The organism is Vibrio sp. Vb1127 (genome assembly GCF_033338735.1).
In the GTDB taxonomy this organism is placed as follows: Bacteria; Pseudomonadota; Gammaproteobacteria; order Enterobacterales; family Vibrionaceae; genus Vibrio; species Vibrio alginolyticus.
Map to the genome: position 1 here is coordinate 1 of NZ_JAWOTF010000001.1, position 57,671 is coordinate 57,671.

General features: G+C 44.1%; 50 protein-coding genes and 4 tRNA genes (1 of these 54 running past the window's edge). 25 read left to right on the top strand and 29 right to left on the bottom strand.

The features are described 5' to 3' along the window. Window positions 1-312 precede the first annotated feature (312 nt). On the top strand, window positions 313-1,215 hold the full coding sequence (locus tag R7H07_RS00005) for a LysR family transcriptional regulator (protein WP_206958879.1): 903 nt from the start codon (window positions 313-315) through the stop codon (window positions 1,213-1,215). A gap of 383 nt (window positions 1,216-1,598) precedes the next feature. Next, window positions 1,599-3,305 carry a D-lactate dehydrogenase gene (gene dld, locus R7H07_RS00010; protein ID WP_206958877.1) on the top strand — a complete coding sequence of 569 codons (1,707 nt, stop codon included), beginning with the start codon at window positions 1,599-1,601 and terminating at the stop codon, window positions 3,303-3,305. 140 nt (window positions 3,306-3,445) lie between these two features. Here the strand turns inward: dld and R7H07_RS00015 are convergent, their stop codons facing one another. From R7H07_RS00015 to R7H07_RS00030, 4 genes are all read right to left on the bottom strand, one after another. Then, window positions 3,446-3,754: an AzlD family protein gene (locus R7H07_RS00015; protein WP_017820198.1), complete on the bottom strand. Its 309-nt coding sequence runs from the start codon at window positions 3,752-3,754 to the stop codon at window positions 3,446-3,448. Continuing rightward, on the bottom strand, window positions 3,751-4,482 hold the full coding sequence (locus tag R7H07_RS00020; RefSeq protein ID WP_062730973.1) for an AzlC family ABC transporter permease: 732 nt from the start codon (window positions 4,480-4,482) through the stop codon (window positions 3,751-3,753). The genes R7H07_RS00015 and R7H07_RS00020 overlap by 4 nt, the downstream gene beginning before the upstream one ends. Before the next feature lie 311 nt (window positions 4,483-4,793). Then, complete coding sequence (alr, locus tag R7H07_RS00025; RefSeq protein WP_062730974.1) at window positions 4,794-6,023, bottom strand: alanine racemase; 1,230 nt, start codon at window positions 6,021-6,023, stop codon at window positions 4,794-4,796. A 201-nt stretch (window positions 6,024-6,224) separates the two neighbouring features. Further along, window positions 6,225-7,856, bottom strand: a complete 1,632-nt coding sequence (locus tag R7H07_RS00030; RefSeq protein ID WP_017633648.1) for a methyl-accepting chemotaxis protein — start codon at window positions 7,854-7,856, stop codon at window positions 6,225-6,227. A 550-nt stretch (window positions 7,857-8,406) separates the two neighbouring features. On the opposite strand from R7H07_RS00030, the gene R7H07_RS00035 reads away from it, so the two are divergent. From R7H07_RS00035 to R7H07_RS00050, 4 genes are all read left to right on the top strand, one after another. Then, window positions 8,407-8,493, top strand: a tRNA-Leu gene (locus R7H07_RS00035). Between the two features lie 36 nt (window positions 8,494-8,529). Next, window positions 8,530-8,603 (top strand) — tRNA-Cys (locus tag R7H07_RS00040). A 307-nt stretch (window positions 8,604-8,910) separates the two neighbouring features. Next, the gene (gene amyS / locus R7H07_RS00045; RefSeq protein ID WP_206958875.1) at window positions 8,911-10,434 is read left to right on the top strand and encodes an alpha-amylase; all 1,524 of its coding nucleotides are present in this window, start codon (window positions 8,911-8,913) and stop codon (window positions 10,432-10,434) included. 130 nt (window positions 10,435-10,564) lie between these two features. Further along, complete coding sequence (locus R7H07_RS00050; RefSeq protein ID WP_005375990.1) at window positions 10,565-10,819, top strand: hypothetical protein; 255 nt, start codon at window positions 10,565-10,567, stop codon at window positions 10,817-10,819. A 74-nt stretch (window positions 10,820-10,893) separates the two neighbouring features. On the opposite strand, the gene R7H07_RS00055 is transcribed toward R7H07_RS00050, so the two are convergent. Both R7H07_RS00055 and R7H07_RS00060 read right to left on the bottom strand, forming a co-directional pair. Beyond that, window positions 10,894-11,682: a lipase family protein gene (locus tag R7H07_RS00055; protein WP_206958874.1), complete on the bottom strand. Its 789-nt coding sequence runs from the start codon at window positions 11,680-11,682 to the stop codon at window positions 10,894-10,896. A gap of 69 nt (window positions 11,683-11,751) precedes the next feature. Continuing rightward, entirely contained in the window at window positions 11,752-12,681 is a 930-nt protein-coding gene (locus R7H07_RS00060; RefSeq protein WP_065275626.1) for a CHAD domain-containing protein, read from the bottom strand. Window positions 12,682-12,981: 300 nt separating this feature from the next. Here R7H07_RS00060 and R7H07_RS00065 point away from each other — a divergent pair. Both R7H07_RS00065 and R7H07_RS00070 read left to right on the top strand, forming a co-directional pair. Then, window positions 12,982-13,068 (top strand) — tRNA-Leu (locus R7H07_RS00065). A 36-nt stretch (window positions 13,069-13,104) separates the two neighbouring features. Next, window positions 13,105-13,178: transfer RNA gene (locus tag R7H07_RS00070), tRNA-Cys, on the top strand. Window positions 13,179-13,183: 5 nt separating this feature from the next. On the opposite strand, the gene R7H07_RS00075 is transcribed toward R7H07_RS00070, so the two are convergent. The 5 genes from R7H07_RS00075 to rnk all read right to left on the bottom strand — a co-directional run bounded on the left by R7H07_RS00075 (window position 13,184) and on the right by rnk (window position 18,570). Continuing rightward, on the bottom strand, window positions 13,184-14,176 hold the full coding sequence (locus R7H07_RS00075; protein WP_005376038.1) for an LLM class flavin-dependent oxidoreductase: 993 nt from the start codon (window positions 14,174-14,176) through the stop codon (window positions 13,184-13,186). A 235-nt stretch (window positions 14,177-14,411) separates the two neighbouring features. Then, window positions 14,412-15,452 carry a GGDEF domain-containing protein gene (locus tag R7H07_RS00080; protein WP_225455651.1) on the bottom strand — a complete coding sequence of 347 codons (1,041 nt, stop codon included), beginning with the start codon at window positions 15,450-15,452 and terminating at the stop codon, window positions 14,412-14,414. 298 nt (window positions 15,453-15,750) lie between these two features. Then, window positions 15,751-16,737, bottom strand: a complete 987-nt coding sequence (locus tag R7H07_RS00085) for an ABC transporter substrate-binding protein (protein WP_206958873.1) — start codon at window positions 16,735-16,737, stop codon at window positions 15,751-15,753. Window positions 16,738-16,964: 227 nt separating this feature from the next. Next, the gene (locus R7H07_RS00090; protein ID WP_025767735.1) at window positions 16,965-17,924 is read right to left on the bottom strand and encodes a GGDEF domain-containing protein; all 960 of its coding nucleotides are present in this window, start codon (window positions 17,922-17,924) and stop codon (window positions 16,965-16,967) included. A 238-nt stretch (window positions 17,925-18,162) separates the two neighbouring features. Further along, the gene (rnk, locus tag R7H07_RS00095; RefSeq protein ID WP_005390213.1) at window positions 18,163-18,570 is read right to left on the bottom strand and encodes a nucleoside diphosphate kinase regulator; all 408 of its coding nucleotides are present in this window, start codon (window positions 18,568-18,570) and stop codon (window positions 18,163-18,165) included. 527 nt (window positions 18,571-19,097) lie between these two features. Here rnk and nirB point away from each other — a divergent pair. The 4 genes from nirB to cobA all read left to right on the top strand — a co-directional run bounded on the left by nirB (window position 19,098) and on the right by cobA (window position 24,007). Continuing rightward, a complete protein-coding gene (gene nirB / locus R7H07_RS00100; protein WP_206958872.1) occupies window positions 19,098-21,662 on the top strand; it encodes a nitrite reductase large subunit NirB in 2,565 nt (854 codons plus the stop codon). A 13-nt stretch (window positions 21,663-21,675) separates the two neighbouring features. Beyond that, entirely contained in the window at window positions 21,676-21,999 is a 324-nt protein-coding gene (gene nirD / locus R7H07_RS00105; RefSeq protein ID WP_005387969.1) for a nitrite reductase small subunit NirD, read from the top strand. 195 nt (window positions 22,000-22,194) lie between these two features. Continuing rightward, window positions 22,195-23,043 carry a formate/nitrite transporter family protein gene (locus R7H07_RS00110; protein WP_206958871.1) on the top strand — a complete coding sequence of 283 codons (849 nt, stop codon included), beginning with the start codon at window positions 22,195-22,197 and terminating at the stop codon, window positions 23,041-23,043. A gap of 205 nt (window positions 23,044-23,248) precedes the next feature. After that, window positions 23,249-24,007 carry a uroporphyrinogen-III C-methyltransferase gene (gene cobA / locus R7H07_RS00115; protein WP_086047380.1) on the top strand — a complete coding sequence of 253 codons (759 nt, stop codon included), beginning with the start codon at window positions 23,249-23,251 and terminating at the stop codon, window positions 24,005-24,007. Between the two features lie 16 nt (window positions 24,008-24,023). On the opposite strand, the gene R7H07_RS00120 is transcribed toward cobA, so the two are convergent. Further along, window positions 24,024-24,464: a DUF4174 domain-containing protein gene (locus tag R7H07_RS00120; protein ID WP_017820187.1), complete on the bottom strand. Its 441-nt coding sequence runs from the start codon at window positions 24,462-24,464 to the stop codon at window positions 24,024-24,026. Between the two features lie 119 nt (window positions 24,465-24,583). Between R7H07_RS00120 and R7H07_RS00125 the strand changes: the two genes are divergently transcribed. Further along, the gene (locus R7H07_RS00125) at window positions 24,584-25,072 is read left to right on the top strand and encodes an NYN domain-containing protein (RefSeq protein WP_086047381.1); all 489 of its coding nucleotides are present in this window, start codon (window positions 24,584-24,586) and stop codon (window positions 25,070-25,072) included. Between the two features lie 86 nt (window positions 25,073-25,158). On the opposite strand, the gene R7H07_RS00130 is transcribed toward R7H07_RS00125, so the two are convergent. Then, window positions 25,159-26,490, bottom strand: a complete 1,332-nt coding sequence (locus R7H07_RS00130; protein ID WP_005376060.1) for an anaerobic C4-dicarboxylate transporter — start codon at window positions 26,488-26,490, stop codon at window positions 25,159-25,161. Between the two features lie 419 nt (window positions 26,491-26,909). On the opposite strand from R7H07_RS00130, the gene R7H07_RS00135 reads away from it, so the two are divergent. After that, the gene (locus R7H07_RS00135) at window positions 26,910-27,647 is read left to right on the top strand and encodes a siderophore ferric iron reductase (RefSeq protein ID WP_206958870.1); all 738 of its coding nucleotides are present in this window, start codon (window positions 26,910-26,912) and stop codon (window positions 27,645-27,647) included. A gap of 89 nt (window positions 27,648-27,736) precedes the next feature. Next, window positions 27,737-29,908, top strand: a complete 2,172-nt coding sequence (locus R7H07_RS00140) for a TonB-dependent receptor (RefSeq protein ID WP_005376064.1) — start codon at window positions 27,737-27,739, stop codon at window positions 29,906-29,908. A 49-nt stretch (window positions 29,909-29,957) separates the two neighbouring features. Here the strand turns inward: R7H07_RS00140 and R7H07_RS00145 are convergent, their stop codons facing one another. Further along, window positions 29,958-30,149 (bottom strand): DUF2986 domain-containing protein, encoded by a 192-nt coding sequence (locus R7H07_RS00145; protein WP_005376066.1) that lies wholly within the window; start codon window positions 30,147-30,149, stop codon window positions 29,958-29,960. A 136-nt stretch (window positions 30,150-30,285) separates the two neighbouring features. Between R7H07_RS00145 and R7H07_RS00150 the strand changes: the two genes are divergently transcribed. Both R7H07_RS00150 and R7H07_RS00155 read left to right on the top strand, forming a co-directional pair. Then, window positions 30,286-30,795 (top strand): GNAT family N-acetyltransferase, encoded by a 510-nt coding sequence (locus tag R7H07_RS00150; protein ID WP_054579612.1) that lies wholly within the window; start codon window positions 30,286-30,288, stop codon window positions 30,793-30,795. Window positions 30,796-30,809: 14 nt separating this feature from the next. Continuing rightward, window positions 30,810-31,199 (top strand): nitrous oxide-stimulated promoter family protein, encoded by a 390-nt coding sequence (locus tag R7H07_RS00155; RefSeq protein WP_054575964.1) that lies wholly within the window; start codon window positions 30,810-30,812, stop codon window positions 31,197-31,199. 49 nt (window positions 31,200-31,248) lie between these two features. On the opposite strand, the gene R7H07_RS00160 is transcribed toward R7H07_RS00155, so the two are convergent. Both R7H07_RS00160 and trxC read right to left on the bottom strand, forming a co-directional pair. Further along, window positions 31,249-32,409: an MFS transporter gene (locus R7H07_RS00160; protein ID WP_033907039.1), complete on the bottom strand. Its 1,161-nt coding sequence runs from the start codon at window positions 32,407-32,409 to the stop codon at window positions 31,249-31,251. A gap of 176 nt (window positions 32,410-32,585) precedes the next feature. Beyond that, window positions 32,586-33,020, bottom strand: a complete 435-nt coding sequence (gene trxC, locus R7H07_RS00165; RefSeq protein WP_065275331.1) for a thioredoxin TrxC — start codon at window positions 33,018-33,020, stop codon at window positions 32,586-32,588. A 162-nt stretch (window positions 33,021-33,182) separates the two neighbouring features. On the opposite strand from trxC, the gene R7H07_RS00170 reads away from it, so the two are divergent. Further along, entirely contained in the window at window positions 33,183-34,277 is a 1,095-nt protein-coding gene (locus tag R7H07_RS00170; RefSeq protein WP_053349917.1) for a ketoacyl-ACP synthase III, read from the top strand. A gap of 86 nt (window positions 34,278-34,363) precedes the next feature. Here the strand turns inward: R7H07_RS00170 and R7H07_RS00175 are convergent, their stop codons facing one another. The 10 genes from R7H07_RS00175 to R7H07_RS00220 form a co-directional block, all read right to left on the bottom strand. Beyond that, window positions 34,364-35,689, bottom strand: coding sequence for a DUF1501 domain-containing protein (locus R7H07_RS00175; protein ID WP_065275330.1), 1,326 nt, complete (start codon window positions 35,687-35,689; stop codon window positions 34,364-34,366). Between the two features lie 9 nt (window positions 35,690-35,698). Continuing rightward, window positions 35,699-37,267, bottom strand: a complete 1,569-nt coding sequence (locus R7H07_RS00180; RefSeq protein WP_065275329.1) for a DUF1800 domain-containing protein — start codon at window positions 37,265-37,267, stop codon at window positions 35,699-35,701. Between the two features lie 407 nt (window positions 37,268-37,674). Continuing rightward, window positions 37,675-38,937 (bottom strand): hydroxymethylglutaryl-CoA reductase, encoded by a 1,263-nt coding sequence (locus R7H07_RS00185; protein WP_115386657.1) that lies wholly within the window; start codon window positions 38,935-38,937, stop codon window positions 37,675-37,677. A 354-nt stretch (window positions 38,938-39,291) separates the two neighbouring features. After that, window positions 39,292-40,509, bottom strand: coding sequence for a mannose-6-phosphate isomerase, class I (gene manA / locus R7H07_RS00190; RefSeq protein ID WP_054575431.1), 1,218 nt, complete (start codon window positions 40,507-40,509; stop codon window positions 39,292-39,294). A gap of 124 nt (window positions 40,510-40,633) precedes the next feature. Beyond that, complete coding sequence (locus tag R7H07_RS00195) at window positions 40,634-41,974, bottom strand: MFS transporter (RefSeq protein ID WP_005376086.1); 1,341 nt, start codon at window positions 41,972-41,974, stop codon at window positions 40,634-40,636. Window positions 41,975-41,980: 6 nt separating this feature from the next. Then, entirely contained in the window at window positions 41,981-43,483 is a 1,503-nt protein-coding gene (gene uhpB / locus R7H07_RS00200; protein WP_206958869.1) for a signal transduction histidine-protein kinase/phosphatase UhpB, read from the bottom strand. Next, window positions 43,483-44,091: a transcriptional regulator UhpA gene (uhpA, locus tag R7H07_RS00205; protein ID WP_005376090.1), complete on the bottom strand. Its 609-nt coding sequence runs from the start codon at window positions 44,089-44,091 to the stop codon at window positions 43,483-43,485. Before uhpA ends, uhpB begins: the two co-directional genes overlap by 1 nt. Before the next feature lie 138 nt (window positions 44,092-44,229). Then, window positions 44,230-45,624, bottom strand: coding sequence for a hexose-6-phosphate:phosphate antiporter (uhpT, locus tag R7H07_RS00210; protein WP_206958867.1), 1,395 nt, complete (start codon window positions 45,622-45,624; stop codon window positions 44,230-44,232). Between the two features lie 404 nt (window positions 45,625-46,028). Continuing rightward, the gene (fdhD, locus tag R7H07_RS00215; protein ID WP_206958865.1) at window positions 46,029-46,859 is read right to left on the bottom strand and encodes a formate dehydrogenase accessory sulfurtransferase FdhD; all 831 of its coding nucleotides are present in this window, start codon (window positions 46,857-46,859) and stop codon (window positions 46,029-46,031) included. Between the two features lie 53 nt (window positions 46,860-46,912). Continuing rightward, on the bottom strand, window positions 46,913-47,797 hold the full coding sequence (locus R7H07_RS00220; RefSeq protein WP_206958863.1) for a LysR family transcriptional regulator: 885 nt from the start codon (window positions 47,795-47,797) through the stop codon (window positions 46,913-46,915). A gap of 667 nt (window positions 47,798-48,464) precedes the next feature. On the opposite strand from R7H07_RS00220, the gene R7H07_RS00225 reads away from it, so the two are divergent. Both R7H07_RS00225 and R7H07_RS00230 read left to right on the top strand, forming a co-directional pair. Beyond that, window positions 48,465-50,789 carry an FdhF/YdeP family oxidoreductase gene (locus R7H07_RS00225; protein ID WP_042520945.1) on the top strand — a complete coding sequence of 775 codons (2,325 nt, stop codon included), beginning with the start codon at window positions 48,465-48,467 and terminating at the stop codon, window positions 50,787-50,789. Window positions 50,790-50,984: 195 nt separating this feature from the next. Further along, window positions 50,985-51,461 carry a DM13 domain-containing protein gene (locus R7H07_RS00230; protein ID WP_005376099.1) on the top strand — a complete coding sequence of 159 codons (477 nt, stop codon included), beginning with the start codon at window positions 50,985-50,987 and terminating at the stop codon, window positions 51,459-51,461. A gap of 208 nt (window positions 51,462-51,669) precedes the next feature. Here R7H07_RS00230 and R7H07_RS00235 read toward each other — a convergent pair whose 3' ends face one another. Further along, window positions 51,670-52,119 carry a YkgB family protein gene (locus R7H07_RS00235; RefSeq protein ID WP_005376100.1) on the bottom strand — a complete coding sequence of 150 codons (450 nt, stop codon included), beginning with the start codon at window positions 52,117-52,119 and terminating at the stop codon, window positions 51,670-51,672. A 147-nt stretch (window positions 52,120-52,266) separates the two neighbouring features. Here R7H07_RS00235 and R7H07_RS00240 point away from each other — a divergent pair, with 147 nt between their 5' ends. Together R7H07_RS00240 and R7H07_RS00245 are read left to right on the top strand one after the other, a co-directional pair. Further along, window positions 52,267-53,067 (top strand): PhzF family phenazine biosynthesis protein, encoded by an 801-nt coding sequence (locus tag R7H07_RS00240; RefSeq protein ID WP_042520943.1) that lies wholly within the window; start codon window positions 52,267-52,269, stop codon window positions 53,065-53,067. A gap of 139 nt (window positions 53,068-53,206) precedes the next feature. Continuing rightward, window positions 53,207-53,905, top strand: coding sequence for an aspartate/glutamate racemase family protein (locus R7H07_RS00245; protein WP_170893241.1), 699 nt, complete (start codon window positions 53,207-53,209; stop codon window positions 53,903-53,905). Window positions 53,906-53,972: 67 nt separating this feature from the next. Here R7H07_RS00245 and R7H07_RS00250 read toward each other — a convergent pair whose 3' ends face one another. Beyond that, window positions 53,973-55,676, bottom strand: coding sequence for an FAD-dependent oxidoreductase (locus R7H07_RS00250; protein WP_206958862.1), 1,704 nt, complete (start codon window positions 55,674-55,676; stop codon window positions 53,973-53,975). Between the two features lie 151 nt (window positions 55,677-55,827). Here R7H07_RS00250 and R7H07_RS00255 point away from each other — a divergent pair, with 151 nt between their 5' ends. From R7H07_RS00255 to R7H07_RS00265, 3 genes are read left to right on the top strand one after another with little or no spacing between them, the layout of a single operon-like run. Next, window positions 55,828-56,118: an ArsR/SmtB family transcription factor gene (locus tag R7H07_RS00255; RefSeq protein ID WP_005376206.1), complete on the top strand. Its 291-nt coding sequence runs from the start codon at window positions 55,828-55,830 to the stop codon at window positions 56,116-56,118. Between the two features lie 5 nt (window positions 56,119-56,123). Then, window positions 56,124-56,537, top strand: coding sequence for a YeeE/YedE family protein (locus tag R7H07_RS00260; protein ID WP_372058356.1), 414 nt, complete (start codon window positions 56,124-56,126; stop codon window positions 56,535-56,537). Window positions 56,538-56,551: 14 nt separating this feature from the next. Then, window positions 56,552-56,992 carry a YeeE/YedE family protein gene (locus R7H07_RS00265; RefSeq protein ID WP_064369247.1) on the top strand — a complete coding sequence of 147 codons (441 nt, stop codon included), beginning with the start codon at window positions 56,552-56,554 and terminating at the stop codon, window positions 56,990-56,992. A 36-nt stretch (window positions 56,993-57,028) separates the two neighbouring features. On the opposite strand, the gene R7H07_RS00270 is transcribed toward R7H07_RS00265, so the two are convergent. After that, a protein-coding gene (locus R7H07_RS00270) for an endonuclease/exonuclease/phosphatase family protein (protein WP_064369248.1) crosses the window boundary here: on the bottom strand, window positions 57,029-57,671 show its 3' portion. It continues 221 nt past the right edge of the window; the window shows 643 of its 864 coding nt (coding positions 222-864); its start codon lies beyond the right edge, outside the window; its stop codon occupies window positions 57,029-57,031.

A 57,671-nucleotide genomic window follows, 5' to 3' on the forward strand; every position in this document is an offset into this window, starting at 1 on the left:
ACACTAGCTCAGTTGGTAGAGCGCAACCTTGCCAAGGTTGAGGTCACGAGTTCGAACCTCGTGTGTCGCTCCAAATTATTCAGATATGGCCATGGCGGTATCTCGATGCCAAGTGCATCAACTTAAAACCAGCGAAAGCTGGTTTTTTTGTATCTGAAGACTGATAAATTCACACCATCTCTTTTTCATTACCTGTGAGCTTAGCAACCCCATCTCTGTCACGAGTTTCTGATATTAAGTGTGACCCGATGTTTCGCACCTCAGCCAATTTCAGTTTACAATACGGGCTTCCAAAGGATTTGACGAAGACGCATGAGAAATACCGACGATTACATCATTTTTTATCACTTGATCGAGCAAGGTTCATTCAGTGCTGCCGCGAGACATATGTCACTGACCAAATCGGTCGTCAGTAAACGGATTGCCAAGCTTGAACAAGAGCTTGGTGTACAGCTTCTCTACCGAACAACGCGAACGCTAACGTTGACTGAAGCAGGACGAGCGTTTTTTACTCATGCAAAAGTGGTTTATCAAGCGGTGGCAACGGCGGAAGAATCCATTGTGGGTTTAGGTAAAAACTTATCTGGAAACATTAAAATTTCGGTGCCTACTATCTCTGGTGAATTAATTCTTCCTCAAGTGATTAATGAATTTAATCAGAAATACCCAGACATCAATATCGATATGGATCTAGATAATCGTTTCGTCGATATCGTGAATGAACGTTTTGATTTGGCAATTAGAACGGGTGTGTTGCCAGATTCTAGTCTGATTGCAAGAAAGCTGGTGGATGCAAATTGGATCATTTGCGCGTCACCCCAATACCTAGCTAAACATGGCATACCTAAACAACCTCAAGCCTTGGCTAAACACAATTGTTTAGTCTATTCCTACCAAGAAACCGGAGCGCATGAGTGGGCGTTTAAAGATGGAGACGAGGTATATCAAATCACCGTCGACGGTAACCTCTGTACTAACAATTCTTCTGTATTGAGAAATGTGGCGCTGTTAGGGCAGGGAATCATCTATGTACCGCGTGTCTTGGTTTATGAAGACTTAAAGCAAGGCAGTCTGATTCAGTTATTTAAAGACGAAACCGCCAAATGTTTGGGTATTTATGCGGTGTATCCTTACACTCGTCAACAACCAGAAAAAATTAAAATCTTTATCGATCATCTATACACCAGCTTTCAAAGTCAAAATCATCGATTTTAAGACAATAACTCAACACTAATCGTTATGTTGGTGTTGAGTTATTGTTTCCATCTTCATTTCTAATAATTCTTATAAATTTAGAAGCTTAAGCTTTCTCCTTGTTTTATCACTAATATTGATAACAAGATGCTGCGCACAACTGTTAACAAGTGGTTTTGCTATTGTTTCTTTTGAGAAACGGTCTGTTTCTTGCGTTAAATTTTCCGAATGTGAAAGATAAGTGACAGAAAAATAAAAGAATTATTTTGTTTGTTGTCTATTGGTTAAGTATTGCTCGCCTGCCTGACATAGACGCAGAGAAATGGACTGCTTATAGTGGCTCAAACGCCATGCCTGCCGCTAAGCGGTGTTGTGAGCGAAGTACAATAACTAGAGATACGGATATGAAACAAAAGCAGCTGATTGAAGAATTTAAAACCATCGTGGGGGAAGAAAATGTTCTAACCGACGAGGTTAAAACGAAATATTACCGCTCGGGGTTTCGTTCGGGTAGTGGTAATGCGCTTGCTATCGTGTTTCCTAACACTCTTCTAGAACAATGGAAGATTATTAAACAGTGTGTTGAAGCAAACTGCATCATTATCATGCAGGCGGCTAAAACAGGTTTAACAGAGGGCTCAGCTCCGAGTGGTAATGATTATGATCGCGATGTGGTTGTGATCAATATTACCAAAATCAAGAAGATTCACTTATTAGATGGTGGTAAGCAGGCGGTTTGCTTGCCTGGTGCGAGCTTACACTCTTTGGAGAAAGAGTTGAAGGCAGTGAACCGAGCACCGCATTCTATCATCGGCTCTTCATCGCTAGGTGCCACTGTGGTCGGTGGTATCGCCAATAACTCAGGCGGTGCGCTAGTTAAGCGTGGTCCTGCTTATACGGAACTGGCGATCTACGCGCAGGTCGATAAGCAAGGCCAGTTACATTTGGTGAACCACCTTGGTATTGAAGGATTAGGTGAAACGCCAGAAGAAATTCTAACAAACCTGCAAGAAGGGAACTTTGACCCAGCGAAGATCATTCATGATGAGCGAATGGCATCAGACAGAGAATACGATGAACGTGTTCGAGACGTGACTTCTGACATTCCTTCTCGCTTTAATGCCGATGAACGCCGATTATTTGAAGCCAGTGGCTGTGCTGGCAAGTTGGGTGTTTTTGCCGTTCGGGTTGACAGCTACCCAGTACCCGAAAAAGAGCAGGTTTTTTACCTTGGCACCAATGACCCTGCGAAACTAACGAAGTTGCGAAAAGACTTCTTATCTACGTTTGATAACTTGCCTGAGATGGGAGAATACTTGCATCGAGATATCTTCAACATGGCAGAGAAGTACGGCAAGGATGTGTTCTTATCCATCGACTTGTTAGGCACAGATAAGCTGCCAAAAATGTTCGCACTTAAAGCTAAGGTAGAAAATTTCTTAGAGCGCATCCCGTTTGTCAGTAAATATCTGCCAGACACCATTTTGTACTACGCGAGCAAGTTGTTCCCACAACATTTACCAGAGCGAATGCTGGATTTCCGTGACAAGTATGAGCATCACCTGATATTGAAAATGAGTGATGGTGGTATTGCTGAAGCACAAAAATACCTCAAAGAAGTTTGGGCTGTTGAAGACGACTGTGATTTCTTCGAGTGTACGCCGGAAGAGGGTAAAAAAGCTTATTTACATCGCTTTGCAGCAGCAGGTGCAGCAATTCGTTACGAGACGATTCACCGAAAAGACGTAGAAGACATCGTTGCACTTGATATCGCTTTGCGACGTAATGATGAAGAGTGGCTAGAAACTTTGCCTGAAGAGGTAAGTAAGAACCTTGTTCAAGCGCTCTATTATGGTCACTTTATGTGTTACGTCTTCCATCAAGATTACATTTTCAAAAAAGGGACTGACACGAAGTTGATGAAAAAGCTGATGCTTGAGCACCTCAATAGCCGTGGTGCCAAATACCCAGCAGAACATAACGTGGGTCACTTGTATGAAGCCGAAAACTCGTTGCAGAAGTTTTACCACGAATTAGACCCAACCAATACCTTTAACCCTGGTATTGGTAAAATGGACAAATATAAGCGCAATTGTAACTGCTGTGCGTAATGTGCTGTCTCACCATGATTAATAATCGTTGTTCATCGTTAAAATGATGAGCATAAGATAAGCCCTGATGACACTTGTGACATCAGGGCTTTGTGTTTTGGGTCTTTTATTGATGACTGGTATCGGCTTTGAAACAACGACTAAAGAGCACGTACTGCAGCGGCGGCGATGATGCCTGCTGCGATTGCGGGTAGAGGCTTTTTCACGATGAACATGACAACGGCAGTAGAAAACAGTGCTGCTCTAGCACCGTTATCACCCTCTACTGCTAGCGGAGCTAAAAGGGCAACCAATACGGAGCCTGACATCGCAGTAATGAAACGTTGAACCCGTTCGCTAATTGGAATGAATGACATAACATACACTCCGCCCCAGCGGGTTATGAGCGTGACTAACGCCATAGCGATAATGATAAGCAGTGTGCCACCTAAGGTTGTTTCGATGTTCATGCTTTCTTCTCCTTCCAACAAGCACCCAATACTCCGCCAGTAATGGCGCCAACCACTACGTGGCTATTCTCTGGCAAATACCAATACGCCAACATAGAAGAGGCTGCTGCTATGGCCCAAATCGCAAAGATTCTTAAGTCTTTCGGCCCGGCCACCACCATAGACAGCAGGAAGCATCCCATAACCATATCGAGCCCGAGGCCCACCGGATCTTTGATTGCGCTACCAAAATAAATGCCGATCCAGGTGCCCACAATCCAAAAAGACCACATCGCTAAGCCGCCACCAATAAGCAAGCCAAAGCCTGGTTCTTTTCTACCAAATGCATTGAGTGCCATTGCCCAGTTAGCGTCTGATGCTACCAGCATTACACCGTAACGTTTTGTTGGTGGGAGTTGTCGTAACCATGGATAAAGTGTGGCTCCCATCAAGAGGTGACGAGCATTAATAGCAAATACAGTAATAAGAACTGGAATGAGAGGGACTTCTGCTCCCCACATTTCTAACGTGGCAAATTGTGAAGCACCGGCGAAGACCAGTGTGCTCATCAACATTGTGGGAAATACATCTAGTCCAGTCTGTACGGCAGCAACACCGAAAGCGAGGCCAAATATGACCACGAACATAGAGAGGGGTAAAAGTTGGGTGAATCCGTTCCAGACGTCAAGCCGATTAAATTCGTGCAACTCAGCGGAGGAGCGTTGAAGATGTTGAGTATTTTCTGTCATAGAGATACCTAGCTAGCAGGCAAAGGGGCAGTGCCATACGAGTGTGTTTGTTATTCTTTTGTAAACTTCATGTTTAACATCAATTGGAGGGGCTTTCAAACACTAAGTGCTATATAAAAATGAGCCATCCAAGCGGCTTTAAGAAACAGAGTGTAGAGAGTCGTACTTGGTAGTGCTAAAGGAGATTAAAACAACAGAAATAGTAAGTTCTGTTTAATTGATAACATCACGAGCTAGTACAGATTAGTAAATAAGAAAGAAAGCGAGCACCAGGCTCGCTTTTTCGCTCTGTTACGAATAACTGAGTAGGTTTATTTTACGTAGACACGAGGGTTCGCGCTTCCCCAAACCGTGTATAGTTCAGGGAAGATGACTTCTGCGTGTTTTTCCATCTCAGTAGCTGAAATCGTTTTGCCTTGTTGGGAGCCAAACAAAACAACTTCAGAACCAGGCTCAACATCTTTTATACCTGTAACATCTACCATTGTGGTGTTCATTGAAGCAACGCCCGCAACTTTTGCACGTTGGCCATTGATCAGAACTTCTGCTGTATTCCCCATTTTTCGTGGATAACCATCAGAGTAACCAACAGGAATGTTCGCCATTAAGCTTTCTTTGCTTGTTGTGTAGCTGCTGTCGTAACCGACTGTGCTATTTTTTGGCAGGTGGTGAACGGATGCCACGCGTGTTTTGAAAGACACGATAGAAGGGTACTCAGGGTTAGTTGGTAAGTCTCCGTATAAAACGCCACCAGGACGAACCATATCAAGCTGGGCCTCAGGAACATTAAGCGCGGTGTAAGAGTTTGCTACGTGCAGTAAAATGTTGTCGCGTTTTAGATTCGCTTCTTTAATCAGCCATGCAGAACTGTCTTTGAATGAAGCTAACTTTTGGCGCACGTCGTCTGCATTGTAGTTAGGGAAATGAGTCATGATACCAACAATATTAACGCCAGCTTGTTGAGCGATTTCTAGCGCTTCTTTCTTGCCCGCTTCTGTCGTCATATCAACACCATTACGCCCCATACCACCGTCGTTCAGAGCAAGGTGAACTTTGATTTCTTTACCAGCTTTCTCGGCTAGTTTAGACAGTGCTTTAGCTTGCTCTGCTGTGCCTATCAACTCTTCGACATTTAGGTCGATTACGGCTTCAATCTCGCCAATATCCGCTGAGCGTACACGCATAAGTTGGCCTTTAAAGCCACTGTCGCGAACAGTTTGTGCTTCGGCGTTACTTGCAACGGCAACGCAAGGAATTTGTTGCTCGATAATAGTCGGCATCAGGCCTGCGATACCATTACCGTATGCGTCGGCTTTCATCACGGCGCAGATTTTCGTTTTGCCATCCATGTGCGATTTAAACTGCTCAATATTATCGCGGAACTGACCTAAGTTTATTTCTAGCCAAGCGTTAGCACCTTGAACTTGCTCTGCTTTTGCTGCTGTATTGCTAATTTGAAGAGGAGCAGCAGTAGCTTGCATTACAGGAATCGCGATTGCAGCAGCGATAGTCAGTGATAGTAAGGTTTTATTTAAGCGCATAAAGTCTCCGTACGCGTTTTTTGTATTGGTTATGTTATTGAGTACTTGGGGAAAGTACCTGACGAAGTAAAACGCTCCAAGTGGTGCTTTGGAGCGTTTATTAAGATAGTGATTTAATATATACCTAAATATACCTCAGTGATGACATTCAATTTAAGCAAATCGGGATTGATTTGATATCTACTAAGGTATCCACTGAGTTTAACTCAGTTTAAAGCGGCTCATTACATCTTTAAGAGAAATGGATAGCTGGCTTAGTTCGCGGCACGCCTGTGCGGTTTGCTCCGAACCTTGCGAGACCTCTTGAGATGCCAAATGTATGTTTTCAATGCTGCGGTTAAGCTCTTCCGCAACAGAGTCTTGCTGGTTACAAGCCGTGGCGATTTGGGTACCCATGTCTGAGATGTCCGAAATCGAATGCTCAATGTCGCTCATCAGCTGTTTTGATTGAATGCCTTGTTCTGCACATTCTGAGATACTGGTTCTAGAAAGTTCAGTAGCTGATTTTGCGTCTTTTGCAAGTGATTGTAGCTGCTCAATGATCGAAGTGATTTCACTCGTTGAATCTTGCGTACGGCCGGCAAGAGTTCGAACTTCGTCTGCAACGACGGCAAAGCCACGACCAGACTCACCAGCACGCGCCGCTTCAATGGCTGCATTAAGTGCAAGTAGGTTGGTTTGATCGGCAATGTCGCGGATAACATCCACGATCACGTTAATTTTATTCGATTGCTGTTCAAGCTCTGCTACGGTATCGCCTGCAGCGCCAATTACGTTTGAAACTTCTTGAATCGCGTCAACCATACCTTGGGTTTCACGAACACCGTGTTGTGTGCGGCGGTTTGCTTCGTTAGCTTGGTTCGCTGAGTCTTCAGTGTTACGAGCAACATCGGCTACGGCCGCTTTCATTTCTGTCATTGCTGTTGCGATATGCGTAATTTGCAGCTGTTGATCTTTCATACCAGACGCAGAAATATCGGAGATTTGATTCATCTCTTCGACAGCGCTGCTTAACTGAGTAACTGCAGCAATCACGTTATCGATAACTTGGCGTAAGTCATCTTGCATCTTAGTGGTCGCGTCTGCCAGTTCACCAAGCTCATCATTGCCGATTGCTTTACGGTCAATGTCACTTGATAGATCACCTGTTGCGATGGCATTTGCTTGCTCAACAACAAGTTTAAGTGGGCCACAAATTAGGCGAGTCAGCACGTATGTCATGCCTACCATGATCAGTAGAATAATCACGTTACTTGCTATTGAAGAATTACTCAATCCATTTACAGAGGACAGGATATGAGTTTTGTTGCTGTCCATAGCTTCTTTAAGGAGACGGATTAGTTCGCCTAACTCTGAGTCAACCGCTTCGAAAGCAGACAAGGAGTTCGCCAAAATAGGGTGGGCCTTGGTTTTGTCGTTAGCTAGCATCGCTTCATTGTACTGGTCCATAGTAACCAAGTACTTTTTCCATTGACGCATAAGACGCTGGTAAGTTTGCTGCTCTTCGCCAGGCCAGATAGTTTCACCGTAAGCGTTGAGCTCTCTAGTGATCTTTTCGCGTTCTCTAATATTGTTAGAAATTTTAGTTTTGACTTGGTCTGCGTCTTCATAAGTGTACGCAGCAAATTGAGCTCGGCGCCAGCGAGACAAATGATCTCGAATCGAATCGACCCTTTCCATTGCAGGAAGCGTATCATCGGTATAGTTTAAAAGCTCAGATTTGATGCTTTTGAGCTCTGTAGATAAAAACACGCCAAATGCAATGTTGACGATGGCAATGAGTAAAAACGATAGCGATATCTTTTTCGCTATAGAAAGATTCTTGATAGACATTAGTGATATACCTTGTTTTTCTTATGTTGTGTCGCCAAAGTAAACCACATCCTTATATGTGATATATGTCCATTAAATTACTGCAACTCGTGTAACGTACCATTATTTATTGATATTTTCGATAATGAATTGAGCTTTGTTTGAAAATAAAAAAAGTCAATGATTTTATAAAGGTACGACCACATTCGATATAAAGTTATCGGTAACAAAATATGATGTTCTGTACGCAGTCGTGCCAAGAGTAGGGAATCAAATTGTTACAGATGTTACAGCGGTGAAAAGATCAGCGTTCATAACGTGATAGTCGCGTGTTTACCTCGAAGCAGTTACGGACACTAATATGCGTATGACTTCAAGGCTAATGAAAGGGAACGGGTGCTTATTGGTCTATTTGAATGCCAAACGTACTAGTCAGATCGCTTTTTAAGCACTTAAATCAAAAAGATAAAATTTATTGTTGACCAGATAAATTAATCCGTTAAAGTACGCCTCGTTCTCACGGCAAAGGTCGCTGAGACAGATGGTGTCTAACCCATCGCATGATTGCGTTGCCCTGGTGGTGGAATTGGTAGACACAAGGGATTTAAAATCCCTCGGCGTTCGCGCTGTGCCGGTTCAAGTCCGGCCCGGGGCACCATCAAAATCTTTGGTAACAGAGATAAAAAATCAGAAAGGCGCCTTGGCAGAGTGGCTATGCAGCGGATTGCAAATCCGTGGACCTCGGTTCGACTCCGGGAGGCGCCTCCACTATTTCGAAAGCCAGTCTTAAATGACTGGCTTTTTTCGTTTTTAATCCGCCTTTTCGTAACCCTTCGCGCTTTCCTAAAGTCTCCCATGTTTTGATCACCATTCAATATTTTTAACGCGCTAATCATTGATTTTATAAATGTTAGACAACTCAATAATTGTATAGTGTGATTGGTGATAGTTTCTCTTCGATTGTAATCCGAACTTTTTGTATTACAGGCAGCAACCTAGCTAGCGTCAAAGTTAGTATCGCTTGGTGCGTATATGCAGAAAGGAGGATTCTAGTCCTTAACGTGAGAGAAAAATAATGAAAACATTCAACCTTAAACCTACACTTTTACCCTTAACTTTGCTGCTCAGTTCGCCTGTAATGGCGGCACAAAATGGCACCATGATGCAGTACTTCCATTGGTATGTGCCAAATGACGGTGCACTCTGGACACAAGTTGAAAACAACGCGCCGGCACTATCGGACAACGGCTTCACCGCGTTATGGCTACCGCCCGCCTATAAAGGTGCTGGTGGTAGCAACGACGTCGGTTATGGCGTTTACGATATGTATGACTTGGGGGAGTTTGATCAAAAAGGATCGGTGCGAACCAAATACGGTACTAAAGACCAATACCTCGATGCTATCAAAGCGGCACACGCAAATAACATTCAAATTTATGGTGATGTAGTGTTTAACCACCGTGGCGGTGCGGATGGTAAATCCTGGGTCGACACCAAGCGAGTCGATTGGAACAACCGAAATATTGAGCTCGGCGACAAATGGATTGAAGCGTGGGTAGAGTTTGATTTCCCTGGGCGCAACGACAAGTACTCAAACTTTCATTGGACGTGGTACCACTTTGATGGCGTGGACTGGGACGATGCTGGCGAAGAAAAAGCTATCTTCAAATTCAAAGGTGAGGGTAAGGCATGGGATTGGGAAGTTAGCTCGGAAAAAGGCAACTACGATTACCTTATGTACACTGATCTAGACATGGATCACCCTGAAGTTAAGCAAGAGCTGAAAGACTGGGGCGAGTGGTATATCAACATGACTGGTGTTGATGGGTTTAGAATGGACGCGGTGAAGCACATCAAATATCAATACCTGCAAGAATGGATTGATCACCTACGTTGGAAAACAGGGAAAGAACTATTCACGGTCGGAGAGTACTGGAACTACGATGTGAATCAGCTGCATAACTTTATCACCAAAACTTCTGGCAGCATGTCTCTATTCGATGCACCGTTACATATGAACTTCTACAATGCGTCTAAATCGGGTGGTAGCTACGATATGCGTCAAATCATGAATGGTACGCTGATGAAGGACAATTCAGTCAAAGCGGTAACCTTAGTAGAAAACCATGACACTCAACCTTTGCAGGCTTTGGAGTCGACGGTTGATTGGTGGTTTAAGCCGCTCGCTTACGCGTTTATCTTATTGCGTGAAGAAGGTTATCCATCCGTGTTTTATGCAGATTACTACGGCGCGCAGTACAGTGATAAAGGGCATGACATCAATATGGTCAAAGTGCCTTACATTAAAGAGCTAGTAACACTGCGTAAAGATTATGCCTATGGCAAACAACATTCTTATCTCGACCACTGGGACGTAATTGGTTGGACTCGAGAAGGTGATGCAAATCATCCACATTCAATGGCCGTGATCATGAGTGATGGACCTGGCGGCTCGAAGTGGATGTATACGGGTAAACCAAGTGCTCGCTACGTAGACAAGTTGGGTATCCGAACTGAAGAAGTTTGGACTGATGCGAATGGTTGGGCTGAGTTCCCAGTAAACGGCGGATCTGTCTCGGTTTGGGTTGGCGTTGAATAATCCATTCCTGTGATTTTGATACAGAGTAGGCAATTCTTAATAAAACTTTTCAATGAATCAATGTGTTATTTGATATTCATTCGACAAATGAGTAACTTATATTTGAGCATAATCTAGAGGAAGATAAAGAATGGAATCTATTGCTGATGTATTGGTTGTGGCTATTGTGTTCGGTGCCATATTTGGGGGCGGGATAATAAAGTTAATCTTGAACCATCGTAAAGAAGTAAGAGCGTTGGAGATATCTGAACGTAATACGATGAGCCGAGAAGAACAAGATAACCTTAACAAGCAAATTGGTGACTTGAAGCGACGTGTTGAAGTGTTAGAGCGAATTGTCACAGATAACAAATATCAACTTGAAAAAGAAATTGCCTCTCTGTAGATCACCACTTAATCGTAAAGCCGGCGAAGTCCGGCTTTTTCGTGTCTATACTTCATACCTTTCGGATGTTTAACTCAGCGTTCATCAAAAAAGTCTTTGTCGCGAATGTATTTACTCATAAAGTGATAAGAGAACGGTCGCATTAACCAACTAAATAAGGAGCGCCCAAGCCGTATGAGCGTTGGGGTGTTCTCGTATATTCTCCCGTTATATAACCATAGCATTTTGCCTACATGCCAATACAAAAAAGGTACGGGCGGCATAAAGGTCACGATGTCGATGTCGCAACAAATCCTGTATGTTTTGTGCCCCAAACGGTAGCGTTTCTTAAACGTCCAATCCCCGACAGCGGGCTGTCCGAAAGTGACCACGCGTTTAATGCTTTTTGGGTATTTTTTCTCAATATAGTCAGCAAAAACACTGCCAATCGCGCCACCTGAAGAGTGGCCAGTAATAGTGATTCTTTTCCGCCTGAGAATAAGTGGTACAACGATACCTTCGAGGCGTTCGATCACGGTCAACCCTAACCGATCTTCATTCCGGCTCGGTAAACTTTCTTGGAACAACAGATGATAGAAACCTGCGTGAATGCGATAGTTTAGTCCCAACCTTCGACAGCTTCTCGTCCACATCGCGAAGTTCAACAACCAATCACTGATACTGTGTGAGCCTTTAATCACTACGACCACTTCACTCTGTTTTTTACTCCAGAGCACGCGAATCATAATCTTACCGTGTTCATTTCTAATGACTCGTTGCCCATTAGGATCGAATCCATATTGAGTTTGTCTGAAGACGCGAGGGTAGGCGAGATTACAAAGCACCGCATAGCGCTCGTATTGGTATCGTTTTAATGGTTTCACGTTAACTTTCTTAGTGGAGCCTAACGGTTGACTGTAATTAATGAATATTAAAAATACGTGAACCTTGATTTAGGGTCGGTAGAGATTCTGTGTATTGGTATCGCGAATGAAAGACTCAAACTGGCTTAAATGCGTCAAGATGGTTTGGCGAGAGAGTTCATGATGTTCGCTAAGCACGTTAATTAGCTTTTTCAAAGCCTTACGATCTTGTTTATTGAGATTTGCTGTCTCTTTGAGTTGTGCGAAAAATTCAATTTGACTTGAAGTGTCGTTAAAGTCACCGAGTTTATCTTGCAATAGTTTTAGTTGTTTCACGTTGTTTTTGTGCTGTTGGGAAGGATAGAGCGTGGAAAACCCTTCTAACAGATAACGCAGCGCTTTGCACTTTATCCGCATCGAATGAATCACGCTGTCACGACTTTTGTCCGAGATCTTGCGCCGTGCTTTATCAACTTCTTTAAATTGATCGTAGATTTTTTGGCTTGCGAAGAGTAACGCAGGTACGTTGCTATCCACTGGTTCGTGTTGCGTACTTCGCAGCAGACTATTCCTGACCAAAGTGCAGTGCGTTGTGTATTCTTCTGTAGCTAGCCAACGCGTAACTTTTGCCTGTTCGTAAGCACGTTCGGCTTCGATAAAGCCAAAAAGCTGCTCAAGAGACGATTTGTGGTTTGGGAGCATTTCAATGTATTGTTTTTTGCCCAAGATAAATACGTCCAAATCACGCAGCTTATTTGTTTTCTTCATCATTATTTTTAAATGAGGTTTCAAAATACGCTGTTCAAAAGGAGGGAGCAGTTCGCGAAGTAGTAAGCATAGTGAGCGTATGCGCCTCAGTGTGACGCGATATTGATGTGTAAATTCAGGATCTAAGTCTTCGATGACTCCCTGCTCCAGAGAGCGTGCATAATCAAATTCACTAAGGAAGAAGTGGGGCACTACGAAGTCGAGTTCGGAGTCGGCATGTAAGGGTAAGTGAAATGATGGTTTTCGAAACATGATGAGCGCTATTTTGTTCTCTGAAATACACGTTAAGTTTATACCCATACTGTTAACTTGCGCGATTTGTTGGCTCTTCATTGATATAAAATGAGAAGGTTAAAAGGCACGAAAGCAAAGCGTATTGATGATCAAATAAGCAAAATGATCGCCCTTTGTTCGTTAGAGTCGTCTTTTTAACCATTTGAATAAAAAAGACTAATTTTTTGTTGACCAGATAAATTAATCCGTTAAAGTACGCCTCGTTCTCACGGCAAAGGTCGCGAGATAGATGGTGTCTAACCCATGCATGATTGCGTTGCCCTGGTGGTGGAATTGGTAGACACAAGGGATTTAAAATCCCTCGGCGTTCGCGCTGTGCCGGTTCAAGTCCGGCCCGGGGCACCATCAAAATCTTTGGTAACAGAGATAAAAAATCAGAAAGGCGCCTTGGCAGAGTGGCTATGCAGCGGATTGCAAATCCGTGGACCTCGGTTCGACTCCGGGAGGCGCCTCCATTCTTTTACTTGTCCATGAGTTCCGATAGTAACCTGTAGGATCTCAACTTCTCAGATTGTTCAAACACCATCGTGTTTACCATAATTTCATCTGCCCCAGTGCGTTCCAAAAGTTTCTCAATTTTCTGTCTTACATATGTTTGATCACCATGGATAGATTCACGTAATTGAGTTTCAACGTGAAGCTTTTCCTGTGCTGACCATAGTGGTGCCATACTTTTCACTGGTGCGCGAAGTTTTTCGCGATTGCCGCGAATCATTTTTAAGAATTTTTGCTTCTCTGTTGTCGCGAGAAAATCTGCATGTGACTGAGTATCCGCTACGATAACGTTGGCACAAATCATCACATAGGGTTGAGCTAAATGCTCGGATGGGACAAACTCATCTCGATAAAAGTTTAGAGCACGAGACATTGCATCTGGAGCAAAGTGTGCAGCAAATGCGAAAGGTAAGCCTCTCTTAGCTGCTAAACGTGCGCTGTATGTACTCGACCCCAGAAGCCAAATCGGCAGAGATGTGTTGTTACCTGGATAAGCCGCGACTGGTTGATTTCGAGATACGGGACCAAGAAAGAAATTAAGTTCCTCCAACAGCTCTTCAAAGTCAGGATCCATATGCTCTGGTTCCCGCCTTAATGCATGCATTGTTTGGTAGTCGGTGCCTGGTGCGCGTCCTAATCCGAGGTCAATACGACCAGGGTATAATGCCTCTAACGTTCCGAATTGCTCTGCAATAACTAGTGGTGCATGGTTAGGTAACATGATTCCACCTGATCCTAAACGGATCGAGTTCGTGTGCGCTCCAATATGACTGAGTAATACACTGGTTGCGGCACTGGCGATGTCGGGCATGTTATGGTGTTCAGCCATCCAAAACCGATGATAGCCCCAGGACTCGATTGATTGAGCTAATTCAACGGAGCGTTCGAACGTTTCGGTGAAGTTTGTTCCGTCGGACACGGGTGCCAAATCCAGAACAGATAAACGAGGAAAAGACATAGGATAGTTATAGCCTGTTAATGAATCTTAACTATCATATGGTGGTGAAAGTTGACGTTTAAAAGGGGAGGATTAACCATTCACAATGGATTATTTTTCTTCAATGCCTGGAGAGCGTTTAGCTTACGAGTTTAGCTTTTGCTATGTGATAAAAGCGGCTTTATTACTGTAAGTGGCCACAGTGGTCGATGTCGTTGAATATTCGCATGTAGAACGTTTCCACAGCTACTTTAGATTAAAACATAGGCCTCTTTAACAGCGAACTGCTGTTGTCGACAATAGTGAACGAGCTAGCTTTAGAACGTTTTGACTGATACATAGACTTGTCTGCCGCTGTTAATAATTCATGTACATTCGACCCATGCTCAGGATAGAGTGCAATACCAATGCTAGCTCCGACGCATAACTCTTTACCTTTAAAATGAATTACTTTTTCTATTTCTTGGATATAGCGTAGTGCACATGCAGACAGAGACGTACCTGTTGTGTGTGAACGATGAATAATAATAAATTCATCTCCACCAAAGCGGCCTACCATGTCTGATTCGTCGATAATACTTGATAATCTACTAGCTACAGATTTTAACACTGCATCACCTGCCTCATGGCCATGGCTATCGTTAATATCCTTAAATAAATTTAAATCTATAAAAAACAAACTAAAACTATTCTCACTGCCTCTGAAATTACGCGTAAGCTGGATCAAATGTTTTTCTATTGCTCGACGATTGTAGATATTAGTTAAGGAGTCGTGCTCAGACAAAAATACCAAACTTTCTTTTTGACGATTTAGAACTGAAGTTTGATTCTCTACTTCTTCTTTAAGTTTTGATTTTGATATTGTTGTGTGGTTTAACAATGCCGCCATTTTATTGAAGTAACAAGACAGATTTTCAAATTCCGTGAATTGATTTTCTGAAGGGATTTTATAGTCAAAATTTGACCTGCTTAATTGTTTTATTCCATTTATAAACCTTTGAAAGCTTCTCTTGAACTTTATTTTTATATAAAAGCATAATAGCATAACAACTAGAGAGATAAAAATAATACCTGCTTGAGTGTAATAATTTAAATTTTGTAGTTTTGTAGACTTATTATTAAGTATTTTTTTATAAATATATATTATTTCATTATTCATATCCTGGGATACAATGTTTATTCTGGATTGTATGACAGGATTTGATTTATTATAATTTACGACTGAATCATAATGGCGATCTTTGTCTAGTAAATGATTATTTTCGTATTGAACTAAAAAATACAGTTCGAGATTCATTTTTTTTAGGTCTTTAGTAAGGTATAAAACATCTTCATTTTGAGATAATAATTCGTTTAATTTGTTATGAGAAATCATGAATTGTGTGAAATTGTTTTTTCCCCTATTTTGAGTGTAAGCCCAAAGATAACTACTTAATGACTCTAATGATATTTGTATGTCCATTATTTGGTTTAATTGTTTCTTGGCTTTATAATCTTCTATTTTTATGAAGCTTATGTATACTATAACGCTGATACATAGTATTACGCTTAGACTGAATAGTGATGCTAAATAGTGGTTTAACGAACGATGCATTTTAATCTAGACCATCAAAATATGAATTGATATAGTTTTCTTTAAATATTTTTCTGTAATTTGGAATCTGTCCTTCTACATAGTTTTGTTTTAATGCCCAATTAGCTTCTGATTGTAATGTAAATAATAAAGAATTCGTTAAATTTAATCGAAAGTTATAATCATCCCAACTCCAAGATATTTCTTCAACTGTTGTGTTAAGTTTTTGTGATAGTATTTTCATTGTTAAATGAGGGTTTTTATCCATCCAGTTAATTGAGTGATGAAGTGACTTTATTATTTTCATTACTTCTTGATCTGATTTTTCAATGTGTATTTCTTTTGATACAAGCAAAAAGTAAAGTTTATACACGCCAATAATTCCTATGTTCTTTACTTCTTCATTTATTCTATTCTTGGCCATAAATCCGTATGGCTCCCAAGTAGATATTGCATCGACGTTTCCTTGCATTAAATGATTTATAATAACCTGCGTTGTTGATGATATTTTTTCTACTTTTTCTAAATCAATGGCATTTACCTGTAGCAACAAGTCTAAGTAATATTCGCTAGCGCTCTTTTTTATTACACCAACCTTTTTTCCTGGTAATTTATCTATACTTTTTATGCCAGACCGCTTTTTAGTTAGCAGCTTAATATCATTCGTAGAAGATGCAAAAGAAGTGATTAATGCTAAATCTTTGTATTCAAAGCTTTTAAACATCAGTACGCTTTCAGAAAAAGTGGCGTAATTAACATGGTTTTCTAGAAGTAGGTTTGAACATTCGACCCCTCCAAAGCACATGATAAGTTCGACGTTTAAATCGTTTTCTTCAAACGCACCTATGTGCTCTGCAATGATAAAAGGGGCTGACAGAGGCGTCTTAGATATACCGATTGTTGTAGGTTTGTGGATAGCATTTGATACCGTTGTTAACTTTAAATAAGCAACTACTAATGCAGAAAGAACTAAAATTATGATAGCTGTAGAAATCTGTTTTGTATCCATCAAAAACAACTCCCTTCATAATAGTAGTAATTAATCTATCAGTTAAATGAGTGTAGTTGCTTATTGGGTTGATGCTAGGAGAGGAGGGGATTTATTTGTATCGTGCCAAATTTATGAGTACCTAGGGGTAATTTCGGTAACTGGCTTAGATATAAAGAATTTATCTTTAGTTAGTTCAAGTTGTAGCAAATGACTGATTTCATAACATGATGATTTATGGAGAGATATCAACTTTTTAAGTTGAAAAATTGTACTCCATTTTTGCCATTTTTCTTTATCTCATACATTGCGTGATCGGCTTTTTGATACACTTCATTAAACGGTTGCTTTCCTTTGTTAAAGAGACAAACACCGATACTCATTCCTATCGTTACTTTATGTAAGTCTTGATTTATCGCTGGAATGATTGAATCTAAGAGTTGATTGCAAAGTTGGGATATTTCCTCTCGACTTGAATGCCAGTTTAAGATAACAAATTCATCGCCTCCTATGCGTCCAACTTGAGACTTGCTTGACGCAAGCTCTGTTAAGCTATTGGCGATATTGATGAGGAGGGTGTCGCCAGTATGATGGCCTAGCTGGTCGTTAACTGCTTTAAAATTATCTATATCAACAAACACTAAAGCAGACTGCTGAGACGGTTCGGTTTGAGGTTGATGATTAAAGTTTTCCTCAATTGCTTTTCTATTTAACAATCCAGTCAATGGATCACTCGAAGCCAACTTGGCCAGTTGCTGCTCATAACGCTTTTCTTTTGTAATATCGATATGAGTGCCCATCATCCGTAGTGGTTCGCCATCAGAACCATACTCGACGATGCGCCCTCGATCGTAGACCCAGCTATCACTGCCGTCTTTATGAATCATGCGATGCACTACCTCATAAAGGTCGGTCTTGCCTGCTAGGTGATCTTCAAATGCACCCACCGCAAGATCATAATCTTCAGGGTGGAGATTGTTTTTCCACGTTTCAACCGTCGCGGTTAACTCATGGGGCTGATAACCTAGCATTTTGCCCCACTGCATATTGAATATCGTCAAAGTACCTGAAGGAATATGCTGCTCCCACAAACACAGTCCATTACTGTCGAGTGCAGCATTCAACTTTTCTTGTAGTCGCGCATTCTTCCGCTTCAGCTCTTCATTTTCTTTTTCTAAGCAGGCAATTCGAGTTAGATATTCTTCCATTTTGCGCATAATTTACGTCGTTTTCGGAGCGACAATATACGAAAAATACTTTGCAATTTCTATGATTGAGCTTGGAGATATAAATATTGAATATGCGGTAAATAATAAAGAATCGGTGATGTTACTTAAGAGCAGTAAAGTAAATGCTTGGAAAACAAAGAAGGAAATAGGGGGTAAGCGAGGGGCTCTCCTGGTGCAAAGTCTTAAATGGAGGCCTTTGCACCGGGACTACTGAGGGTTAGCGGTTTAGTGCACCACAACGCTCAGGTTGGTATGTGATATCGACAATTTCAATTGTCTTCACTTGATTATTTGGCATTGGCCAGTCAAGTTTTTGGCCGACAGACAAACCGATCAGTGCGCTGCCTACGGGTGCAAAAATAGAGATATCATCACTGCTTTTCAGTTCAGAAGGGTAAACCAGTGTCTTTGTCATGGTTCTATCTTCACCTGAAAATTTAAACTCTACAGTCGAGTTCATCGTGACCACGTTATCTGGCATTTGTTCTGGCTCAAGAACTGTTGCTCGGTCGAGCTCTGCTTCTAATTCCACAAGCTCCGCTGCGATGTTTGGCATTTTATCCAACAAAGCAGTGATTCGGTTCATATCTAAGCTTGAGATGTAGATAGAATTGTTTTCTGACATTTTATGACTCCCAAATAAAAGGCCGCCTCACAAAAATGGGACGGCACTCTATATGTCAATTACGGTATCAATCATATGGACGCTATTCCATATGAACTAAACCCGATTTTAGTCTTTATAGTGCGACTTAGCTAGTAAAAAATTTTTGTTGTGAAGCTTGATTTTTCTAAATCTTTCAATCACTTCAGATATTGTTCTCTGATCACCTTGAAGCGGTGAAGTCAAGTGAGTGCGTCGTTTAGAAGCAAAGCAGGATTTATCGTAGGTGTGCTCGGTTTCGATGGTCAGCCTAACTTCATAAAAGCAAAACGGTATAGTCCGTTGCTAGCATGGCTTCGGTTATCTCAGTTTGTTAAAACTACCAATATCCGTTAATAAATTACTTTTTATTTCGCAATAGTCAGATAAATACGTTCATCTACCCCTTTAGGGTAGTTTGAAATTGTAATTGATTTACATCATGTATTAATTTTCTTTCACAATTAACAATGAGCTCAGTGATAAGAACCTAACCCTTAGGAATTATAATGAGCAAGTTGAAGCTAGTAATCATCGGTAACGGTATGGTAGGGCACCGTTATATTGAAGACTTAGTCGAGAAAGCTGATATGTCTAATATGGACATTACGGTTTTCTGTGAAGAACCTCGTGTCGCATACGACCGTGTGCACCTTTCCTCTTACTTTTCTCACCATACTGCAGATGAACTTTCTTTAGTAAAAGAAGGCTTCTACGAGAAACACGGTATTAACATGCTGATCGGCGAACGCGCGATCAACATCAACCGTGAAAACCGCATTGTTTACTCAAGCACTGGTCGCGAAGTTCAATACGACAAGCTGATTCTTGCTACTGGCTCATTCCCATTTGTTCCACCTATCAAAGGTCACGAAAGCAAAGACTGTTTTGTTTACCGTACTATCGAAGATCTTAAAGCGATCGAAGCGTGTGCGAAGAAGAGCAAATCAGGCGTTGTTGTCGGTGGTGGTCTGCTAGGTCTTGAAGCAGCAGGCGCATTGAAAGCACTGGGTGTAGAAACGCATGTTGTTGAGTTCGCACCGAAGCTAATGGCTGAGCAACTTGACCTTGCTGGTGGTAACCAACTTCGTCAAAAGATCGAGCGTATGGGCGTGAACGTTCACACCAGCAAAAACACGCTTGAGATTGCGGCAGAAGGCACAAACGCACGCAACGTTATGCGTTTTGCTGACGGTTCAGAGCTAGAAACAGACTTCATCGTATTCTCTGCAGGTATTCGTCCACAAGACAAACTAGCACGCCAAATGGAGCTAGAAGTGGCACCTCGTGGCGGTGTTGCTATTAACGACCACTGTCAGACTTCTGATGAGAACATCTACGCTATCGGTGAATGTGCGTCTTGGAACGAAATGTTCTACGGCCTTGTTGCTCCTGGCTACAAGATGGCGACAGTTGCCGTTGATCACCTACTAGGTAACACAGAAAGCAAATTCGAAGGCGCTGATATGTCTGCGAAGCTGAAACTTCTGGGTGTAAAAGTAGGTTCAATCGGTGACGCGAACGGTCGTACTGAAGGCTGTAAGAGTTACGTTTACCAGAACGAAGAACAAGAAGTTTACAAACGTCTTATCGTTTCTAAAGACAACAAGAAACTGCTTGGCGCGGTTATGGTTGGCGATACGTCTGACTACGGCGACCTGCTTCAACTTATGTTGAACGAAATCGACCTACCAGAACACCCGGATGCGTTGATCCTTCCTGCACACGCAGGCGCTGAGAAACCAGCACTAGGTGCAGACGCTCTACCAGAAAGCGCAGTGATCTGTTCTTGTTTCGACGTGACAAAAGGCAAGATCGCACAGGCGGTTGCTGATGGGCACCACACATTGGGCGACATCAAAGCCGTGACGGGCGCGGGTACAGGCTGTGGTGGTTGTATTCCTCTAGTGACGTCTGTTCTAAATGCTGAGCTTGCTAAATCTGGTATCGAAGTGAAGAACGACGTGTGTGAGCACTTTGCATACTCACGCCAAGAGCTGTTCCACCTAATCCGTATTGAAGAGATCAAAACGTTTGATGAGCTTCTAGAGAAATACGGTAAAGGTTACGGCTGTGAAGTTTGTAAACCACTGGCTGGTTCTATCTTGGCTTCTTGCTGGGGTGAGTACATTCTTAAGCCACAACTGGTTAAGCTGCACGACACGAACGATAACTTCCTAGGTAACATCCAAAAAGACGGTACTTACTCTGTTATCCCACGTATGGCGGGTGGTGAAGTAACACCTCAAGCACTGGGTGCGTTAGCGAACGTTGCAGCAGAATACAACCTATACACCAAAGTAACCGGTGCTCAACGTATTGGTCTGTTTGGTGCTCAAAAAGACGATCTTCCAGAGATCTGGCGCAAGCTTATCGACGCTGGTTTCGAAACAGGTCAAGCGTACGCAAAAGCCCTTCGTATGGCGAAGACCTGTGTTGGCTCAACGTGGTGTCGTTACGGCGTTCAAGATTCTGTTGGTCTGGGTTCTTACATCGAGAACCGTTACAAAGGCATTCGTACACCTCATAAGATGAAGTTCGGTGTTTCTGGTTGTACTCGTGAGTGTGCGGAAGCACAAGGTAAAGACCTTGGCATCATCGCGACTGACGCAGGTTGGAACATGTACGTATGTGGTAACGGCGGCATGAAACCTCGTCACGCAGACCTACTTGCAAGTGACCTAGATAAAGAAACACTAATCAAGTACATCGACCGCTTCATGATGTTCTACATCCGTACTGCTGCGCCACTACAACGCACATCAGTTTGGATGGAAAACATGGAAGGTGGCGTTGACTACCTACGCGAAGTGATTGTTAACGATAAGCTTGGTATCAACGCTCAACTAGAGGCAGACGTAGCGAAGCTTGTAGACGAGTACGAGTGTGAGTGGACTGCGACCATCAACGACGAATCACAACTGACTCGTTTCGCGCACTTCATCAACTCTGACAAGCGCGATGACAACGTTGTATTTGTACAAGAGCGTGAGCAGCACCGCCCAGCAACCTTCACGGAAAAACACCCTGAAGCAAAAGGCGACATCCTACACGTAGCGATCACTGAAGCATAAGGGAAGGTTGATTATGTCATTTGAAAAGATTTGCCAAATCAGCGACATCGTACCGGGCACGGGTGTTTGTGCACTGGTTGATGGTCAACAAGTTGCGGTATTCCGCCCAACACAAGCAGAAGAAGTGCTGGCGATCAGCAACACAGACCCGTTCTTCCAATCAAACGTGCTTTCTCGCGGTTTGATCTGTGAGCACCAAGGCGAGCTTTGGGTGGCTAGCCCACTTAAGAAGCAACGCTTTAACCTGACAACAGGTGCGTGCATGGAAGACGAGCGTTTTAGCGTGAAAGCGTACAAAACCCGCGTAACCAACGGCGAAGTAGAAATCTCTGCGTAAGCTTGGTTTTCATTCCCTCCTCTTAGGGGGAGGGAATGAACTGAAACCTAGATTCAATAGACAAAGGCTTTCCAAGCATCATCTCAGGGGAACAGGGAAGCGAGGTGTTGTAGACAGCGTTCAGGTGTCAACGGGAAGCCTTTCTCTATTCAATCTTTAACTTTTTAACTTTCAATTTTGGATAAGGACACATTCATGTCTACTGATTTTAAGCCTGCAGAATTCGTGCAAACCATGATCAATGTTGGTGAAGCGAAAACCAATACAAGCACGCGAGATCTTCTGCTTCGCGGTACGATGGCTGGCGTTATTCTTTCGCTTGCGGTGGTGGTTGCTATTACCGCGATTGTACAAACGGGTATCGGCCTTGTAGGAGCACTTGTTTTCCCCGTTGGTTTCGTAATTCTAAGTGTGATGGGGTATGACCTAGTAACCGGTGTTTTTGGTCTAGCGCCTCTGGCTAAGTTTGCTAACCGTCCGGGCATCACTTGGGGTCGTATCTTCCGTTGTTGGGGGCTTGTAGGCTTGGGTAACCTTATTGGTTCTCTGATCGTTGCTTACCTAGTGGCTATCTCTCTAACAGGTAACTTCTCTCTAGAACTGAATGCAGTAGCGAAGAAATTTGTCGTTGTTTCTACCGCGCGTAGCCTTGGTTTTGAAAACATGGGTATGGACGGATGGATCACGTGTTTCGTACGCGGCATCTTCTGTAACCTAATGGTGTGTCTAGGCGTTATCGGCAACATGACAGCACGTTCAGTATCTGGTCGCGTAGCAATGATGTGGTTCCCAATCTTCATCTTCTTCGCTCTAGTATTCGAGCACACAGTAGTAAACATGTTCCTATTCCCACTAGGTATGATTCTAGGTGCGGATTTTGGTATCGCGACTTGGTTGAACTTCAACCTTATCCCAACCATCCTAGGTAACATTGTTGGTGGTCTAGTAATAACTTGTATTCCACTGTACCTAACTCACGCTAAAACTGCGCCTTCTATCAATGCTGAAGAAGAAGTAAAAGCGCAACCTGCAATGGCTAAATAACCATTAACGGGTAATTCGCTTAATATGGTCCCGCTTCTGGATGGGCGGGACTATTCTCTAACTAGATTTCAATTTTTAACTTTCACTTTCGCGACATATTTTATTGATTTAGCTATAAAAAGTAATAACTCCTTGGGGTGATTTTAACCTTGAGTTAATGACTTGAGTGTTACTTTTTATGTCCAAATTTTCGATAGGCGTTGATATGACTACTGCTCACTCATCTTTAAACAGCGGCTTTATTTCTCTTGTTGGTGCAGGTCCAGGTGATCCTGATTTGCTCACAGTAAAAGGCTTAAAAGCCATTCAAGCGGCTGAAGTTGTTGTATACGACCGTTTGGTGTCGAAAGACATTCTAGAATTGGCTCATGCATCAGCAGAGATGATCTACGTAGGTAAAAAATTAGACTTTCACTGTGTGCCTCAAGATCAAATCAACCAAATCTTGGTGCAGAAAGCACAAGAAGGTAAGCGTGTTGTGCGTCTGAAGGGCGGTGACTCATTTATCTTTGGCCGTGGCGGTGAAGAGTTAGAAGAACTAGCGGAATTTGGTATCAAATACGAAGTGGTTCCGGGTATCACAGCAGCAGCGGGTGCAACGGCTTATGCTGGTATTCCATTAACACACCGCGACCATGCGCAAAGCGTTCAATTCATCACTGGTCACGTACAAAAAGATGGTCGTGAGATTGAGTGGCATTCACTGGCGCAATCCAACAACACGCTTGTGTTCTACATGGGTTTGAAGCAAAGCGGCCACATTATGGATAAGCTGATCACTCACGGCTTAGATCCTGAGATGTCATGCGCCATTATTGAAAACGGTACGCGCCCGGAGCAGCGCGTGTTCCAAGGAAAGTTGAACGAGTTATCGAGCATGGCAGAGCAAGCTGTGAGCCCAGCATTGATTGTGGTTGGTAGCGTTACTCAGCTGCACAACAAATTGGATTGGTTCGCAAAGTAATACTGCCCAGAAGTGACTATATTTTACAGGGGCTTTGTTGCCTCTGCATTTCTTGCTTACGCATAGGCATTTGATCAATGAGGTTGTTGATAAACGGCCAGTCTGTTTCTGCGCCCCAACGGTGCTTTTCTAGACCATCTTTACCAAGCAAAATAGCAGTATGAGAACCTTTTTCGACCGCATAAAGACGAGCTAGCATTTTTAGGTCGAACTCTTCTTTAAGCCAAGCAGGAAAAGTATAACCTTGTTCTGTAATGACCAGTGTGACGACATCTCTGTCTTCCAACTCACACTCATTCATAAGTGTTTCTAGCAAGAATTGTTTGACGTATTCATCATTTTCCGGCGCAAAGTAGAGCACACTTCTATGTGGCCAGTATTTGGAGTGCGCTGGATAACCAAATGCTGTCGATGACAAGATACAAGAAAGCAGTATCACTAGTAACTTTCCGCCCATGACAGTTCCCCTAGAAACCCAAATAACTTTTTATACGTTAAGTTTAGTGGAATTGGCTCATTGTGCTTTTTCCAAAACTGGCATAGGGTAGGCAGCAAATAAATTGAGCGTAGAAATAGATGAGTTCGGAAAGCAAACAAAAAATCGCCATTTTGGTTGATGTACAGAATGTGTATTACACCTGTCGCGAAGCGTATCGAAGCAATTTTGATTACAACCAGTTTTGGTATGTCGCCACACAAGGGAAAGAGGTGGTAAGTGCTCGTGCTTATGCCATCGCGAGTAACGATCCAAAACAACGTCAGTTCCACCATATTCTTCGTGGTGTTGGATTTGAGGTGATGCTTAAACCCTACATCCAGCGTCGTGATGGCAGCTCGAAAGGCGATTGGGATGTGGGTATTACTCTCGATGCAATTGAAATTGCTCCCGAAGTTGAGGAAGTGATTCTAGTTTCGGGAGATGGAGACTTTAGTCTGCTAGTAGAGAGAATTCAGCAGTGCTTCAATAAAACGGTGACCGTTTATGGTGTACCTAAGCTAACATCCCAAACTCTGATTGATTGTGCCGACAATTTTGTCGCGATTGATGACGATTTCTTGCTGTAGTGAATAGTGCAATAAAGAAAGGCGAGTCACTCAGGCTGTACGAAACGTACAATGACTCGCCTCTAATTTATCGTTGATTTGGCTAGTTACGAAGGAATGATCATTTGCCCTAGCAAGTAACCCAAGCAACACGCACCAATCACGCCGATTAAGCCCACAGACATGAATGAGTGGTTGAAGTACCACTTACCAATCTTAGTTGTGCCCGAGGTATCGAAGTTCACAGTCGCGATATCTGAAGGGTAGTTGGGAATAAAGAAGTAGCCGTATACCGCTGGCATTAAGCCGATAAGCAGCGCAGGTTCCAAACCTAAGCCGAGACCAACAGGCAGCATCATGCGAGCCGTTGCAGCTTGAGAGTTCACCACAACCGACACAATGAATAATGCAAGCGCGAATGTCCAAGGATAGTTAGTTACCATCTCTACGATGCCAGATTTAAATTGAGGCATAGCGTACTGGAAGTAGGTATCTGACATCCATGCAATACCGAAGATAGCAATCGCCGCCACCATACCAGATTTAAATACCACCCCATTTGGTACGTCACGCGGGTCAGTTTTGGTCGCAAGCAAAATGATACCGCCGAAGCAGAGCATCATCATTTGAATCACAACTGCCATGCTGATTGGCTTCGAGCCATCTACGATGGTACGAATGTCTGGCCACATCGCGATAACGACGATAACCAAGATAGAAGCAATGAACAGCAATACAGAGTTACGAGCACTTGTTGGTAGTACTTCATCAAGAGACGTCGCAGTTGTGTTGAGGATCTTTTCGCGCCACACAGGATCTTTCAAACGCTCTTGGTATTCTTCATCGTCGTCTAGCTCTTTACCACGCTTTAGGCTGTAAAGTGACATCAACAACGTACCGAATAAGGTTGCAGGTACAGTAACGAGCAGAATTGAGAGCAGAGTGATCTCGTGTTGAATATCAGAGAGTTGCGCCAAGTAGTAAACTACGGCCGCTGAAATTGGTGATGCCGTGATTGCGATTTGAGACGCGACAGAAGCGGCAGCCATAGGACGCTCTGGACGAATGCCGTTTTTCAATGCAACGTCGCCAATGATTGGCATAATGGAGTAAACCGCGTGACCTGTACCGAGCAAGAAAGTCATAAAGTAAGTCACAAAAGGAGCAATAAGGGTGACGCGTTTTGGGTTCTTACGAAGCACACGCTCGGCAACTTGCAGCATGTATTTCAAACCGCCAGCGGCTTCAAGAATGGAAGCACATGTTACCACCGCTAAAATGATCAACATGACGGTGACAGGAGGAGAGGTTGGCGGCATCTTAAAGATGAATACTTCAATCACCAAGCCAATTCCGGATACGACCCCAAGGCCTATACCACCATAACGTGAGCCGATATACAGCATCACGAGCAAAAATAGAAACTCAAGATACAACATGTGGATTTCCTTATTCAAAACAGAGGGCTACATAGCCAAATTACCTCTTTGTATTGTCTCGATATTCAGAAAGAAAATACTTCATGTTGTTCACAATCCGCTGGATAAGAAACAGCAATATTCAATTATTGGCAATAACTCACGCTACACAGGGAAACTGTTAACACAGTTTTATCAGGGTGTTTTTATGCTGTGTATTTTTGCGATCATGTGAGCGTTAAATGCGAAGAGGTTTAAGAGTTTGTTGCTATTCATCGCATACGTAACCAGACCTTACAGCTTCACAGAACTCGGAAATACAGTCATAACTAACCCTAAGAGTGCTTCTTTGTTATGAAAACGCAAAGGATAATAGTTTGCATTGCGATTAGGGCTTGGGTATAAAGGTGTCAGAATGACTACACCAACAATAAGCCACCATGTCTGAGCAATTTTTCCCGCAACTGTTTCAAACTTCGAGTGAGATTACACCTTACCTACACGGTGATATCGGCGAGATAGGGCAAGAAGCTATCCATATAGAGAATGATATCAACCCGATCATCCAAGTCCTTTACCAGCAAATCTCGGAGGCTCATCCGGAAGCGGGAAAAGCATATTGGTTGACAAGAACGTGGGATTTACTTTGTTGGCAGCCAGTTTATGTCGCATTCATCTCTATTTACGGTTACCACACGTTGCCAAACATTCGCGAGATAGCGCAGCACCTCAAACCTTGTTTTGTTTCTGGGTACCGATTCGCCGACGAAGCGCATATACATGGCGAGCCAGAAGCGTTGATAAAAGAGGCGGGGCGTCAAATCCGAGAACTGTTCGACTTCTATCAACAAGAGATGAGTCAATGGACACGCATTCGTCCTGGCTTCACCCATCAATTGATGTCGGACGGAATCATGGCTTGTTTAATTCGTCTCCAACAGCGCTTTCCGCAAATGACTAACTCGATACTTCAGGAGCATGCGGTCTTGTGGCTAAGCGCAATGGGTTTGGATGTTGATAATAGCCGCTCACTTCATGAGACGGGATCTGATCAGCCGCTAAAGTTAGTAAGAAAAAGTTGTTGTTTAGTCTATAAGTGTGAAGGCAGAAAGCTTTGTGCAGATTGTCCTCGTTTAGAGGAAAATCGACAGCTTATGAGCAAGAAGGTTCTTAATTAACATTTATTTAACTTGTGTAACAGTGCTCGATTTGAGAGTGAGAATAAGTATCATTGCATGCTCTTGTTGACAACAAAAAGATAAATACAATGATGAAAAGGACGTTTTCTTTCAATCTCATCGTACTTGCGATGAGCAGTGGATACGCAGTTAGCTCAATAGCAGCAGAAGATCTTCAACAAACATCGACTCCGAGCGATGAGCAATTGGTTGTTGTAGGCAGTGTGATGCCGAAATCGATCTCCGATATTCCAGGAACGGTTTGGTTTGTTGGCCAAGAAGAGATTGCTCAGCAATATCGTGCGGGCAAGACACTGGGTGATATTCTTTCTGCAACCATCCCTTCTTTAGACGTCGGCACCGGTGGTCGAACTAATTATGGTCAGAACCTTCGCGGTAGAGCAATGTTGGTAATGATTGATGGTGTCTCGTTACAGTCTTCTCGCCCGATTAGTCGTCAGTTAGACGCAATAGACCCATTCAACATCGAGCGAATTGAAGTACTATCTGGTGCAACCTCCATTTATGGGGCAGGCGCTACTGGTGGTGTTATTAACATTATCACCAAGAAAGCGTACTCGGATGACTTGTCGTTTGAATCCTACGTGAGTGGCACTACAGGTTTTAATAGCAGCGATGACTTTGATTACAAACTCGCTCAGTCTATCTCGGGTGGTAATGAGCGAATTACCGCTAGAGGTTCGGTTGTGTACACCGAGACACAAGGTGCATTTGACGCAAATGGCGACATTGTCACCCCAGACATTTCACAGGGCTCCTTGCAGTATAATTCAACGCTCGATGTTATGGGATCGACCGAGATTCAAATCTCCGATGCCAGCAAGTTAAACCTTGTCGCACAATACTATGACAGCCAGCAAGATTCGCCATACGGTTTGTACATTGTTAACAATAAATTTGTTGATGTACGAGAGGGGTTCGATTCCGACCGTGAACATGGTACAGAGCGAGTTCTCTTAAGTGCGAACTACGCTCACGACAGCGTATTCGGTCATCAACTGATAGGCGAGTTATCTTACCGTAGTGAAGACCAAACCTTTACTCCTTATTACCAAAGTGCCTCTCAACAAAAAACAGAAGTTTTTGCTGGGCGCTTAGCGTTAGCTAAAAGCTGGGAGTCATTCAAACTTGTTTATGGTGTCGATGCGTACTTAGACCGTTTTGAAAGTAACCAGGCTCTGTTCGATCCAACCATTGCGAACAGCTCTGGGAACTTAATTAATCGAACCTATGCCGAAGTGGGGCGTTACCCAGATGTTGATGTGGCGTCTTACGCAATGTTTGTCCAAGGGGATTACCAAATCAATCAAGATTGGTCAGTACAAGCAGGCTACCGCTACCAATACATGGACAATAAGATTGATGATTTTGTTGCCTATAGTATACAAAAGAAGATCGCATCGGGTAATGGTGTATCAGCGGATGCGGTACCAGGTGGCAGCACTGACTACTCTGTGAGCTTATTTAATTTGGGCACCATTTATCAGCTTAACGATGAATCTCAGCTTTGGGCGAACTTCTCTCAAGGTTTCGAACTCGCTGATCCTGCAAAGTACTACGGCCAAGGTAGCTACGATGCCGCGGATGCAAATGGTCACTACGCGTTGAACAATAGCATTAACGTATCTGACTCAAAAATGTCGGGCATCAAAACGGACAGCTATGAAATCGGTTACCGATTAGATACCGATACTGTCGCACTGCAAGCGGCGGGTTACTACTCGGTGTCGGATAACTCAATCAAGTATGACAAGAAGACGCTCCTAATCACCAATGTTGATGACGAGCAACGTGTATACGGTGCCGAAGCAAACATTAACTACTGGGTAAACCGTGATATTTTGTTAGGTGCATCAGGTCACTATGTGGTTTCTGAGCTGAAAACCAACGGTAAGTGGGAAGATCTAAGCGCGGGTAAAGCAAGTACATCAAAAGCGAACGCGTGGGCGGCTTACTATCAGGATGGCTATTCAGTACGTTTACAAAGCCAGACGATGTTTGATTACGAAGATGACGCAAACAATAAACTAGATGGATACACTACGTTTGATCTTCTTGGTAACGTAACACTACCTATCGGGCAGTTAGGTTTTGGTATTCAAAACCTATTTGACGAAGACTACACAACCGCTTGGGGACAACGTGCGCAGATTCTTTATGCAGCACACTACGATGCAGCAGCGTACGACTACAAAGGAAGAGGTCGCACATTCACACTGAACTACAGTGTCGAATACTAAAGCTAACTCTCTCCGAATATCAAAAAAGCCGCTGAAAGCGGCTTTTCTTTTAGGCTTGATCTGTCTGCGCTGTGTCTACAACGTTTTCCGTGTGTTCTGAAGCTTGGTTTTGTTCTTCAGCTTCCATTTTCGCGCGTTCAGCTTTGGAGATATAACGCGGCTTATTGCTCTTATGTAGCTTAGCGTTATGCTTCTTCTGCTTCGCTTTCAAGATCTGATTGATTTTCTTCTTGCGGTTCATGGTGGTGGTCCTTTAATTTAGCGAGGCAGGATAGTTACTTTTTTATCAAGTTACAACTAAATAAGCGCCGGTATCGGTCGCAAAATTCAAGTACGTTCCTATGTCCAATCATCTATCGCGTTTTAATGGAGCCCAAATGAAAACACTGTACACCGAACGTTTGATACTGCGTCTTGTGAGTGTAGATGATGCACCATTTATACTAGAACTTTATAACCACCCAGACTTCTACCGTTTTGTCGGAGACAAACAAATTCGTACCGAATATGAAGCGGCGCGTTACATAAAAGAAAACATGCTACGCATGCAACAAATTAAAGGCGTGAGTTTACTCGTTGTAGAGAAGAAAGAAGATGGGCAACCCATCGGGATTTGTGGGTTGGTTAAACGTGACACATTACAATACTATGATCTCGGATATGGATTTTTACCTTCCGCTTATGGCTTCGGCTACGGAACGGAGTCTGCAACCGCAGTGCTGGAATACGCTAGAGAGGAAATGAAACTCGATAATTTGGTTGCCATCACCAATAATGACAATATTCGTAGTATAAGTTTGCTCAAAAAACTGGGCTTTGAGTTTGAACGAGTTGAGCAGCAATATGATAATGGCCGCACGTTAGAACTTTACACAATGATGTTGTGATTTTTGGATAGCGCATGAGCGATATTTTACTTGGCAAACTCGCCACTGAATTTAAGACAGTAAAAGCCATGGTAGAGGTTTACTGTCATGACCATCATGGAACAAAACGTGACTTATGCTCAGAATGTCGTGAGCTGCTTGAATACGCAGAAGTGCGCCTCGACCGCTGTCCTTATGGAGAGAATAAACCGACGTGTAACAAATGTCCGATTCACTGCTACAAACCAGAGCCGAAAGAACAAATGCGTTTGGTCATGCGTTACTCTGGCCCCAGAATGTTACTGAAACATCCCATCTTGGCGGTTCGTCATTTGCTTCATGAAAAGCGCATGGTACCGGAAAAGCCTGCAGCGAACGCGTCAAACCGTCACAAGCGTTTATCTAAACAAAAATTCGAAGAATAAAAAAACGAGGGCGACATGCCCTCGTTTTCGTTGAGTAGAAGCGGCGTGGTTAGAGGCCAGCGGCCATACGCTGCTTGGTTTTGCTCGCAGCAAGTAGCATGTATACGCCAGTCGCAACCAAAGCGGCAAACAAGTAGCCTAGCAAGCCGTGTTCTTGGCCCATGAATTTATCAGCGACAACAGGACCAGCAACAGAGCCGATGCTGTAGCTAAACAGCATGACTTGTGTCGCAGAGACAATAAAGCGTTCATCAAGACCTTCGCAACCTAAGTTGATTGCTATCGGGTACAAGGCAAAAGTAGCTGCACCTAAAAAGAATAATGCAGCAGCCAATACCACGGCTGACGAGGAAATAAAGGTCATACCGATCGAAAAAATACCCAAAATACAGAAAAACGCCATTAGCACTGTGCGGCTCATGTATTTGTTTAGCGCGGTCACCATTGGTTGAACTAGCATGCCACCTAGAATCACTAGCGCCATCAATGTACCAATGTCTTGATGGCTAATTTTACGGTTAGTTAACTCAACTGGCATTAATCCGTAGATCGCGCCTAAGGTCAAACCTGAAACAACACAACCAATAATTGCTGCATGGTTTAGTTTGGCAATTTGCTTAAATGATAAAGCGGTTGATTCATGGCTGTTTGGCTGCTCACACTCAATGAACATTAGCACCAGCATCGCCATTAAGATCAACGTCGTGATCGCAATAAACGGAACGCCGCCACTTACGCCAAGCACGCCAATACCAAACTGGCCTAATGCTGAACCACCATAAAGCGATAGCATGTACAAGCTCAAACGTTTCGCACGCGATGCTTCGTCTCCAGACATTAGCCAAGACTCAACAATGACAAAAACACCAGCAACCGCGATACCCGCAATAAAGCGAGCGGCAAGCCACATCAATCCGTTAGCAAACACGGGTAGTGTGACGATAGTTAGCGAAAATACGGCCAAGCAACCAATAAACGCGTTACGGTGACCAACTTGACGTACGATACGTTCAATAAAAATCGCGCCAGTTAATAAGCCGCCATAAAACACACTCGCCAACCAACTCGCGTAATCTGCTGAGATGTTGTATTCACCGAGCATGAGAGGGATCAAGCTCATTAAATAGCCCGAAGCCACCGCATAAAGAGACAGTGCGACGACTGGAACTGTAACTCGTGGTGATGCTGCAGGAACGACTGTGTTTTCCACTGTTTTGCGCCTATAAGTTAAATGAAATCTAAGGGTTATTCGGCGCGAATATGAGGCTAATAGTTAGGCAAGTAAAATGATAAATTTAAGTCGTTTCGATAAATAATATTTGTTAACTAGATAGGTTGATAAGTTGCATAAAAACGCCAACCTACAAACAAGGTTGGCGTGGAAGATTATTTAGTAAGTGCTTGATTTAACCATTGATCGAATTGAGTTTTAGGTAACGCACCATTGATCATATCAACGCGTTGACCATTCTTGAAAACCATAATGGTAGGAATACTGCGAATACCAAATTGCGTCGCAAGTTGTTGTTGAGCTTCGGTATCAATCTTAACAAAACGAGCCGTTCCGGCTTGCTCATGAGCAACATCAGAGAAAACAGGAGCAAAACCAACGCACGGGTTGCACCATGGGGCCCAAAAATCTACTACAACAGGCATATCACTTTGTAATAGAGCAGAAAAGTTATCTTGTGTACCTTCGATAGGCGAGCCGTCTAAAAGTGCACTTTTACATTTACCGCAAGTTGCAGATTCGGCAACGCGCTCATTAGGGATACGATTTAGACCGCCGCACGAAGGGCAGCGAGTTTTAAACGATGACATGACTTCTTCCTTTATTACGTATTGATGAAAACATGACTTACCAGTCAGCCTCATTATTTGTATACTTATTTTTTAACCTGCCGAAATAACGCAGCGCAGGTTTGTATTTGAGCCTAAGGTTCTAAGAAATTTTATTAAAATACAACAATAAATAGGTCTGCGATGACAAATTACTACGCTGAAATTACAGGTTGGGGGAAATGTGTTCCGCCAGCCGTGCTCTCTAACGATGATCTTAGCACTTTCCTCGATACTTCCGATGAGTGGATTCGTACCCGCACTGGTATCGAAAACCGCCGCATTAGTCATGTAAACACGTCAGACATGGCGACCGTTGCTGCTAAACATGCATTAGCTCGAGCAGGCGTCGATGCCACAGACGTGGATTTAATCATTGTGGCGACTTGTTCACCAGATTCATTGATTCCAAATATCGCGTCTAAGGTACAGCAGAACCTAGGTATTCGTGCAGCCGCTGCCTTTGACTTAAATGCCGCATGTACGGGATTTGTCTATGGCCTAGAAACGGGCACACGTTTGATTCAATCAGGTAACTATCGTAACGCGATCATTATTGGTGCGGAAAGATTGTCTTTCTACATCGATTGGGCAATGCGAGATACCGCTGTTCTATTTGGTGATGGTGCGGGCGCCGTTGTGTTATCAAGAACGGAAAAAGAAACGGGTTTACTACAGTCTCAAATCGGTTGTGACGCAAAAGGCCGCGATATTCTGTCCGTACCAAAGTTTGGTACTTGTATGGATCGCTTTGCGGAAGACAACGGTTACTGGGATTTCAACTTTGTAGGACAAGAAATTTTCAAACGTGCAGTAAAAGGCATGGGGCTAGCTGCGAAAACCGTACTGAAAGCATCACAGTTAACGACGGAACAAATCGATGTTGTGATTCCGCATCAAGCGAATATTCGTATTATTCAAACCTTGTGTGACCTGTCTGGAATTCCACACGACAAAGCGTTTGTTAACATTCAAAACTATGGCAATACTTCAGCTGCGACGGTGCCAATTGCATTGTGTGAAGCGGTAGAGCAAGGTCGAGTTAACCCAGGTGATAATATGCTTCTTGCTGCATTTGGTGCAGGTTTGACATGGGGTGCGGCAGTATTGAAATGGGGTGACCGCGTAACGCCAGTTTCTGAAAGTGATGCGGTTCTGCCTGAATGTGAGCAATCCGCGTTAGAATTACTTGAGCGTGCCATTAAGCTGTGTAACGAACGCCGTCGCGACGAGGTGTAACGGACACTCTGCAAACATAAGATGAGTAAGGGAGCGCGAGGCTCCCTTATTTGATGATGCGTTCTACAGCTAACCTGAAAAATATCTTAAGCCATAAAACCCAGGTTTGAATGAGTAAAATTACGGATGTTCGGGAAGACGTATTCCAGTGCAGCGTTATCACTCACGCCCATCCACTGCGCTAGTGTTGAACCAACTTGATCAGCGGCAATTTTGGGTATGAGTCGGCCTTGAGAGTAATCATCGTTTCCGCCCAGTATTAGTTCCGGCCATGTACCGATAGGTTGTTTCCCATTTACCGCGCCTCCAATTAATAGTTGATGGCCACCCCAGCCATGATCGGTACCATTTCCGTTGCTCATCATCCGTCGACCGAAGTCAGACATAGTGAAAGAGGTGACTTGCTTGTTTAGCCCTAACCGTTCGACCGCACGATACATTGCTAAAAGGTTTGTCGCGAGATCCTCAAGTAACACTGGATGACGTGTCAGTTGCGAATCGTGCAGGTCATACCCAGAGTGTTTAACGAAAAAGACTTGTCGTTGCTGCTTCAGGACATCTTGGCTTGCTATCAATTTGTACACGGTTTGCATCTGCTTGCCGAGCGTCGATGACGTAAACAGCGGCTCGTCAGCAATGTGGTTGAGTTGCTCGCTCAGTACACTACTCATTACCATCGACTCATCAACCATCAAATTAAAATGACCATTAAATGGATTGTCAGTTTGATGAGAGAGAAGGCGATCATAGATCCCCTTGTATAGCGGGTTATCAATCGCGGTAAGCTGAACTGCGCGATCTTTTTTCAGGACGGTTTGGCGGTGTTCCATTGCCCGTAACCAAAGCGAGTTGCCATGCACACTGTATAGCGGTGTTATTTCTGATTCAGAGTTTAATACATCCAACATTCTGCCAGCCCAACCAAGATTTTTAGACTCGCTCATTCCACCAAGTAACCAAGCGTCTGTTTGAGAATTATGAGAAAACAGTTGCTCGGGAAGTGATGCTTCACCTTGCTCAATAGCTTGTTTGGTGACGGGATGGTTGAGAATGCCACTATTGAGCACGATGCTGGCATCGCCTTGTTCGAAAACGGAAGTTAACGCATTTAACTTTGGGTGTAAGCCGAGCTTCACTGGGTGATTTGAGCTATCGACAGCACTTAAATTGATAGGGAGTATGTCTTCTTTGGCGACAGAGAGTGGCCCTCTGACTTTGGAATATTGACGATAGTGCGTCTCCGATAATGGTAGTACGGTGTTGAACGCATCGTTTCCGCCAGCTAAATAAACACATATTAATGCTCGAAAGTCATTAGATGGCGCTGCGAGAGAATAACCTGGCAGACTAAGAGAGGCTAGTGCGCCCATCGATAGCGTGCTTTGTATAAAATGTCGTCGTGAAATATCCATAATTCACTCCTAATCCTGAATATAGAATTCGTCGCCAGAAATGGCGGTAAATATCACTAGAGCGAGTTTTGTTGTTGGCACATAGTCCCCACGATAATCATTCAGGGCGGTGAGCATGAGCTCTTTCAATTCAGCAGAAGCCGTTCCAGCAAAGAAACGCTCGTTAACCAATTCGACTAAGGCACGGTGATCGTCCAGAAGAAGATAAAACTCGTTAAGATCGAAGTGGTAGGAATCACCACCTCCTCTACGAGTGCTGGTTAACATATAGTTGACCAAATCGGTATAAACAGACCAATTGAGAAGTTCATACTCTGGCGAGTTAATACCAGACTCCGTAAACTCGTTAGACGGCTGATAGTCTGGAGAGTAAAAATTAAACACGGAAGGAGAACGAAGCGGCCCTTGATTAGCGATGTTCATCATCGTTGTTGCGTCTTCGTAACGTGATCCTTTAACCGTAAAACCTGATGCTCGATGAAAATTAGTCAGGACCAGTATCGGTTCTTTCACTTTTACAGGCGGGGTATCCGTCATCCCTAATGCTTCAGGGTCGAGCAATATGGCTCGAACAACGGCGGTTAGATCGCCTTTTTCTCCTTCCCCATTGTTGTTAAATATCGTAGCAACACGCGCGACGTACTCTGGGCTTGGATTTGAACTGACCAAACGTTGTATAAGTAACTTTGAAACAAATGGAGCAACATTTGGGTGAGACATCAACATATCAATCACTTTTGAAAGCTCTTCTTGTGCGGTTAGACCCGATGGGATCACGTTCCCTAGAAATCGCTTCTCGCCGGTGTCGTGCCGTTGACTGATAACTCGCATCGGTTTCACGAATGCGATGTCGGAATTTTTCCATCCAGTTAATGCTCGCGCGAGCTCTTGAATATCAGTTTGATTGTACGTGGGGATAGGTTTGCCTGTTGCGTGGTTTAGCTTTTTACTGCCATCTAAATTGAGTTCATACAAACCGATAGTGAATAACTGCATTAACTCTCGAGCAAAGTTCTCATCGGGAAGCGTTCCTGTCGCACTATTTTCTTTTGCACTACCGAGCATAGACAAATAGCTCCCCATGACTGGATGGATGGAAACGTCATACAACAGGTCTCGGTAGTTGCCAAACGCATGCTCAACCAACAGATCGTAGTAATTCACTAACCCTGTAGGTTTGCTGGAAAGAACGCCGCCATAACGAGAAACGACTACGATCTGACTCAATGCATAAGCCGTTCGCTGCCTAAGCTGATCTTCAGCAGTAACAACAATTTGATACCAAGCATTTTCTCGGTTTGACTGTAGGCCTTTAGAAAAAGGCGTTTGATAAAGTGGTTGATGGTAGGTTGCTGGCAGGTTGATTTGTTTCTGTATCCAATCCTCTAAGCCGTTTTCCCTAACCTCATTAATTAACGCAGGTGTTGGTCCAAAAGAGGTTTGATAGAGAAAACGCGCAACGGTTTGATCGGATGGGGATTGCTGTATTTGTGCTGATACATTAGACACATGGCTCAGCAATAAGATAGCCAATCCTAGTACCCAAGCAGAGATTTTATTTAGCTTCTGACGTCTCATAGTTAACTCGCTTACCCGAAGTAACGATTTAAGTCCATTTAACGGGAGTTATTAAGCTCTTTTGAGCTGTTTAGTAAATTTATGAAAATCAAGCAGCTGCATAGGCGAGTATAGTAGCTATAAGTGGTGAACAAAAAACTCAAACGTTCAATTTGGTACTATAGTGCTAGAAGTTTTTGATGCTATTTTTTCTAAGATACTGATATTAAATATGGCCAGTGAAGAGTAATAAGCAGAGATATCGCAATAGATATAGAAGGGGGACAGCTAAAGTACTGTTAACAAGAGATTGGTATGTTTGTTAAGGCTTAAGTTAGTTTCAAGAAATTATTGAGCCAATAAATAAAGTCCATTGGTTTGCACAAGAGAAAACCACACGGATGTTCTCTTGTACAAAGCAACAAAGGTTATTTTCGGGCAAGCTTATGGTGAGCACGAGAAAAGTGATCGGCACAAAATGCGCCCACGATCGAGAGTTCGCCAGCCAGACAAAGCGCAGCTGCGACTTCGGCTAACGCTTTCGCATTGCCGTTGCCGTGCAAACCCAAAATATCCAAACATGCTTTTTGCGTTGGAAGGCCAGTACCACCACCAACCGTCCCCACCATGATGTTTGGCAAGGTCACGCACGCGTACAAGTTGCCTTGAGCGTCTACATCCATACGAGTGATTCCAATGGCAGACTCTGCAACACAAGCTGCATCTTGACCACAAGCAATGTACAGCGCGGCAAGGGCATTTGCGTAATGCGCGTTGACGCCAATTGTCCCGCTGAGTAAACCACCCACCGTGGTCATTTTGCCAAATTGAACCATAGACTCCGGCGTCGTATGCAGATATTTTTCCACCAACTCAGCAGGAATGGTCACTTCGGCGGATACTTTCTTACCGCGTACCGAGCGCAGTGTGTGTGCGTTTGGTTTTTTGTCGCCTGATAAGTTGCCATCCAAGAATGCTTGAGTTGGTTTGATTGGGCTGGTCGCCAAAATATGATGGAACACTTCGTTTGTTGCGATGGTCACCATGTTTTGTCCGGAAGCGTCACCAGTCACGTATTCAAAGACCAAATAAACATGGTTTCCTTCGATATTTACATTGATGTCTTTGAGTTTGCCATGTGAGGTGGTGGATTCCGCAATTTGACGAAATACGTCAAACTGGGTCACAACCCAACTGACGAACTGGCCGGCGTCAGCAAGGTGATTAAAGGCGAATACTGGTGTTCGGCTCACCCCTTCACTTAGTAACAATGCGCTCGCGCCACCAGCGGCGGTGATAAGATTTGCGCCACGGTTGTAGGAAGCGACTAACGCGGCTTCTGTCGTTGCGAGCGGAACCAAAAAGTCATCGTTCGCATACAAACCGTTGACGCGCAAAGGGCCTGCGATGCCGACCGGCACATTGACAGTACCAATGAAGTGCTCGATGTTGTTGGAGTAAGCGTCGCAATGTGACTGTGTGAAAGGATCAAGAAGATGATCTTTATTGGTCACTTGTTCCAATACTTGCCAACGGCGCGCCAAATGCTTATCCGATAGGCCAGGGCTTAAGCAGAGACGTTTCTCTGGCTTGTGAAACTTCGGTTCTAATGCCGATTGAATCTTACTGCTGGTTTCGATATCGGAAAGGGCGGAGCTTTGAACAGGGTTATCTTGGTTTAACTTCGGCATACAAACGTTAACTGAAAAATCGAACCAGAGATTGTAGTGATTGAGGCTTTGATTACAACGTTGATTATACGTTTTGCAACAAATACCACTGTGCAAGCGCCTTTATTATCCAAGTGATTTGATATTGGAGCGGCGAATTTACTGGAAATAAATGGGTTTTGACAATGAATGTTGCAGTGAATAGAGGAACCTATGGTTCTTAGAGAACTTAGATGGTTTAGACCGCAGCGGCTTTGAGTCGATAAGGTGTAAGAATGAGTGTCTTAAAACCGGACAGGCTCAATCTATGAGAGGAATAAGCTGTCTAACCCAGTCCCTTGGGTCAGACGCTAGCTTGAATCCGTTATCCAGAAGTTAGTTAAAGGTGCGAGCCACACGTCCCGCACTTTGAATACGGTAATGGCCAACGTAAGCAGGAACAAATACCGATTGTCCTTTCGCGGCGGTTAACGTCTCACCGTTATCACTGATGAGTGTCAGGTCGGCATCAATCGCCATCAAAATCTCTGCGCTGTTAGCCTCAATCACTTCATTGTTCGGTTCGTTAAGAATGCTGAAACTAAAGTCTGCCACTGGAACGGGGTAAAGGCTTTGGCAACCATTGGCATTGGGTTCTAGAACAAGGCCGTTAAACGGCTTAGGCACAAAGTCTGTGCATTTAACCAGTTCTTCAACATCCATATGTTTCGGCGTGAGTCCTGCACGCAAAACGTTATCTGAGTTCGCCATGATCTCTAATCCCGTTCCTTTAATGTAAGCGTGTGGCGTTCTTGCGCTCAGGAACATCGCTTCGCCAGGTTGCAGCGTGATGACATTCAACAGTAATGGCGCAAACAAGCCGACATCGCCGGGGTATTGAGTGGATAGATCCAAGATGAGCTGGAAAACGTCGCTGTCAGTGCCTTGTTCCGATTGACGTGAAGCGTGGGCAAGAAGTTGTTTCAGTGCTCGCTCTTTTGTTTCTCCTTCTATGGTCAGAATGTGCACAAAGAAATCGCGTAAACCTTGTGAGTTGGCTTCGTGTTTGAATGCATCTAGTGGCGCGCGTAGCTCATCGATATCGCAAAGGCTAAATGCCTCAATAATCTCGGAATACGAGCGAAAACCGTTCATGGCTTGGTAACTTGTTAGCGCGTACACCAACTCAGGTTTGTGGTTCGGATCCTTGTAGTTACGATGGCTCGCGTTTAGTGGGATCCCAGCACTTTGCTCTTTTTCGAAACCTATTTCGGCATCTTGTTTGCTTGGGTGAACTTGAATCGACAGTGCGTGTTCGGCCGCTAAGATCTTAAACAGAAAGGGCAGGTCGCCAAATTTCGCTGCGGTTTCTGCTGATAAATAAGCGGGTTGGTTTTGTTTGATCAGTTCAGACAAAGGCAGCGTGTTTTGCTCAATCTGAACTTCAGAGCAGCCGTTTGGGTGAGTACCCATCCATACTTCTGCTTGAGGCTCATTCGTTTCGTTAGAAAAGCCAAACAAATCGTGAATAGAAGAGGTGCTTCCCCAAGCGTAGTTTTGGATTTTGTTGTTCATTTGAAAGAAGCTATACGATGAAATAGTGTTCAAATTCATGAATTTTTCCCATAGTTAACCCTCCGAACTGAATCGGAAGAAAAATTAAGCAGAGATACATTAAATAAGGATGGCGAGCTCGGTTAGGTCACTCGCCAATTTGCCCGAAGGGCGATAAGTCGATTTACAACCGAGGTTTTGGTTCGAGTGGTTTTCGTGATGGTTGCGCTTGCAAAAATGGCAGCAACAAAAGGCCAATGACGGCTGCACAAACTGAAATGGTGATGAAGAAACCCGTCCAATGATATTCTTCAAGAATTAACGCCAGTGGATAACCTGACAATGCTGCGCCCATGTAGGCGAACAAGCCCACGAATCCTGTTGCCGCGCCGGCAGAATCTTTGTGAGAGCACTCCGCCGCCGCCATACCGATCAGCATTTGTGGTCCAAAGACAAAGAAGCCGATGGAGAACAATCCCGCTGCTTGGAATGCAAAGTTGGTCAGAGGCATTAGCCAAAGCGCAGAGACAGATAAGAAAATCCCAATCGCGAACAGCAAGTTCATTGGTCCACGGTTACCGCCAAAGAGTTTGTCTGAGCCCCAGCCCGCAACCAATGAACCAACAAAACCGCCGATTTCAAACATAGACAGAGCAGCGTTGGCATTAATCAGGCTATAGTGATGCTGCTCGGTCAAGTACAGGTTTCCCCAGTCATTGATTGCGGTTCGGACGATGTAAACCAACACATAACTGAACGCGAGCAGCCAGATGTATTTGTTGTTAAATACGTACGATTTCAGAATTTCTCGGTAGGTGAGGCCACGTCCGTAATTTTCCTGCGCAAGTTCTAGTGCGTCGTTGCGCCATTGGCCGACACTTGGTAAACCCATTGTTGTGGGTTTGTCGCGCAATCGCCAACAAACGAATAGACCGAGTAATACGCCGATGATGCCGGGTAGAATAAAGCCTTCACGCCAGCTGTAGTGCAACGTTAAATAGCCCACCAAAATAGGGATCAGCGCGCCACCAACGTTGTGTGCGGTGTTCCAAATGGCCCATAAGAAGCCACGCTCGGAGCGTGAATACCAAGTGGTTAACAGCTTGGAGCATGAAGGCCAGCCCCAGCCTTGGAACCAGGCGTTTAAGATCCACAGAGTAATGAAAGCCGCGAGTGAGCTAGAAAAACCGAACGCGATATTGACCAGACCTGTCGCAATCAATCCTAATCCCATGAAATAACGAGGGTTAGAGCGATCCGAAATCGTGCCAGAAATAAACTTCGAACAACCGTAAGTAATGTAGAAAAGTGTACCGATAAGACCCAAATCGCCTTTATCTAAGCCAAGATCGGTAATCATCGCTGGTGCGGCGTAGTTAAAGGTCTTACGGGTAAAGTAGAAACCTGCGTAGCCGATGTACATCCCCAACATAATGTGCAAACGCCAATGGTGGTAACGCTGGTCGATTTGCTCGTTGCTCAGGCTCGGTTGAGTAAATTTAGGTGAACGTAAAAATCCAAACATCTTGAGTTACACCTTAGGTAAAGTAATGCTGATTTGTGTGCCGATCACTTGATCGCTGGTGGAGTAGATAACCATTTTTCCACCTAACGCGTGCACACGTTCTTGCATGCCGCGAACGCCCATGCCTTTCATGCTGTCCTGAACTTTGAATCCGACACCATCATCGTGAATCATCAGTGACACCGCAGCTTCTCCAATTGTCAGTTCAATATTGATCAACTGCGCTTCTGCGTACTTGGCAGCGTTATTTAATGACTCTTGGCATAAACGGAATAGGGTTACTTTGAGTGTGTCACTCAGGCTGGTGTAATCGCCTTGCCAGTTCAGTTGAACAGTTGTTCCGTGATTGGCGAATTCCATCTCTCGCGTCAGTTGCTCGACGGATTCTTTTAAGTCCAAATCATCCAGCATTTTTGGTCTTAGCTTGCTTAACAGTCGCTTAGTGGTGTCGTACACGTTGAGGGAAAGCCCTTCGATCATGTCGGCGCAACCCACGCTTGTTTCGGCGTTATTTACCCGCTTAATGATGTTGGCTTGTGTGCGGATCGCCGTGATGTTCTGTCCAATTTCGTCATGTAGCTCGCGCGCAATATCGCGTCTTACCGATTCTTCCGCTTTGATAAGCTGGCGAGACAAATTCTGATTGCGTGCAAGTTCGCCGCGCAGTTTGTGATTGAGGTCTTTTTGTTTCTGAACCCCTAAGCCGAGCATAATGCCGGTGATGGTTTGCGCCGAGAGAGATAATAACAAATCGGTGATTTCTAGATTTGATACGCCGCTGCGAGCCGCAATCAGCGCAATGCTGTTGAGCATGGTGGCGAGTAGGGCTCCTTGCCAGCCGTAACGAAGTGCCAGCACGATGATTGGGATAGCCATACAAAATGGCGCAAATCGTTTTAACTCTTCAGGCAAACTCGTTTGCACTAGAATGCTGCCGATAAGAAGTACGGCGTAAAACACAATGTGGCGAATGCTGAACACCACAGTGTTGTTCAAAAGATGCGACGTCAGAGGCGACCATCGGCTTTGAAATAGGTAGTTCCACAGTAGGTAGCACATAGGAACCAGCATCAGCCCACCAGAAATACTGGCTAACCACACCATGTAAACAGAAGGCACGTGAAAGCCGACCGCCATTACGTTGATGAAGGCGGTAATGATGATCACAACGCCCATGACGGCTAAGTGGCGGTTTTGGTCACCGTAGTAGTATTTTTTCGCAATCAGTGTGACAGGGATGCTGGCAACACTGGCGATCAGCACTGTGAGCCATTGAGGTTGCTCTAATAGGGTCGCAAGTGCAATCGTCAGCGCCCATTCTGATACGTAGATTGTTGGCCAGTACGCGGTGCGAGTGTGCAGCGCAATCCCCAATCGTAAGGCGAATGGGAAAAGCAGAATGGCGAGCTCTGGATCGTTGACAAAGTAGTAGGCGATCACCCACAAACAGAACCAAGCACAGGCCATAACAAACAGACCACAAATCGTTGTGACAGAATAGGCTCGCATTAAAAGGACTCTTGAGAAAATAGTTTGGCGAGCTCAACGTTGTTTTTCACGCCGAGTTTGTCGATGGCATTCGCACGATGCACATGCACGGTCTTGTGGCTCAAGCCAAGCTCTGCCGCGACAGACTTTACATCCAACCCGGTCGCAAGTAGCTGACATACCTCGTTTTCACGTTTTGTCAGTTGGCATAGAGAGGTGGTGTTGTCGCTAGGCGTTGCAAGTTTAAGTGCAATATCTGATGTGAGGTAACAGCCGCCAGAAGCACTGGTTCTCACGGCTTGAATAAGTTCGTCTGGGCTACAGCGTTTACTAAGATAGCCTTTTGCACCTAGCTTTAGTGATTTTTCCACCATCGCAGGGGAGTCATGCACGCTAAGCATCACGCAGGCAATGCCAGTTGGTATTTCGCTAAGAAAGTTTAAGCCGCTCTCATCGGGCATGGAGATATCTAGGATGACGACATGAGGGTGTACCGCAGGCAAGCCTTTTCGCGCTTCGGCGACAGAGCCGAATTCACCAACAACGGTAATATCACTTTCTAAATTTAATAATTGTGCGAAACCTGAACGCACGATGACGTGATCATCAACTAGAGCAACATGAATCATTATTACAACCAAATAGAGTAGGCGACTAACAACAATAAGCTCCAACAGGAGCTAATAGAAAAATCTTTAATGATACTGAATTGAGCCATGCTTTTTAATGATCTTGCGCGCTTTACCGAAGTAAAGCGCGCAGAGAAGCTAGGCTTGGTTTTGTGCAAGTTGAAGCTTCTTCGCGTGTCGAATCTTCCTCTCTTCCGCGATAGCGACGAAAGCAAGCAAAACAATACAAATCATGGCGGAGGTATCTAGAGCTGCGAAGGTACCTTTCCAACCTGTTAAGCCGAAGATAGGTGTACCGTCTGCAATCATACCGAGACCAAGTTTCGCGAAGCTGTCACCGATTAGGTAAGCGAATGTACCTTTTACGCCGTCAGCCACACTGATTGCTTTTTTAGGGACAAAACCAACCGCGGCAACACCGATAAGAAGTTGAGGACCAAACACCAAGAAGCCCAATACAAATAGAGAGGCTAAGTACATGAACTCGCTAGTGGCGTGTTGGTAGAACTCAAGCGATACGATGATCAAACCAAGAGACACACAAGCAACCAATGCGCGGCGACCGTTTGCTAAGTCAGATAAGTAACCCCACATCAAAGTACCCACAAGCGCACCGACTTCGAATAGAGTAAAGCCTGAGATTGCCGTTTCTTTTGACAGACCAAGTTCTTGGTACGCGTATACCGTTGACCATTGGTCGATACCGATACGAACGATGTAAAGGAAGATGTTGGCAAAGCAAAGTAGCCAGATAACTTTGTTTTTAAGAACGTATTCAACAAAGATTTCTTTTTTGGTCATCTGGTTTTCTTCAGCGGCGGTGTCTTCTTCACTCACTGCTTCATCGAAAAGTTCTTCTACTTTACCTAAACCATAAGCTTCTGGAGAGTCGCTACCAAAGCGCATACCGATAAAGCCAACGATGATCGCGATGATAGAAGGGAACACGAACATGCCGATTACGTGGCCGTTGAATAGGTAGTTGGCACCGAAAAGAGCAACACCCGCTGCGCCCGCACCACCAACGTTGTGTGACATGTTCCACAAGCCTAAGTAAGAGCCGCGTTTGTTACGAGGTGTCCATTTTGTAATGGTTGAGTAACTAGAAGGGCCACCAGTACTTTGGAAGAAACCACTTAGAGCGTAGAAAGCCACCATCAAGAACAGGCTTGCACTACCGCCGCCCATGCTGAAGCTGAAACCAAGCATTGCAAGACCAGAAAGGATCAGCATAAAAGGGAGGAATTGCTTGGTGTTCTTACCGTCAGCGTAGTAAGACACAACGGTTTTACCGATGCCGTATGTGATGGAGAAGCCAAGGCCAATAAGACCTAGGTCTGTCATGCTCAAACCGTAAGTTGAGATCATGTCGTTTTGCGCGACATTGAAGTTCTTACGAATCAAGTACATGGTTAGGTAGCCGATAAATACGACCAAGTAAGATTGGATGAACGGTTTAAACCACATCTTTCTTCTAACTTCGACAGGAAGATCGAGGGTCGGCTTCCGCACCTGTTCGAGGAATTTTAACATGATGAACTCTCTTGTAATTGTTTTAGAAACACAACGGAGACCGTTATGCGCTCTTGTTACTTTTGACTGAGCGGAATTCTAGAGAGTGGTTTTGTGAGGCACATGAGATGGTTGCCTAGATCGGCTAGGAAAAATTCCTAGAAATGCCTAGGAAGGCGGAAAAGCGTGAAAAGAGTCACACAATCCTTACTAATCTATGGGTCTTTGACAGGGTTCTTATCGGATTGGAAAGCGTTCAAATGCAAGCGGGTTAATATGCGTAAGCTTAGTGCAGACAAGGGGGGAGCACGTTTGGTTGGAGAGAATAGTGTCTTGTCGCTAAGTATCAATTGGGAACGAGAAGCAAACAACAGAGACCCAGAGGTCTCTGTTAGAAATATTAGGAATTCGGCTAGGTTGACGTGTTAAGGGGCAGGGCTGTATAGACGCGGCGAGCCGTGTTTTGGTAAGTGAATTAGGTTCAAATGGTTTCTTCTTGCCCATTCGACAGTTAACGCTGTAGGTGCAGATAAGCAAACCAGAGTGGGGATACGCGCGCGAACGGCTTTGTGGATCAACTCTAAGCTGCAACGGCTTGTCATGATTGCGAAGCCACTTTGAGGCTCGATGTGATTGTTGGCCAATGCGCCAATCAACTTATCTAGCGCGTTGTGGCGGCCGATGTCCTCTCGGCACAACTTGATGTTGCCTTGTAAATCTGCAAATAAAGCGGCGTGTAACGCGCCAGATTCACGTGCGGCTTCTTGATGCAGTGCGACTTTGTCTCGCAGCCCTTCGAATACATCGGAGCGCGGAGGAAGAGACGGTGTTAGCGGTGCCAAATCAGGCAAAGCTTGTTCCAGAGCCTCTACACCACAAATGCCGCATCCGGTTGTGCCGGCAAGATTTCGGCGCTGTGTTTTTAACGCCCAGAAAGCGCGGTTGCTGATTTCCACTTCCGCATAGTGAGATTCGTGATCGCCACCAATTTCAATGTCTTTAATCTCTTTGAAATCGTGGACGATGCCTGTGCTTAGGCTAAATCCTTTCACGAAGTCTTCCAGATGGCCTGGCGTCACCATCATGACCGCTTGGCTAATGCCGTTATAGCTGATAGCTAAGGCGGATTCACTCGCCAGCGACATTTGTTGCACTGGGCGGCCATCAATCAATTCTCGGTAATTGAACGCACTTGGTTGAGGTGGTGCTTGATTGAAATCGGACAGTTCTAAATAAGATTGAGTAGTACATCTCATGAAATCACCTCATAAGCCGTTATGTATGCCAAAAATTGACGTGTGGATTCTTGTTATCGATTGAATATGTTTTTTGCTTCTGCGAAGCACTGATCGGTTAGCGCGGAGAAGGGTTCTTGTTTTCGCTTTAACAAACCTAGCGGGGCGTGAACGGCGGCTTCTTCGATAGGGATAATGCGAAGCGTATCGTTCAACTCTTCCAATCCACAATTCAGCGGCATAATGGCGCAACAAAGGCCACTGGCTACTGCTTGGATCAAGTGAAAGGTGGAGTTACTTTCAATGACGGTTTGCGGAACCAGCCCTTTACTCACAAAGCTAAGATCAATGGAGTGGCGATAGTGCATGCCCTTCGAAAGCAGCCCTAGCGGAATGTTATTGAGTGACTCCCACAACACTTCAGATTCGGCAAAATCAAAATGACGCTCATCGAATAAAACGCCAAGTTTGGTTGAATCTAGTTCGATAACATCGAAGTAAGCGGTGTTGACTTGATCGACATAACACATCCCCAAATCAAGTTGATTGCGATTGAGTTGGTCTATGATCTGTTCGGTCGTCATGGAGAGTATTTGAAAGCGTAACTCAGGGAACTGGTGAGCTAATGGTTTGAGCAATTCCATCGGGTTTTGGCTGGCGAGTGGCACCATTCCAAGCCGAAGAGAGCCGACCAACTGACCACGGCAGTTAGCAGCCTCGGCTTGCAATCCATCATGAGCGGCTAAGACGGTTTTTGCCCAAGCTAAAATGCGTTCTCCGGCTTCAGTAAACCCTTCAAATCGTTGACTTCTTTGGATTAATTCGAGGTCGAGTTCTTCCTCTAAGCTTCGGATTCTCATGGACAAGGTAGGCTGCGTAATGTGGCACAATGCGGCGGCTTGACCAAAGTGTTTGGTCTGTTCAAGTGCGATGAGATATTTAAGTTGTTTGATATCCATAATGGCTTGTTAACCTTGCGTTGTGAGTCACATGTACGGGGGGAACTCCCTAAAAAGGGCACGGCACTACCGTACTTTTTAAGCGCTGGAGCGTTTTAACTGGGAAATGGAAAACCAAAACCAAGTCAAGAATAAAACCACACTCAAAATTGATCTGAATCAAGGCTATTCCTGATATTAATTAGGGTCAAATTTAAAGTATCTATAGTGTGATAGATATTATCTATTATCAAGAGTACCGATTTTATTGAGCTCGTTAAGCGAACTAGGTGGAATCGGATGGGAAAACGATTAACCTCATAAATTGTATTGATTAAAAATGTTATGACCGTCAGTGGAAAAATTCGTCATAGATTTTGTTTATCACTCGGTCAGGATTATCAATTGGACGCATATTGAATAACGACTTAATCTTTGATTTAGATCAAGACGCAACAATGCGAATTGAATCTACCAGTCTTAGAAACAGTAGGCGGGTATCCGATATCAAGAATCTAGATAAGTAAACGCTCGGACAAGCGAGAGCATGTTGAGTGGTTACTTATTTGGATTAAAAAATACATGGATTAGAAACTAAGCCCTTCAATACTTCCGCATTATCTCAATAAATAACGCGCTTGTTTTCACGGGCACCCTGCTTGCTGGTATATCTGCGAGGAGTAAAGTCGTGAGCCAAAAAGAACAAATAAAAACATACAAAGGTCCAGCTGGTGGTTGGGGTGCACTGAAAGCCGTAACCAGAAGTTGGTGGGGCAGTGAAAATGCAGTTAAAAACATTCGCACTATGCTCAAAACCAACCAAAATGGCGGTTTCGACTGCCCGGGATGTGCATGGGGTGAGTCGCCAGATAGCGGTAAAGTCAATTTCTGTGAGAATGGCGCGAAAGCGGTAAACTGGGAGGCGACCAATCGTCTGGTTGATCCTGAGTTTTTTGCCAATCACAACGTTTCATCTCTCTCAACGCAAACCGATTACTGGTTGGAATACCAAGGCCGTATCACGCACCCAATGCGATACGATGCCGAGTCCGACCACTATGTACCTGTCTCTTGGGATGAGGCTTTTTCTCTTGTCGCGAAACATCTCAATCAATTGGATTCACCGCACCAAGCGGAGTTTTATACCTCTGGTCGTGCAAGCAACGAAGCGGCGTTTTTATATCAGCTATTTGTGCGCGCATTCGGTACCAACAACTTCCCAGATTGTTCCAACATGTGTCACGAAGCCAGTGCAATCGGGATGAAAGACACTATTGGTGTTGGTAAAGGCACAGTGATTTTTGATGATTTTGAAGAAGCTGATGCGATTTTCGTGATTGGTCAAAACCCGGGCACGAACCACCCACGAATGCTTGAACCTCTGCGCGAAGCGGTAAAACGTGGTGCACAGGTTATCTGTCTAAACCCGCTCAAAGAGCGCGGGTTAGAGCGTTTCCAAAACCCACAAATGCCGATTGAGATGTTGAGTAACGGCTCAGAGCCTACAAACACGGCGTACCTGCGTCCTGCTTTAGGTGGAGACATGGCAGTGTTTCGTGGCATCGCGAAATTCTTGTTGCAATGGGAGCGCGAGGCATTGCAAAACGGTGGCAAAGCGGTATTTGACCGCGAATTCATCAAACAACACACGATAGGTATTGATAAGTATTTGGCTGAAGTGGATGCAACGTCTTGGGAACACATCGCGGAACAATCGGGTCTTGATTTAAGTGAAATCGAGATGGTGGCGAGCATGTATCGACGTGCAGAACGTGTGATCATGTGTTGGGCAATGGGGTTGACTCAGCATCGTCACTCTGTGCCAACCATTAAAGAAGTCGCAAACGTGCAAATGTTACGAGGTAACGTTGGAAAGCCGGGCGCGGGTCTTTCACCTGTGCGAGGTCACAGTAACGTTCAGGGCGACCGTACGATGGGCATTGATGAAAAACCTTCAGATCTGTTGTTGGATCGCATTGAAAGTCGATTTAACTTTGCCGTCCCGCGTGGTGAAGGCCACAACACTGTGCAAGCCATTAAAGCGATGGAAGAAGGGCAAGCGAAAGTATTTATCGGTTTGGGCGGTAACTTTGCACAAGCAACGCCAGACACAGAACGTACGCACAACGCGATGCGAAACTGTAATTTAACCGTACACATTTCGACGAAGTTAAATCGTTCTCACCTTGTCACAGGTAAAGATGCGCTTATTCTTCCATGCTTAGGCCGTACTGAGATTGATCAGCAAGCGACTGGCCCACAAGGCGTGACGGTTGAAGATACCTTCAGCATGGTACATATTTCATTTGGTCAGCTAAAACCGCGTTCGGAGCATTTGCGTTCAGAACCAGCGATTATTGCCGGTATTGCCAATGCTACACTCGGGGCAAAACCAATTGATTGGTTGTGGGTGATTGAAGATTACGACCGTATTCGCGATTTGATTGCCGACACGATTCCGGGCTTTACCGACTTTAACCATAAGCTCAAACACCCGGGTGGATTCCACTTGGTAAACCCAGCTGCTGAGCGTCGATGGAATACACCAAGCGGCAAAGCACAGTTCAGCTCTAGTGAGTTGCCGAAACAGTTGATCAGCGAAGCGATACTCGAAAAAGGCCAAAAGCCAGATTTGATCTTGCAAACCATGCGCTCACACGACCAATACAATACGACACTTTACGGCTTGAATGACCGTTATCGTGGAGTATTTGGTATGCGCGAAGTGCTGTTTATCAATGAAGCGGATATTCGTAAACTCGGTTTTGAACCGGGCGACAAAGTGGACATGGTGTCATTGTGGGAAGATGGCGTTGAGCGCCGTGTGAGCGGATTTACGCTTGTTGCCTATGATGTACCAGCAGGTCAGGCGGCGGCTTACTATCCAGAAACAAACCCATTAGTTCCTTTGGACAGTTATGGGGATAGAACGTTTACGCCAACCTCTAAGTTTATTGCGATAAAATTGGAAAAATCGACATCCGATAAGATCGCTTTGGTGGAAGCGGAATAGTGACCAAACCGGCACAACGACATTTCCGATAAGCAAACGGCTGATATTAATTATCAGCCGTTTTTAATTGCGCTCAGTCTGCATTTAGTGCGCATAGCTTGTGTATAATGTTAATGACATTATGCTGCTCGATAATAGACAGATAAGGCCGATTTGAATCTAATTTCAAGTAGTAAAACTAATAAGAAGATGCTTATGACCTTGAAAAATATAATTAAATTAACAATCAGTCACTTAGTGGCAGTTTCTATTGGCATTGCGATAGGTATCTATACTTTACCGATCCTTATTGCACCACCTGCGCCGACCGATGAACAAGTTGCTAAGAGCAAGCAAGGTGCAGAATACAGCGCAGTGTTTAAGAGGGAACTCAAAGGTAGCGATGCTTTTCATTGGGGAGAGGGAGAGATTCATTTGAGTTCTGAAGTCATTACGTTGGTAGGAAAACTCGCTCCCGGACCAGACTATAAACTCTATCTATCTCCTAAGTTTGTCGAAACGGAACAAGAGTTTAATGACCTTAAATCTGAAATGAGCTTAATTGGTGATGTAAAAACGTTCGATAACTTCGTTGTTGAGGTTCCTCAAAGCACTTCAATTTCTGAATACAATACGGTTGTTGTATGGTGCGAGACATTCGGTGAGTTCATTACTTCGGCAAAGTATCAATAAACCTTAGCAGTAGAGTAAAAGGCTTTTCTTTTCACTTTACGCTAAGATGTTGTTTCGCATAATTAAGAGGCAAAGACTCTTAAACATTCTAAATTTAAGAGCCTTTGTTTAGAGTTATTGACAGAACCATTCGACTTGTTTCGACTTGTAAGTCGTTTGCACCTTTCAGGCTACGTTCTGGAAAAACAAGATTTCGAACTATTTAGAGTTATTCTCTGTTTGGCTTGTTTCGTTCGATGACGCTAATCGCAATGGCTAAAAATAGAATATCTTTTACTAAAAAGAAGTTTGTCACCAAAACCCCATCAGACACTTTCCATGTATTCGGTGTCGTAATTAGAAAGCTGAGTGTCGCAAGAAAAATAATTGCGGCGGCTATGCCAGAAAAATAAGCGACTCGTGTGTTTTTAAGGCCAACGATTAATCCAATAGCGACAATGATTTCTGTTGCGCCAATGATGTTTGATACGGCTTGAACTGACATCACATCATACAACCAACTCATCAGAAAATGATTTTCAACGAGCGGTTGTATAAGCTTGGCCTCTGTAGGTGTGAATTTATAAATACCAATCCATATTAGAACTAAAGAAACGCCGAAAACTCCGATAAGATATCCAATTGAGTCACATTGATGATGGCTTTTTACGTTTTGCATAATTAACTACATTCTCCTGTTTGTTAGCGCTTCCAACAAGACCTATAAGGTTGGTAGAAAATTTCATAGGTTTTTTTCGCTCAAACAACAGATATTAAAAATCACGTGATACAGAATTACGTGTTTGATAGAACTTAAGGATATTTCGTGGAAGTTAAAATTTTTCAGGTTGACTCGTTTACATCAGAGGTTTTCAAAGGTAATCCCGCGGGTGTTTGTATCACAGAGTCAAGCCTTGATGAGGAAACGATGTTGGCCATCGCGGCCGAGATGTCGTTATCTGAAACGGCATTTCTGTCACTCAATACAATGCAACTTCGTTGGTTTACACCGAGGACGGAAGTTGCTTTGTGTGGACACGGCACACTTGCAACGGCGCACGTTCTGAAAGAGCAGGGGTTATATAATACTGGAGATACGATTGAGTTCGTTACGCTATCTGGGGTTTTAACTGCACAACTCGATCATGAAGAAATTCATTTGGTGTTTCCTGCGCCAACTTTAGATATGAGAGCGAGTATTAACAAAGACTTACTTCATGGCTTGGGGCTAGATGCCGCCAATGTAGTCGCCTACGGTCAGTTTGATAATAAGCAGTTGATCGTCATTAATGATGAATTTGTGCTTGAACAGCTCGACCCTGATTTTGGTGCGCTGCTTAAACAAAAAGGCCGTGGCGTCGTCATCACTGCTCAATCAAGCACTGACGCCGATTTTGTCTCTCGATACTTCGCGCCTTGGGTAGGTGTTAATGAGGACCCAGTTACAGGCTCTGCACATTGCGCTTTATGTGTTTACTGGGCTAAAGAGCTCAACAAAAAGCAACTGAAAGGCTTCCAAGCCTCCAAGAGAAGTGGGGTCGTCCATACAGAGTTGTTAAGCACTGAGCACGTTAAGCTTTCTGGAAATGCAGTAACGATATTGCGAGGATATATGAGAATCGCGTAGCGGTCCTTGTGGGAATGATTTTATTTTCGTGTTACCCAATGCTCAATAGTGAAGACGCTTGAATGCTGCTTATTTAAGTGGCTGATTTTTTTTGTAAAAACACCCCTGGCACGGTGGTGTATAACGATTGGAGAGTTATATGAAAACTATCGGTCTTCTAGGTGGTATGAGCTGGGAGTCGACGCTTAGTTATTACAAATTGATCAACGAAGGAGTCAAAGAGGCGTTAGGCGGCCTAAATTCCGCAAAAATTTGTATGTATAGCGTGAATTTTTCGGAGATAGAGAAACTTCAACATCAAGGTAAATGGGAAGAAACGGCAAGCATTCTATCTGATGCTGCATCTTTAATAGAAAAAGGGGGCGCTGACTTCATTCTTATTTGTACTAACACAATGCACAAAGTTGCGCCTCAAATTGAAGCCAGTATTAATATCCCCATACTACATATCGCAGACGCGACTGCTGAGTTACTTCGTGAGAAAGGGGTTCAAAAGGTCGGACTCCTTGGTACTCAATTCACAGTGGAGCAAGACTTTTATAAAGGAAGGCTTTCCGACCGTTATGGGCTTGATGTCGTCATTCCCGATCAAGACGACCGCTCTAAAGTACATAACATTATTTATAAAGAGTTATGCCAAGGTGAAATCAAAGAGGAGTCAAGGACGATATACTTGCAAATTATTGAAAAACTAAAAGAGCACGGAGCTGAAGCTGTGATTCTCGGGTGTACTGAAATTGCCTTACTTGTAAACCAAAGTCACACCGATGTTACACTACTCGATACCACTTCTATCCATGCTCAAGCAGCAGTCCGTTTGGCAATTGAAGGTGAATGATCTACGCTTTCTTTCCTGCAAAAAAAGAGAAAACCAAGCACGTGGTTTTCTCTTTTTTATTATCAAGTTATAAGCGAGCAAATTTGAGAGTTCTGTATCCACCAATCAAGTTGCGGGCTTTGTAACCATTGTTGACCAGCTGACGGTATGCTACGTTACCGCGTAACCCAACTTGACAGTAAATCACGATCTCTTTGTCTTTAGGAAGTTCGTGCATGCGACGACGTAGTTGATCGACAGGAATATTAATTGCACCTTCAAGATAACCAACGGACTCCAATTCACCAGGATTACGAACATCAAGTAACAGTTGGTCTTCTGTCAGTGAATCCATTTCATCATAATGAATCGCGGTCGCATCGCCTTTGATGATGTTATTTGCCACAAACGCCGCTTGGTTAATTACATCTTTAGCAGAGCCATAAGGTGGCGCGTAAGTTAGCTCGAGGTGTTGCAGTTGCTCTACCGTCATACCAGCACGCTGAGCAACTGCCATTACGTCGATACGTTTATCAACACCGTCTTTACCTACTGCTTGCGCACCTAATATTTTACCTGTTACTGGATCAAACAGCATTTTGAATGACACGGTTTCTGCACCTGGGTAGTAACTCGCGTGACTTGCTGTATGCACATACACTTTTTCATAAGCGATGTTTTCACGTTTCAGCTGTTTCTCGTTTTTACCAGTAGAAGCGACGGCTAAATCAAAAATCTTACAGATCGCCGTGCCTTGCGTACCTTGGTAAGTTTCTTGGCGGCCAAGCATGTTGTCTGCTGCAATTCGGCCTTGACGGTTTGCCGGGCCCGCAAGTGGCACTAGAGTTTGCTCGCCAGTCACAAAGTCTTTCTCTTCTACCGCGTCGCCGACAGCGTAGATCGAAGGATCGCTGGTTTGCATGTATTCATTGGTATAAATACCACCAAGAGCGCCGATTTCTAAGCAAGCTTCTTTTGCTAATTTGGTCTCGGGGCGAACACCAATTGCCATAATCAAAATATCGGTGGTGAGTCTTTCACCGTTGTTTAGTGTTAATTCCAATTCACCTTCTAGATGTTGGTGTTTTTCGCTCTCACCAGAGTCGAAACTTGCCACGTGCTCGTTAGGTACGAATTTCACCGACTCAAGTGCGATGCCAAGTTTAAGGTCGATGCCTTTCTCACGAATTTCAGCATGTGCGAAGCCAGCCATTTCACGGTCAACGGGCGTCATCACTTGATCCGCCATTTCAACTAATGTGGTTTTTATGCCTAGCTGGTGGAAGGCTTCCATCATTTCCAAACCGATAAAACCACCACCAACGACCGTAGCGTGTTCAACTTTGTTGGTTTCGATCGTTTTAATGATGCGATCCATATCTGGAATATTGCGCAGCGAGTGCGTTAACGGGTTATCAATACCCGGAATAGGCGGCACAACTGGACCTGCGCCAGGGCTGAGTAGAAGAAAGTCGTAGCTCTCTTGGTATTCCGAGCCATCAAGCAAATTGTTAACCGTAACCGTTTTGTCTTGACGGTTAATAGAAACCACTTCGTTCATCACACGGACATCAACATTGAAACGCGCTAAAAAGCTCTCAGGCGTTTGAAGAAGCAGTTTGCTGCGCTCTTGGATATCGCCACCAATGTGATAGGGTAAGCCACAGTTTGCAAATGACACAAATGGACCGCGTTCAAACATAATGATTTCTGCGTCTTCACTAAGACGACGAGCGCGAGCTGCTGCAGATGCACCGCCAGCAACCCCACCAATAATCACGATTTTGCTCATGGATTTCTCCTGCTGAATGATCGAAAACGCCTACACCTTACTTAAATAAATTAGCTAAGTCTAATGTTATTTAATCTACATTAGCATTGACTTAATAATATTAATTAGTAATATCTAATAAAATGTAATGTAGTAATGAAGAGGCATAAGAATGGGCGACAGTATGCTACAAAGTGCGACCGAAGCGAGTGAGCTGCTTAAAATTATGGCTCATCCAGAGCGCCTAATCGTGATGTGTAAGCTGATTGAGGGCGAGAAAGGGGTCGGTGAACTGTTTGAAGGTTCATCATTAAGCCAATCTGCTTTTTCACAACATCTCACCGTATTGAGAAAGCACGACATTATTAAAGCTAGAAAAGTTTCTCAGCAGGTATTTTATTCAATTTCTGATGAAAGAGTTGGTCCGCTGGTTGAGGCCTTTAAGCAAGTTTTCTGTAAGTAATTAGTTTGGCGGTTGCTATGTTTGAAGTTCCTTGGATGTCGCTGTTGGGCGGCATAATAGTTGGCGTATCAGCGATAACACTGATGCTATTTACTGGCAAGACTGCTGGGATCAGTGGGATCTTAAACGGTGCCGTTGAGAACGCAGATCGCGTTTGGCGCATTGTTTTTTTAATTGCGATGGTATTAGGTGGCGTGTTTGCTGTTTATGTTCTTGGCGGGCATGTACCAGAACAGTACAGCGGTTCTGTTGTTTTAGTTATCGTTGCTGGCTTGTTAGTCGGTGTCGGTACGCGTATCGGCAATGGTTGTACTAGTGGTCATGGCATTTGTGGGATAGGGCGTTTCTCAATCCGTTCTGTGGTCGCGACGTGTACTTTTATGGCCACAGCCATGTTAACCGTCTTGCTAGTATCGTGAGGAATAGTGCCGTTATGAAAACTCATGTAATGAAAAGTATTAAGCAAATGTCCGTTGTTGCATTTTCTGGTGTGCTCTTTGGTATTGGTATGGTGGTCTCTGGTATGGCTGAACCGGCAAAAGTGATTGGCTTTCTCGATATTACTGGAGCATGGGATCCAAGCTTAGCCTTTGTAATGGGCGGAGCACTTGCGGTGTTCGTTCCAGCTTATCTTTTATTAATAAAGCCAAGAAGCGAATCTGTGTTTGGTGATGAGATTGTATGCCCAACTTCTAAAGCGATAGACAAAAAGTTAGTCGGTGGTGCCGTACTGTTTGGTATTGGTTGGGGGTTACTGGGTGTGTGTCCTGGTCCTGCGGTTGCCAGCCTTTTCACTGGCAACACACAAGTTCTGCTCTTTATAGCGGCAATGTTGGCTGGGTCATTCACCGCTAAAAGAGTGGTTCGTCAATAAAGAAAGTACTTCAACGTTAAAAATAGTACTTAAACGCTAAAAAGTGAGTGTCGTAGAAACCGGGCAATGGTCACTCAGTTTATAGTCGAGTACATCTTGTGTTTTGAAAACGGTTTGAACACCAGACGACGCCTTTAAATCACCACTCACAATAATGTGGTCTATCACCGAGCGGAATTGGTGGGTTTTATTCGGATTACGATTAGAACGCACTTTACATTCCGCTTTAGTGTCTTTAGTCACTAGCTTTGCACTAGTATTGTCTGATATCACGTCCCATAACCAATCTCCTTGATAACCCAAGTTGTGGTTAAAGTCGCCAAGCACGACATAATGTTGTTTGTTGTCCTCGCGCGCCTTTATCCACTTAGCTAGTGCCTGTCCTTGTTGTTTCACTATCTTACAATCGCGGTTATTACGATACGCGCCACTGCAACCCGCTTTCAGATGTACAGAGAGTAGGTGAGTCTCGTTTTCTTGGTTTGGATTTAAAACAAGGTAGCTCGCGAAGCGCAGCTTGCTGTTGCCTCGTGTGATAGAGAAGTCTGGCTTGTCTAATACGCTTACGCCATTGCGCACGGCAAAGCCTGTGTATTGGTTGGTGTCGTTAAACTGAAGGTGTCGGTTGGAGGCGTTTGAACGATCGGAAAGATAAATAGTGAAGTCATTGCCAACAGCT

Coding starts and splice junctions, on each gene's coding strand:
- R7H07_RS00005 (WP_206958879.1), top strand. CDS start 313: ATGAGAAATACCGACGATTACATCATTTTTTATCACTTGATCGAGCAA.
- dld (WP_206958877.1), top strand. CDS start 1,599: ATGAAACAAAAGCAGCTGATTGAAGAATTTAAAACCATCGTGGGGGAA.
- R7H07_RS00015 (WP_017820198.1), bottom strand. CDS start 3,754: ATGAACATCGAAACAACCTTAGGTGGCACACTGCTTATCATTATCGCT.
- R7H07_RS00020 (WP_062730973.1), bottom strand. CDS start 4,482: ATGACAGAAAATACTCAACATCTTCAACGCTCCTCCGCTGAGTTGCAC.
- alr (WP_062730974.1), bottom strand. CDS start 6,023: ATGCGCTTAAATAAAACCTTACTATCACTGACTATCGCTGCTGCAATC.
- R7H07_RS00030 (WP_017633648.1), bottom strand. CDS start 7,856: ATGTCTATCAAGAATCTTTCTATAGCGAAAAAGATATCGCTATCGTTT.
- amyS (WP_206958875.1), top strand. CDS start 8,911: ATGAAAACATTCAACCTTAAACCTACACTTTTACCCTTAACTTTGCTG.
- R7H07_RS00050 (WP_005375990.1), top strand. CDS start 10,565: ATGGAATCTATTGCTGATGTATTGGTTGTGGCTATTGTGTTCGGTGCC.
- R7H07_RS00060 (WP_065275626.1), bottom strand. CDS start 12,681: ATGTTTCGAAAACCATCATTTCACTTACCCTTACATGCCGACTCCGAA.
- R7H07_RS00075 (WP_005376038.1), bottom strand. CDS start 14,176: ATGTCTTTTCCTCGTTTATCTGTTCTGGATTTGGCACCCGTGTCCGAC.
- R7H07_RS00080 (WP_225455651.1), bottom strand. CDS start 15,452: ATGAATCTCGAACTGTATTTTTTAGTTCAATACGAAAATAATCATTTA.
- R7H07_RS00085 (WP_206958873.1), bottom strand. CDS start 16,737: ATGGATACAAAACAGATTTCTACAGCTATCATAATTTTAGTTCTTTCT.
- R7H07_RS00090 (WP_025767735.1), bottom strand. CDS start 17,924: ATGGAAGAATATCTAACTCGAATTGCCTGCTTAGAAAAAGAAAATGAA.
- rnk (WP_005390213.1), bottom strand. CDS start 18,570: ATGTCAGAAAACAATTCTATCTACATCTCAAGCTTAGATATGAACCGA.
- nirB (WP_206958872.1), top strand. CDS start 19,098: ATGAGCAAGTTGAAGCTAGTAATCATCGGTAACGGTATGGTAGGGCAC.
- nirD (WP_005387969.1), top strand. CDS start 21,676: ATGTCATTTGAAAAGATTTGCCAAATCAGCGACATCGTACCGGGCACG.
- R7H07_RS00110 (WP_206958871.1), top strand. CDS start 22,195: ATGTCTACTGATTTTAAGCCTGCAGAATTCGTGCAAACCATGATCAAT.
- cobA (WP_086047380.1), top strand. CDS start 23,249: ATGACTACTGCTCACTCATCTTTAAACAGCGGCTTTATTTCTCTTGTT.
- R7H07_RS00120 (WP_017820187.1), bottom strand. CDS start 24,464: ATGGGCGGAAAGTTACTAGTGATACTGCTTTCTTGTATCTTGTCATCG.
- R7H07_RS00125 (WP_086047381.1), top strand. CDS start 24,584: ATGAGTTCGGAAAGCAAACAAAAAATCGCCATTTTGGTTGATGTACAG.
- R7H07_RS00130 (WP_005376060.1), bottom strand. CDS start 26,490: ATGTTGTATCTTGAGTTTCTATTTTTGCTCGTGATGCTGTATATCGGC.
- R7H07_RS00135 (WP_206958870.1), top strand. CDS start 26,910: ATGTCTGAGCAATTTTTCCCGCAACTGTTTCAAACTTCGAGTGAGATT.
- R7H07_RS00140 (WP_005376064.1), top strand. CDS start 27,737: ATGATGAAAAGGACGTTTTCTTTCAATCTCATCGTACTTGCGATGAGC.
- R7H07_RS00145 (WP_005376066.1), bottom strand. CDS start 30,149: ATGAACCGCAAGAAGAAAATCAATCAGATCTTGAAAGCGAAGCAGAAG.
- R7H07_RS00150 (WP_054579612.1), top strand. CDS start 30,286: ATGAAAACACTGTACACCGAACGTTTGATACTGCGTCTTGTGAGTGTA.
- R7H07_RS00155 (WP_054575964.1), top strand. CDS start 30,810: ATGAGCGATATTTTACTTGGCAAACTCGCCACTGAATTTAAGACAGTA.
- trxC (WP_065275331.1), bottom strand. CDS start 33,020: ATGTCATCGTTTAAAACTCGCTGCCCTTCGTGCGGCGGTCTAAATCGT.
- R7H07_RS00170 (WP_053349917.1), top strand. CDS start 33,183: ATGACAAATTACTACGCTGAAATTACAGGTTGGGGGAAATGTGTTCCG.
- R7H07_RS00175 (WP_065275330.1), bottom strand. CDS start 35,689: ATGGATATTTCACGACGACATTTTATACAAAGCACGCTATCGATGGGC.
- R7H07_RS00180 (WP_065275329.1), bottom strand. CDS start 37,267: ATGAGACGTCAGAAGCTAAATAAAATCTCTGCTTGGGTACTAGGATTG.
- R7H07_RS00185 (WP_115386657.1), bottom strand. CDS start 38,937: ATGCCGAAGTTAAACCAAGATAACCCTGTTCAAAGCTCCGCCCTTTCC.
- manA (WP_054575431.1), bottom strand. CDS start 40,509: ATGAATTTGAACACTATTTCATCGTATAGCTTCTTTCAAATGAACAAC.
- R7H07_RS00195 (WP_005376086.1), bottom strand. CDS start 41,974: ATGTTTGGATTTTTACGTTCACCTAAATTTACTCAACCGAGCCTGAGC.
- uhpB (WP_206958869.1), bottom strand. CDS start 43,483: ATGCGAGCCTATTCTGTCACAACGATTTGTGGTCTGTTTGTTATGGCC.
- uhpA (WP_005376090.1), bottom strand. CDS start 44,091: ATGATTCATGTTGCTCTAGTTGATGATCACGTCATCGTGCGTTCAGGT.
- uhpT (WP_206958867.1), bottom strand. CDS start 45,624: ATGTTAAAATTCCTCGAACAGGTGCGGAAGCCGACCCTCGATCTTCCT.
- fdhD (WP_206958865.1), bottom strand. CDS start 46,859: ATGAGATGTACTACTCAATCTTATTTAGAACTGTCCGATTTCAATCAA.
- R7H07_RS00220 (WP_206958863.1), bottom strand. CDS start 47,797: ATGGATATCAAACAACTTAAATATCTCATCGCACTTGAACAGACCAAA.
- R7H07_RS00230 (WP_005376099.1), top strand. CDS start 50,985: ATGACCTTGAAAAATATAATTAAATTAACAATCAGTCACTTAGTGGCA.
- R7H07_RS00235 (WP_005376100.1), bottom strand. CDS start 52,119: ATGCAAAACGTAAAAAGCCATCATCAATGTGACTCAATTGGATATCTT.
- R7H07_RS00245 (WP_170893241.1), top strand. CDS start 53,207: ATGAAAACTATCGGTCTTCTAGGTGGTATGAGCTGGGAGTCGACGCTT.
- R7H07_RS00250 (WP_206958862.1), bottom strand. CDS start 55,676: ATGAGCAAAATCGTGATTATTGGTGGGGTTGCTGGCGGTGCATCTGCA.
- R7H07_RS00255 (WP_005376206.1), top strand. CDS start 55,828: ATGGGCGACAGTATGCTACAAAGTGCGACCGAAGCGAGTGAGCTGCTT.
- R7H07_RS00265 (WP_064369247.1), top strand. CDS start 56,552: ATGAAAACTCATGTAATGAAAAGTATTAAGCAAATGTCCGTTGTTGCA.